This window comes from Parasphingorhabdus sp. JC815, from assembly GCF_040717415.1.
GTDB lineage: Bacteria > Pseudomonadota > Alphaproteobacteria > Sphingomonadales > Sphingomonadaceae > Parasphingorhabdus.
In genome coordinates this window covers 171883-229553 of the sequence record NZ_JBFEFM010000001.1, presented here as the reverse complement: position 1 = coordinate 229553, position 57671 = coordinate 171883, and the positions used below count along the sequence as shown (strand labels likewise).

General features: G+C 52.8%; 51 protein-coding genes and 1 riboswitch (2 of these 52 only partly in view). Of the genes, 6 read left to right on the top strand and 45 right to left on the bottom strand.

Features of this window, described 5'->3' with window-relative positions; translation table 11 throughout:
* Nucleotides 1-211, bottom strand: partial view of an acyl-CoA dehydrogenase family protein gene (locus AB1K62_RS01075; RefSeq protein WP_367000544.1) — the 5' portion only. The gene continues 935 nt to the left of window position 1, outside the view; the window shows 211 of its 1146 coding nt (coding positions 1-211); its start codon is at nt 209-211; the stop codon falls past the left edge of the window.
* Nucleotides 212-274: 63 nt separating this feature from the next.
* Complete coding sequence (locus AB1K62_RS01070) at nt 275-1696, bottom strand: aldehyde dehydrogenase family protein (RefSeq protein WP_367000542.1); 1422 nt, start codon at nt 1694-1696, stop codon at nt 275-277.
* Between the two features lie 253 nt (nt 1697-1949).
* Here AB1K62_RS01070 and AB1K62_RS01065 point away from each other — a divergent pair, with 253 nt between their 5' ends.
* Nucleotides 1950-2894 (top strand): DMT family transporter, encoded by a 945-nt coding sequence (locus tag AB1K62_RS01065; RefSeq protein WP_367000541.1) that lies wholly within the window; start codon nt 1950-1952, stop codon nt 2892-2894.
* On the opposite strand, the gene AB1K62_RS01060 is transcribed toward AB1K62_RS01065, so the two are convergent.
* From AB1K62_RS01060 to AB1K62_RS00905, 32 genes are all read right to left on the bottom strand, one after another.
* On the bottom strand, nt 2891-4483 hold the full coding sequence (locus AB1K62_RS01060; RefSeq protein WP_367000539.1) for a long-chain-fatty-acid--CoA ligase: 1593 nt from the start codon (nt 4481-4483) through the stop codon (nt 2891-2893). The two genes, AB1K62_RS01065 and AB1K62_RS01060, sit on opposite strands and share 4 nt — an antisense overlap.
* Nucleotides 4484-4556: 73 nt before the next feature.
* Nucleotides 4557-5174 (bottom strand): DUF938 domain-containing protein, encoded by a 618-nt coding sequence (locus tag AB1K62_RS01055; RefSeq protein ID WP_367000537.1) that lies wholly within the window; start codon nt 5172-5174, stop codon nt 4557-4559.
* 1 nt (nt 5175) lies between these two features.
* A complete protein-coding gene (gcvPB, locus tag AB1K62_RS01050; RefSeq protein WP_367000536.1) occupies nt 5176-6753 on the bottom strand; it encodes an aminomethyl-transferring glycine dehydrogenase subunit GcvPB in 1578 nt (525 codons plus the stop codon).
* Nucleotides 6750-8108 carry an aminomethyl-transferring glycine dehydrogenase subunit GcvPA gene (gcvPA, locus tag AB1K62_RS01045; protein WP_367000535.1) on the bottom strand — a complete coding sequence of 453 codons (1359 nt, stop codon included), beginning with the start codon at nt 8106-8108 and terminating at the stop codon, nt 6750-6752. The genes gcvPB and gcvPA overlap by 4 nt, the downstream gene beginning before the upstream one ends.
* 18 nt (nt 8109-8126) lie before the next feature.
* Nucleotides 8127-8498 carry a glycine cleavage system protein GcvH gene (gcvH, locus tag AB1K62_RS01040; RefSeq protein WP_367000534.1) on the bottom strand — a complete coding sequence of 124 codons (372 nt, stop codon included), beginning with the start codon at nt 8496-8498 and terminating at the stop codon, nt 8127-8129.
* 22 nt (nt 8499-8520) lie between these two features.
* Nucleotides 8521-9663, bottom strand: coding sequence for a glycine cleavage system aminomethyltransferase GcvT (gene gcvT / locus AB1K62_RS01035; protein WP_367000532.1), 1143 nt, complete (start codon nt 9661-9663; stop codon nt 8521-8523).
* A 228-nt stretch (nt 9664-9891) separates the two neighbouring features.
* Nucleotides 9892-9994: riboswitch (glycine riboswitch) on the bottom strand.
* A 113-nt stretch (nt 9995-10107) separates the two neighbouring features.
* A complete protein-coding gene (locus AB1K62_RS01030) occupies nt 10108-10770 on the bottom strand; it encodes an NAD(P)H-binding protein (RefSeq protein WP_367000530.1) in 663 nt (220 codons plus the stop codon).
* Nucleotides 10763-11941, bottom strand: a complete 1179-nt coding sequence (locus tag AB1K62_RS01025; RefSeq protein WP_367000529.1) for a deoxyguanosinetriphosphate triphosphohydrolase — start codon at nt 11939-11941, stop codon at nt 10763-10765. Before AB1K62_RS01025 ends, AB1K62_RS01030 begins: the two co-directional genes overlap by 8 nt.
* Nucleotides 11941-13566 (bottom strand): SPOR domain-containing protein, encoded by a 1626-nt coding sequence (locus AB1K62_RS01020; RefSeq protein WP_367000528.1) that lies wholly within the window; start codon nt 13564-13566, stop codon nt 11941-11943. The genes AB1K62_RS01025 and AB1K62_RS01020 overlap by 1 nt, the downstream gene beginning before the upstream one ends.
* 165 nt (nt 13567-13731) lie before the next feature.
* The gene (ftsZ, locus tag AB1K62_RS01015) at nt 13732-15300 is read right to left on the bottom strand and encodes a cell division protein FtsZ (RefSeq protein WP_367000527.1); all 1569 of its coding nucleotides are present in this window, start codon (nt 15298-15300) and stop codon (nt 13732-13734) included.
* Nucleotides 15301-15404: 104 nt separating this feature from the next.
* Nucleotides 15405-16664, bottom strand: coding sequence for a cell division protein FtsA (gene ftsA / locus AB1K62_RS01010; protein WP_367000526.1), 1260 nt, complete (start codon nt 16662-16664; stop codon nt 15405-15407).
* A 63-nt stretch (nt 16665-16727) separates the two neighbouring features.
* Complete coding sequence (locus AB1K62_RS01005) at nt 16728-17606, bottom strand: cell division protein FtsQ/DivIB (protein WP_367000525.1); 879 nt, start codon at nt 17604-17606, stop codon at nt 16728-16730.
* A gap of 13 nt (nt 17607-17619) precedes the next feature.
* Nucleotides 17620-18552 carry a D-alanine--D-alanine ligase gene (locus AB1K62_RS01000; RefSeq protein ID WP_367000524.1) on the bottom strand — a complete coding sequence of 311 codons (933 nt, stop codon included), beginning with the start codon at nt 18550-18552 and terminating at the stop codon, nt 17620-17622.
* Between the two features lie 112 nt (nt 18553-18664).
* Nucleotides 18665-19570: a UDP-N-acetylmuramate dehydrogenase gene (gene murB, locus AB1K62_RS00995; RefSeq protein WP_367000523.1), complete on the bottom strand. Its 906-nt coding sequence runs from the start codon at nt 19568-19570 to the stop codon at nt 18665-18667.
* Complete coding sequence (murC, locus tag AB1K62_RS00990; protein ID WP_367000521.1) at nt 19567-20973, bottom strand: UDP-N-acetylmuramate--L-alanine ligase; 1407 nt, start codon at nt 20971-20973, stop codon at nt 19567-19569. Before murC ends, murB begins: the two co-directional genes overlap by 4 nt.
* Nucleotides 20970-22154, bottom strand: a complete 1185-nt coding sequence (gene murG, locus AB1K62_RS00985) for an undecaprenyldiphospho-muramoylpentapeptide beta-N-acetylglucosaminyltransferase (protein WP_367000519.1) — start codon at nt 22152-22154, stop codon at nt 20970-20972. Before murG ends, murC begins: the two co-directional genes overlap by 4 nt.
* Nucleotides 22151-23350, bottom strand: coding sequence for a putative peptidoglycan glycosyltransferase FtsW (locus AB1K62_RS00980; RefSeq protein ID WP_367002002.1), 1200 nt, complete (start codon nt 23348-23350; stop codon nt 22151-22153). The genes murG and AB1K62_RS00980 overlap by 4 nt, the downstream gene beginning before the upstream one ends.
* Nucleotides 23351-23400: 50 nt before the next feature.
* The gene (gene murD / locus AB1K62_RS00975; protein ID WP_367000517.1) at nt 23401-24774 is read right to left on the bottom strand and encodes a UDP-N-acetylmuramoyl-L-alanine--D-glutamate ligase; all 1374 of its coding nucleotides are present in this window, start codon (nt 24772-24774) and stop codon (nt 23401-23403) included.
* Nucleotides 24771-25841, bottom strand: coding sequence for a phospho-N-acetylmuramoyl-pentapeptide-transferase (gene mraY, locus AB1K62_RS00970; protein ID WP_367000516.1), 1071 nt, complete (start codon nt 25839-25841; stop codon nt 24771-24773). Before mraY ends, murD begins: the two co-directional genes overlap by 4 nt.
* Complete coding sequence (gene murF, locus AB1K62_RS00965) at nt 25841-27274, bottom strand: UDP-N-acetylmuramoyl-tripeptide--D-alanyl-D-alanine ligase (RefSeq protein WP_367000514.1); 1434 nt, start codon at nt 27272-27274, stop codon at nt 25841-25843. Before murF ends, mraY begins: the two co-directional genes overlap by 1 nt.
* On the bottom strand, nt 27271-28776 hold the full coding sequence (locus AB1K62_RS00960) for a UDP-N-acetylmuramoyl-L-alanyl-D-glutamate--2,6-diaminopimelate ligase (RefSeq protein ID WP_367000513.1): 1506 nt from the start codon (nt 28774-28776) through the stop codon (nt 27271-27273). The genes murF and AB1K62_RS00960 overlap by 4 nt, the downstream gene beginning before the upstream one ends.
* Before the next feature lie 3 nt (nt 28777-28779).
* A complete protein-coding gene (locus AB1K62_RS00955; protein WP_367000511.1) occupies nt 28780-30468 on the bottom strand; it encodes a penicillin-binding protein 2 in 1689 nt (562 codons plus the stop codon).
* Entirely contained in the window at nt 30465-31094 is a 630-nt protein-coding gene (locus AB1K62_RS00950) for a hypothetical protein (RefSeq protein WP_367000509.1), read from the bottom strand. Before AB1K62_RS00950 ends, AB1K62_RS00955 begins: the two co-directional genes overlap by 4 nt.
* Entirely contained in the window at nt 31091-32059 is a 969-nt protein-coding gene (gene rsmH, locus AB1K62_RS00945; RefSeq protein ID WP_367000507.1) for a 16S rRNA (cytosine(1402)-N(4))-methyltransferase RsmH, read from the bottom strand. Before rsmH ends, AB1K62_RS00950 begins: the two co-directional genes overlap by 4 nt.
* Entirely contained in the window at nt 32056-32544 is a 489-nt protein-coding gene (locus AB1K62_RS00940; protein WP_367000506.1) for a division/cell wall cluster transcriptional repressor MraZ, read from the bottom strand. The genes rsmH and AB1K62_RS00940 overlap by 4 nt, the downstream gene beginning before the upstream one ends.
* A gap of 317 nt (nt 32545-32861) precedes the next feature.
* On the bottom strand, nt 32862-33542 hold the full coding sequence (locus AB1K62_RS00935; RefSeq protein ID WP_367000505.1) for a DUF4350 domain-containing protein: 681 nt from the start codon (nt 33540-33542) through the stop codon (nt 32862-32864).
* Between the two features lie 90 nt (nt 33543-33632).
* The gene (locus AB1K62_RS00930; RefSeq protein ID WP_367000504.1) at nt 33633-34004 is read right to left on the bottom strand and encodes a hypothetical protein; all 372 of its coding nucleotides are present in this window, start codon (nt 34002-34004) and stop codon (nt 33633-33635) included.
* Nucleotides 34005-34013: 9 nt separating this feature from the next.
* Complete coding sequence (locus AB1K62_RS00925) at nt 34014-35015, bottom strand: cysteine synthase A (protein WP_367000503.1); 1002 nt, start codon at nt 35013-35015, stop codon at nt 34014-34016.
* Between the two features lie 148 nt (nt 35016-35163).
* On the bottom strand, nt 35164-36012 hold the full coding sequence (locus AB1K62_RS00920; protein WP_367000502.1) for a phosphodiesterase: 849 nt from the start codon (nt 36010-36012) through the stop codon (nt 35164-35166).
* Nucleotides 36013-36039: 27 nt separating this feature from the next.
* The gene (locus AB1K62_RS00915) at nt 36040-37908 is read right to left on the bottom strand and encodes a cytochrome c3 family protein (RefSeq protein WP_367000501.1); all 1869 of its coding nucleotides are present in this window, start codon (nt 37906-37908) and stop codon (nt 36040-36042) included.
* A gap of 15 nt (nt 37909-37923) precedes the next feature.
* A complete protein-coding gene (locus AB1K62_RS00910) occupies nt 37924-38805 on the bottom strand; it encodes a hypothetical protein (RefSeq protein ID WP_367000500.1) in 882 nt (293 codons plus the stop codon).
* Complete coding sequence (locus tag AB1K62_RS00905; RefSeq protein WP_367000499.1) at nt 38805-41255, bottom strand: cyclic nucleotide-binding domain-containing protein; 2451 nt, start codon at nt 41253-41255, stop codon at nt 38805-38807. The genes AB1K62_RS00910 and AB1K62_RS00905 overlap by 1 nt, the downstream gene beginning before the upstream one ends.
* A gap of 363 nt (nt 41256-41618) precedes the next feature.
* On the opposite strand from AB1K62_RS00905, the gene AB1K62_RS00900 reads away from it, so the two are divergent.
* Complete coding sequence (locus AB1K62_RS00900) at nt 41619-42599, top strand: tetratricopeptide repeat protein (protein ID WP_367000497.1); 981 nt, start codon at nt 41619-41621, stop codon at nt 42597-42599.
* 230 nt (nt 42600-42829) lie between these two features.
* Here the strand turns inward: AB1K62_RS00900 and AB1K62_RS00895 are convergent, their stop codons facing one another.
* From AB1K62_RS00895 to AB1K62_RS00845, 11 genes are read right to left on the bottom strand one after another with little or no spacing between them, the layout of a single operon-like run.
* Nucleotides 42830-44260: an AMP nucleosidase gene (locus AB1K62_RS00895; RefSeq protein WP_367000495.1), complete on the bottom strand. Its 1431-nt coding sequence runs from the start codon at nt 44258-44260 to the stop codon at nt 42830-42832.
* Nucleotides 44261-44314: 54 nt separating this feature from the next.
* Nucleotides 44315-45013, bottom strand: coding sequence for an ATP12 family protein (locus AB1K62_RS00890; protein WP_367000493.1), 699 nt, complete (start codon nt 45011-45013; stop codon nt 44315-44317).
* Complete coding sequence (locus AB1K62_RS00885) at nt 45010-45303, bottom strand: hypothetical protein (protein ID WP_367000491.1); 294 nt, start codon at nt 45301-45303, stop codon at nt 45010-45012. The genes AB1K62_RS00890 and AB1K62_RS00885 overlap by 4 nt, the downstream gene beginning before the upstream one ends.
* A gap of 5 nt (nt 45304-45308) precedes the next feature.
* Nucleotides 45309-45965, bottom strand: coding sequence for an HAD-IA family hydrolase (locus tag AB1K62_RS00880; RefSeq protein ID WP_367002001.1), 657 nt, complete (start codon nt 45963-45965; stop codon nt 45309-45311).
* Between the two features lie 7 nt (nt 45966-45972).
* A complete protein-coding gene (locus tag AB1K62_RS00875) occupies nt 45973-47250 on the bottom strand; it encodes an RluA family pseudouridine synthase (RefSeq protein WP_367000489.1) in 1278 nt (425 codons plus the stop codon).
* A complete protein-coding gene (gene crcB, locus AB1K62_RS00870) occupies nt 47247-47624 on the bottom strand; it encodes a fluoride efflux transporter CrcB (RefSeq protein ID WP_367000487.1) in 378 nt (125 codons plus the stop codon). The genes AB1K62_RS00875 and crcB overlap by 4 nt, the downstream gene beginning before the upstream one ends.
* A 9-nt stretch (nt 47625-47633) precedes the next feature.
* The gene (locus AB1K62_RS00865; RefSeq protein WP_367000486.1) at nt 47634-47912 is read right to left on the bottom strand and encodes a ribbon-helix-helix domain-containing protein; all 279 of its coding nucleotides are present in this window, start codon (nt 47910-47912) and stop codon (nt 47634-47636) included.
* Entirely contained in the window at nt 47903-48901 is a 999-nt protein-coding gene (gene hemH / locus AB1K62_RS00860) for a ferrochelatase (protein ID WP_367000484.1), read from the bottom strand. Before hemH ends, AB1K62_RS00865 begins: the two co-directional genes overlap by 10 nt.
* 5 nt (nt 48902-48906) lie before the next feature.
* Nucleotides 48907-51204: a molybdopterin cofactor-binding domain-containing protein gene (locus tag AB1K62_RS00855; RefSeq protein WP_367000482.1), complete on the bottom strand. Its 2298-nt coding sequence runs from the start codon at nt 51202-51204 to the stop codon at nt 48907-48909.
* Nucleotides 51194-51631 carry a CoA-binding protein gene (locus tag AB1K62_RS00850; protein ID WP_367000480.1) on the bottom strand — a complete coding sequence of 146 codons (438 nt, stop codon included), beginning with the start codon at nt 51629-51631 and terminating at the stop codon, nt 51194-51196. Before AB1K62_RS00850 ends, AB1K62_RS00855 begins: the two co-directional genes overlap by 11 nt.
* 30 nt (nt 51632-51661) lie before the next feature.
* Nucleotides 51662-52624, bottom strand: a complete 963-nt coding sequence (locus AB1K62_RS00845; RefSeq protein ID WP_367000478.1) for an Mrp/NBP35 family ATP-binding protein — start codon at nt 52622-52624, stop codon at nt 51662-51664.
* 131 nt (nt 52625-52755) lie between these two features.
* Between AB1K62_RS00845 and AB1K62_RS00840 the strand changes: the two genes are divergently transcribed.
* The 4 genes from AB1K62_RS00840 to AB1K62_RS00825 all read left to right on the top strand — a co-directional run.
* Nucleotides 52756-53790 (top strand): protease modulator HflK, encoded by a 1035-nt coding sequence (locus AB1K62_RS00840; RefSeq protein ID WP_367001999.1) that lies wholly within the window; start codon nt 52756-52758, stop codon nt 53788-53790.
* Nucleotides 53790-54641: a protease modulator HflC gene (locus AB1K62_RS00835; protein ID WP_367000476.1), complete on the top strand. Its 852-nt coding sequence runs from the start codon at nt 53790-53792 to the stop codon at nt 54639-54641. The genes AB1K62_RS00840 and AB1K62_RS00835 overlap by 1 nt, the downstream gene beginning before the upstream one ends.
* A gap of 408 nt (nt 54642-55049) precedes the next feature.
* A complete protein-coding gene (locus tag AB1K62_RS00830; protein WP_367000474.1) occupies nt 55050-56576 on the top strand; it encodes a DegQ family serine endoprotease in 1527 nt (508 codons plus the stop codon).
* Between the two features lie 126 nt (nt 56577-56702).
* On the top strand, nt 56703-57671 hold the 5' portion of the coding sequence (locus AB1K62_RS00825; RefSeq protein WP_367000472.1) for a helicase HerA-like domain-containing protein. 612 nt of this gene lie beyond the right edge of the window; 969 of the gene's 1581 nt are visible here — the first part of the coding sequence; its start codon is at nt 56703-56705; its stop codon lies beyond the right edge, outside the window.

Here is a 57671-nt window from a genome sequence, read left to right as displayed (position 1 = left end):
TTTCCAGGCGACCCAGACCAATTCCGCCGGATTTCTCCGACACATAAATGCCGCCAAAACCCAATTCCGCGCTTTGTTTAATTACATCGCGCGGAAAAATATGCTCCTCATCCCACGTGCCCGCATGCGGTGTGATCGCATCGGCGGTAAATTTTCGTGCCATATCCTGAATAGCCAACTGGTCCTCGGTCAGCGAAAATTGATCGGTCATTTTGGCTCCATTAAAAAGGGCGGCGGAGAAGGTTCCACCGCCCATTATGTAATCACGTATTTATTACGCCAATTTCTGCATAACGTCACCGAATAATATTTCATCGCTAGGCAGCTCTTTGGCCACTGCCAGCGGTTTAGATACCCAGGTTTCGTTGATCAGGTCGCGCCATGTGATATTATTATTCGTACCATTGCCACCCCAGCTACCACAGCCAAGCGAGAAGGTCTGACGCATTCCGTTCCACAGGTTTCCGCTGTTTGATGCGGATTGCGGCTGATTGACCATCACGCGGGATGTCCGGGTTGCATTGGCAAGTTTCATGATATTCTCGTCTGACTGCGAATATATGCCGCAGCTATGCCCCTGCCCTTGATAAGACTGAATATTATTAGTCAGTTCAATCGCCTCATCAATATCGGCAGCCCGGTAAAGCGCCATAGCGACCGTCATCTTCTCTCCAGAGAAGGGATGATCAGGGCCATAGCCGGTTTCCTTGATGATGAAGAACTGTGTGTCATCGGGTATTTCAAATCCCGCCATATCTGCGATAAACTTGGGTGTCTGCGCCACCACTTTTGCGTTGATATGGCCATCAACCCACAGAACATCCTGAAACTTCTGCTTGTCATCATCGCTCAAAATGTAGCCGCCTTTGGCAACGAGCTTGGCGAGCATTTCATCATATATCGCATCGACCAGAATCACGCTGTTATCCGAAGAACAGCTAGCAGCAAGATCGAGTGTTTTTGACATACGGATCTTCTCAGCAGCATCATCAAGATCCGCGGTTTCATCGACCGTGATAACCGCATTGCCGACACCAACACCCAAAGCGGGCGTGCCGCTGGAATAAGCCGCTGTCACCATGGCGCCGCCGCCAGTCGCGAGCACACGGTCACATTGCCGCATCAGCTCGTTGGTTTTTTCAACTGAAGGCACATCAATGCTGATCACCAGATCCGCCGGGGCCCCCATTTTGACGATGGCATCGCGCATCAGGTCGCAAATCAGCTTGTTGGTCAGCTTTGCCCGCGGATGGGGCGCTACAATGATTGAGTTGCGTCCCTTGACCGCCGAAATAGCCTTGATCACCGGTGTAGCTTCGGGGTTAGTGGACGGCGACAACGCCCCGATTACACCAACGGGCTTGGCAATTTTTACAATATTGCGTTTCGGATCTTCTTCAATAATGCCGACTGATTTGTCATTGATAATGTCGAAGAGCGTCGCTCGTGTTTTACGGAAAATTTTCAGATATTTGCCGTCATAATTGCCAAGCTGCGTTTCCTCGACGGTCTGTTGCGCTATTTTTTCAGCAACGGATTGTTCCGCAACAGCCCATACCATCGCGCGGATCAACTCATCGACCTGTTCTTGCGTATAATTTTCTATCTGCTGCTGCGCTGCACGTGACCGGGCAACCAATGCAGCTACTTCTTCCACGACGGGATCGTCTTGCGGGTTGGTCGTTTTGTCCAGCATGTTAAGCTCCTGAAATTATGTTACGCCTTATAATCAACGTCAAAGGTTGAACCGGCAGTTTATTACCAATCTATATAATTCACCGCCGATAAGCATGCAATGCCTGCTTCGTTATTGGGCTTTTTCGCAAAAGTCACAGACATGTCCGAATCACCACAGCTATAACGCCATGTAGCAATGGCAATTGCATTGCTGATCCAGTTGTGCCTATCGTCGGCAGAATGAAGTATTCCATGAACATTGTCTGATCCTGATGACAACTGATGTTTTAGATAAAGGCTCCGACACTCCCCGGGCTAAGCAGCCGGTATTGGGGCAGAACCGGCCTATCGCTGGAATATTGACGCGGCTAACTGCGATGATGTCCCTTGCGATCATGTTCGCTTTTGTGAAGCTGGCGGGGCAAAACGGAGTGCATGTTACCGAAAGCCTGTTTTACCGGCAATTAATCGCCATGCCGCTGATATGCTTTATAATATGGCGCAGTCCGGCAGGATGGCCAGCGATCAAATCCAACCGGCACGCATTACATATTTTACGTTCCATTCTTGGTATTTTTGCCATGGGGCTCAATTTCTGGGCGATGACATTATTGCCGCTAGCCGATGCAACGACGATCAGCTTTACCGTGCCTATTTTTGCTACGTTGTTTGCAGCGCTCGTTCTGCGTGAGCATGTCGGCATCCGGCGCTGGTCCGCGATCCTGATCGGCTTTATCGGCGTGCTGGTTGTGGTTCAGCCGGGCGGCGACCTGATTCCAGCCTTTGGCGCGACGGTGGCGCTGGGCGGGGCGTTGGTGACAGCATCGGTTACGCTGGTCATCCGCATGCTCGGCCGGACAGAGACCAGCGCTGTCACAATATTCTGGTTCTCGGTCTATACGCTGCCGGCACTTGCGGTCTGCGTTTATATTTATGGCGGCGGCCATGAATGGCAGACGTGGGGCTATCTGTTGGGCGTCGGTATATTCGGCGCGATTGGGCAGTTGACCATTACCCAATCGCTGCGTCTTGCCCCCGTTTCCACAGTCATGCCAATGGATTACAGCGCGCTCGTCTGGGCTTCAATCATCGGCATTGTCGTGTTTAACCAATGGCCCGGCCTGTCCATCATGTTCGGCGCACCGATCATCATTGCGTCCGGCCTGTTCATCGCATGGCGAGAGCATGTCCGCGCATTACGGCAAAATAATGCTTAATTAACTTCCCGGTCTTTTCCTTCCCAATAGGGATCGCGCAATTCGCGGCGCAATATTTTCCCGCTGGCATTGCGGGGTAGTTCAGAGATTACATCAACGGACTTGGGCACTTTGAACCCGGCGATGCGTTCACGCGCCCATGATATGATGCTTTCCTTGTCCACATCCCCCTCACCGGGTTTGGGAGAGACTACAACTTTTACTGCTTCGCCCCATTTTTCGTCAGGCACACCGATAACAGCGACCTCATTGACTTGCGGATGGCCGAAAATCGCGTTTTCGACTTCAGCAGGATAGACATTTTCGCCGCCGGTGATGATCATGTCTTTGACGCGATCCTTGATATAGAAATAGCCGTCCTCATCCATAACCGCAGCATCGCCGGTATAGAGCCAACCGTCGGCATCCACCGTTTCGGCTGTTTTCTCGGGATTATCAAAATAGTGCAACATATTCAGGCCGGACCGTGTTGCAATTTCTCCGATTGTCCCGGGCGGGACTTCGCGGCGCTGATCATCGACAATTTTCATTTCCACACCGGGCAGCGGAATGCCGATACCGCGCATCCTTTCATTCCCGGCAGGGTCATGATCTTCGGGTGGCAAGATGCAGATGGTTCCGGTAGTTTCGGTCATGCCATATTGTTGACAGAACAGCGCCTCTGGCATCGCTTGTATGCATTGACGCAATAGCTCAAGCGGAATTGGCGCTGCGCCATAAGTAACAGAACGTACAGCGGAAAAATCCGTATCTTTAGCCCGCGGTGAACCGACCAGCATTTGTAACGCGGTGGGCACAAGGAAAAACTGGTTCAATCCCTTATCCACACAGTCAAGGACATAATCGGGGTGGAACTCTGGTATGACCATCATCTTCGCGCCATTGTAAAACGCAATCGGGCCAATGCCCGACCCTGCAATATGGGCAACCGGCATAACCGCCAATGTGCTGTCATCCGGTCCGATATCAATCCACGCATGATCGGGGTTATCCTCGATCAAAGGACGCATTTTAAACAGATTGTCATTACTCAGCACTGCACCTTTAGGGTTGCCGGTTGTGCCGGATGTATAAAGTTGCAGCACGCCCTCTGCCGGGTCCGTGTTTGGCAGATCACCGCGAGACGTATTTTCCATCCACGCACTTAACGATTGTATGCCCCCTGTTTCCCGGGTGACAATTATCTTAGCGTCAGTGCCTTTTGCCGCTCGCTTGGCGATTTCGGCAAACTCCGGTTCACAAATCAAAAGCGGCGCCCGCGTATCTTTCAGCACATAGGCGACTTCGGGGGCCGCCAGCCGCCAGTTAATCGGAACCATTACAGTGCCGGCACGGCTACATGCGGCAAACAGGGTGTAATACAGACCGCTGTTCTTACCCAGCCAACAGATCCGGTCGCCTGTTTTCAGGCCGGAACCAATCATTGCTCGGGCATAATCACTGACATTGCGGTCAAGCTCGGCATAGCTGACCGGACTGTCCGATTCGCTGACAACATCATCAATCGCAATATTATCCGGTCTATGCTCTGCCCAATAGGCGATACATGATCCCATACACCGGCGTGTTTCTTGATTTCCCGTCGTCATGTTCCGCTCCTAATGATATATCTCATAATATTAAGCGATCGATTAAATCAAGGCAAGCGGATCGGTGAAGCTATCAATCGCGGCGGTATATTAGCGACAGATTATTCGCCGGCATTTCGATCAGACTGACCCGGGTAAAACCATTTTTTCCGGCAAGCACATCCATGTCATCAACCTCACGGATGCCCCAGCGCAGATCGCGGCTTTTAAGACTGCGGTCAAAATCAAGATTGCTCTGCGCTGTGGTTGCGTCTCCGCGAAAATACGGGCCATAGAGCATGATTGGCTCGCCCGGATCCAATAATCGGGCTGCCTTTTCAAACAGGCCGATTGATGCCTCCCACGGCGAAATATGAACCATGTTGATACAAACAATTGCCGCCGGTTTGGCAATGTCCCATTCTGATGCCAATGCGTCGAGTTGCAGTGGCGGCAGGACGTTGGTTAGCCCCGCTTGTTTTACCCAGGCCGCTATCGAACGACGGCACTCCGGATCAGGATCACTTGGCTGCCAGATCAGACCGGAAAATATCTCCCCGAAATAGACTGCATGCTCTCCGGTTCCGCTGGCGATTTCCAGCACCGTTCCGCTACTAGGCAGAACATCCTGTAACACAGCGGCAATCGCATCACGGTTACGCAGGGTCGCGGGTGCATGTTTTTGGTTTTCCCTGTCCTGTTCACTCGTCATTTTACTTATCCATTGCGCTGGCTTGGACAGGCTCCTGCCACACCAACACCGGTTTGCGCGCAGCCTGTGTTTCGTCAAGCCGCCTGCGCGGAGCATAATGCGGAGCGGATTTTAACAACTCATCACCTGCCTTTGCCCGCTTCGCTACCGAACGCAGTGCGCCAATAAACTGGTCTATCGCGGCCTTGCTTTCTGTTTCGGTTGGTTCCACCAGCATCGCGCCATGCACGACCAGCGGGAAATACATGGTCATCGGATGATAGCCCTCGTCTATCATTCCCTTGGCAAGATCAAGCGTGGTCAGACCGCCCGTAAAGCCTTTGTCAGAAAATAGTGCCTCATGCATACATGGGCCGGACGCGGCAAAAGGTGCATCGAGCACATCGGTCAGGCTTCGCAAGACATAGTTGGCGTTGAGAACCGCATCTTCCGCCACCTGTTTCAGACCATCCGCACCGTGGCTAAGCATATAGGTGAGCGCGCGCGTAAACATGCCCATCTGCCCGTGAAAGGCTGTCATCCGGCCAAAGCTGCTGCCATGGTGTTCTTCTGCTGTTTCTTCTTCGACCAAACGGAATTGCGAGCCGTTTTTTTCGACAAACGGCAATGGCGCATAAGGAGCCAGCGCTTCGGAAAACACTACCGGACCGGAACCCGGGCCGCCGCCGCCATGGGGCGTGGAAAATGTTTTATGAAGATTGATGTGCATGGCATCAATCCCCAGATCGCCGGGGCGGACACGCCCGACAATCGCGTTGAAATTCGCGCCGTCGCAATAAACCAGTCCGCCCGCTTCATGTACCGCATCGGAAATGGCTTTCATATCCGGTTCAAATAATCCGCAGGTATTGGGATTGGTAATCATCACGCCCGCAATATCGGGACCAAGCCGCGCCTTTAATGCCTCCAGATCAACCCGCCCTGCTGCATTGGCAGGAATATCCTCTACCTTGTAACCGGCAAAGGCCGCTGTCGCAGGGTTTGTCCCATGGGCGCTCTCCGGAACCAATATAACCTCGCGCGCATCGCCCCGTGCTTCAAGGGCGGAACGCATTGCCAATATTCCGCACAATTCCCCGTGCGCGCCTGCCTTGGGGCTCATTGATACAGCGGGCATGCCGGTTAGCGCTTTCAGCCATTCGGCCAGTTGGTAAATCACTTCCAGCGCGCCCTGAACACTGTCAACGGGCTGCAACGGGTGAATATCGGCAAAACCCTTTAGCCGTGCCATTTTTTCGTTGAGGCGCGGATTATGCTTCATCGTGCAACTGCCGAGCGGGAACAGGCCGACATCAATCGCGTAATTCTGACGGCTGAGGCGCGTATAGTGACGGACGGTTTCTGATTCCGAAAGGCCCGGAATGTCGATCGGCTCATCACGCTCCAAACCGCCCAAGCGGCTTTCCACCGCAGGCGCTTCGGGCAAGTCGACGCCAGTACGGTCTGACTCGCCAATTTCGAATATCAGCGGCTCATCGACCATCAAAGCCCGGTTTCCTGTGTGTGTCTGGATTGTTTGTCCGGGCAGGCTAATATTATCATCCAATCTGGTCGGACGGCCTTCGCTCTTCATGCTCATGCCAATTCCCCTTCCAATGCAGTGGCCAGCGCTTCGACATCCTCGTCACTGGTCGTTTCTGTCACCGCGACAATCAATCCATGTGCCAGGCCGCCTTCATCGGGATATAGCCGCCCCAATGATACACCGGCCAATATTTTCTGATCCGCCAGCTTGCGGACAATAGGCCGCGCATCCTTGTCAAGTATCAGCGTGAACTCATTGAAAAAGCTATTATTAAGCAATGAAACGCCGTCAATGTTTGCCAAACGGTCCGCTGCGCTCACCGCCTTTTTATGGTTGAGCATAGCCAATTTACGCAGCCCTTTTTCGCCAAGCAAACTCATGTGCGCTGTAAAGGCCAGCGCACATAGACCGCTGTTGGTGCAAATATTCGATGTCGCTTTTTCGCGGCGGATATGCTGTTCGCGCGTCGATAGGGTGAGCACGAAACCGCGCTTTCCTTCGGCATCCACAGTTTCCCCGCACAATCGCCCGGGCATCTGGCGGACATATTTCTGCTTGCAGCCGAACAGGCCGACATACGGACCGCCAAATTGCAAACCGACGCCCAGTGACTGTCCTTCTCCCACAACAATATCGGCGCCCATCTCTCCGGGAGATATAAGCGCGCCCAAAGCAACAGGTTCGGTAACAACAGCGATCAGTAACGCTTTATGTTTATGTGCTTTTTCCGCGAGCGCGCTCATATCGTCAATACGGCCCAAAATATCTGGATATTGCACGACAACGCAATTGGTATCGTCGTCAATCTGATCCAGTAAATCCGCGCCATCGGTAGCAGCATGTAAGCCAGGTGCTTCGTAAACCAGTTGATCCTTGGTAAAGCGTGCCATTGTCTGCGCCACCGACACATAATGCGGGTGCAGGCCAGAGGAGAGTATCGCCTTGCTGCGCTTGGTAATCCGCCGCGCCATCACAATCGCTTCCCAGCAGGCGGTGGAACCATCATACATGGAAGCGTTAGCGACATCGACACCGAATAGCCGCGCAACCTGTGTCTGGAATTCGAACAGGGTCTGTAATGTCCCCTGTGCGATTTCAGGTTGGTAGGGCGTATAAGCGGTCAAAAATTCACCGCGCTGGATGATATGATCGACACTCGCCGGAACATGGTGGCGATAAGCCCCTGCACCCAGAAAGAACGGCATATCACCAGCAGCAGCATTATTTCTGGCCAGTTTTTTCATATGCGCTTCTACGGCCATTTCACCCGCATGCATTGGCAAGTCACGGATCGGACCGTCAAGCTGCACCTCCTCTGGCACATCAATGAACAGGTCGTCGATGCTTTTTGCCCCGATGGTGGACAACATGTCCCGCCGGTTAGCCGGAGTTAACGGTAGGTAACGCATTGGTTTATTCCTTAAATTTTAAAGTCCGTCGACAAATGCCTTATAAGCGTTTTCGTCCATCAGATCGTTCAGCTCCGAAGTGTCGGACAGGGTCATACGGAAAAACCAGCCATCTTCTTCGGCGGAGCTGTTGACCAGTGACGGTTCATCTTCCAGTGCTTCGTTGACTTCGACAACTTTTCCCGAAACCACGGCATATATATCGGATGCGGCCTTAACCGATTCGACCACAGCGGCATCGTCACCCTGATCCAGTTCCATGCCGATTTCGGGCGTATCGACAAATACAATATCGCCCAATTGCTCTTGTGCATAATCGGTAATTCCGACGGTCGCTGTTTCCCCCTCGACCTCTATCCACTCATGCTCGTCTGTATAAAATCTGCTCATTTTTTAGTCCTTGTCCCTAATTCTATAATTTCGGTTTGCGGTGATAATGATGCGGTACAAAGGGCATGGCAGCAACAGTGCAGCCGATCGTCTTGCCGCGTTGTTCCACCATGATCTGTGTCCCCGTTTCGGACAGTGCCGCTGGCACATAAGCCATGGCAATCGGTTTTTGCAGACTGGGCGAAAAGCCGCCGCTGGTAACTGTGCCTATGATATTGCCTTGCGTATCAACCACGCTCGCGCCTTCACGGATCGGGCGGCGACCTTCGATGAAAAGACCAACGCGCTTCTTTTCCGCTTTATCGGGATATTGCGCCAGCACCCGGTCAGCTCCGGCAAAATTGGCTTGTTCCCGGCGTGTTTTGGCCAGCGCAAAGTTCAACCCCGCTTCAACCGGCAAAATATCCGCACCCATGTCATGCCCATAAAGCGGCAATCCCGCTTCCAGTCGCAGACTGTCACGCGCGCCCAGACCGGCCGGTTTCACATTGGCATCACTGCACAAGGCATCCGCCAGTGCTTCGGCTTGATCCGCGGCAATGCTGATTTCAAAACCGTCTTCGCCGGTATAGCCTGAACGGCTGATAACCAGCGGAATATTGCCCCACATGAACGACCCGGCTTCCATGAAGTAAAGGTCGCCTGGTGCCGGATTTATTTCCAGCTGTGCGAGCGCATCGGCAGCCTTTGGTCCCTGCAAAGCCAGCAACGCATGGCCTTCCATATGATTGAGCGTGACATCTGATGGCAAATGTTTCTGCAAATAGGCAATATCATCATGCTTGGTCGCGCCGTTGACGATCAGATAGAGATGATCGCCAGCATTGGTCACCATCAGGTCGTCCAATATGCCGCCATCTTCCCCCAATAATAGTGTATAACGAATTTTACCGACGCCCAGGGTCGATATATTTCCAGGTACAAGAGCCTCAAGCGCCTTGGCAGCACCTTCTCCGGTCAATTGCACTTGCCCCATATGACTGACATCAAACAGACCGGCATTTTCGCGGGTCCATAGATGCTCAGCCATCACGCCTTCAAATTGTACCGGCATTTCATAGCCCGCAAACGGGACCATGCGCGCGCCATTTTCCCGATGCCAACTATCAAGCGGCAGCTGTTTTAATGTCTGATTTTTCGTTTCTTCGATTTTGTCTTCACTCATCAGAATATCCATTATCCAAAGGGCACAGTTCACAGAAAAACCTGTAAAACTGCCCCCTCTGTCACGGAACCTGAGAGTTTCATCCTCCTTCGCTGATGCCGGCTAATATGTTAAAAAGCATCTTGCCAGTGGCTATCGCGCCGGTGGATTTACCCCTTCGGTGGTCTTCAAAGCATGATGAACTCGGTCAGTTCAAAATCGCAAAAAGACACTTTCCAGAGTGCTTATAAAAACTGCGCGGTCCATCAGCCTGAGAGTTTCCGGGGCGGTTGCTCCTTCGGCGGTTTGAAAGTAACTTTCGGGATTGCAAACACTCTCCCGCACAGCTCTGTGATCTATACCTTCAAGGCGGCGATCAAAAGCAGCGTAAAGCGTTACCGAGTGAGCGCCGGGAGTCAATGATTCGATCACACAGCCAGTAAATTGCCTATGATATAGTGATAATTATTCTGTCAGCTTCGTTATCGCATCATTTTCGTGGATGTATGTGCCAGATTCTTGTTCTGATAACAGGGCCGCTATAGCCGTGGCGACAGTCTCGGCAGAAATAGAACGAAAACGGCGCAATGAACCATGTAGCAACCTGTCAATCAGCGGGCTGATCAACAGTGCCAGATTCTCACCAATTCGCACTTCACCGGGCCGTTCCCCGCGCAATAAACCGGGCCGGATTATATCAAGTCGATCAAAGTCCTCAGCTCGTAAAAGCTGCTCCGCCTCCCCCTTAGTCTTGAGGTAGAATCCCGAAGCATCCGCATTGGCCATGGTCGATGACACGGTAATAAACTGGCGTGCACCCGCGGCTTTTGCAGCCTTCCCGACAGCATTGACCAGATCGCGGTCAATAGCGACAAAGGCTTGTTTCGATCCTGCTTTTTTCATTGTCGAGCCCAGACAAGAGATCACGCGATCTGCTTTTATAGAGGCTATAATCTCTGGCCATCGCGCAGTGGGAGCAACATGAACGGTTGCCACGCCATAATTATCTTTCATAGGCCTACGCATAAGCAGGGATAATTGTTTATCCCGGCCTTCAGCAATCAGCCTTTGGGCAAGCAGGTTACCGATTAGTCCGGTTGCTCCGACAATAAGAACCCTTTCACTCATAGCCCGGCTCCCCGTTAGAACCAAAAATTTGCATATGAGCCGTGCTGGCATAACGGTCGGTCATTCCCGCCATAAAATCGGCAATATGTCGCATGCGATCCGGCTCTTCAGTTGGCAATGTCACGACCCAGCTTTCAGGCATTAACTCTGGTTTATCGCGATAGGCCGCGACCAGATCAGCCACCACATCACGCGCCCGGTCCGCGGCTTCCATCTGTTCAGGATGGTTGTAAAGATTGGAATACATGAACTTTTTAAGCGCGCGCTCGTTAATTGCCATGTCATCGGAAAATCCGCCGATCATCCTGCCGGCACCGCGTATATCATCGACAGTTTCTATGCCCGTATCCTTGATCCGCTTTACCGTCGTATCTATCACATTGTTGACCATCAGGCCGATTTGATCGCGGATCAGTTCCGGTATCAGGCGGTCACGTTCAATATCAGAAAAACGGGTACATATCGCTGACCAGCGTTCGGCAATGAACGGCAGTGTCAACAATTGGTCAATGCTCAACAGCCCTGCCCTGATCCCGTCATCAATATCATGATTGTCATAGGCAATATCATCAGCCACCGACGCGATTTGCGCCTCCAGCGAAGGCCAGCTTTCCAAATCCAGCGGCATCGCAGCATCGGCCTCTTCCAAAGCCCATGTTGGCCGGGCCACCGGACCATTATGCTTGGCCAGACCCTCCAGCATTTCCCACGTCAGGTTCAATCCGTCCCAGCGCGGATAAGGCCGCTCCAGCTTGGTCAGCGTCCGGATCGTCTGTGCATTATGATCAAAGCCCCCGGAGTCAGCGAGCGCTTCTTCCAACGCATATTCCCCAGCATGGCCAAAAGGCGGATGGCCAATATCATGGGCAAGACATAATGCCTCGGTCAGGTCTTCATTCAGGCCCAGCGCGCGGGCAATTGTCCGGCCAATCTGTGCAACTTCCAGACTATGTGTCAGACGTACCCGGTAATGATCGCCGTCGGGCGCGACAAAAACCTGTGTCTTATGACGCAAGCGACGAAAAGATATCGAATGAATAATCCGGTCGCGATCCCGTTGGAAATCATCGCGCGGGCCACGGATTGTTCCGTCACTCCCTGCCCGCGCTTCATCATGGAGCCGCCCACGGGATTGCCGCGGATCGCTGGCATAGCGCGCTAGCTGTGTCATCAATCCAGCTTGTTCACTATTGTGCCATCATTACTGATCCATGCGAAACCATCGCCGCCAGCTTTGCGAAATTTGCTTTCAAATTCTTTCGCTGCACCTATGTCATCGAATGGTCCGACCACCATTCTTCTGGTTTGGCCCCATGGCGATGTCCAACTGTCAAGACCAGCGAACAGATCCGGACTTTTCTTTACCATCCGGCGATAATCAAACTTCAATGCGTTGAGATCGGAACCCGTCGCAATCTGCACCCAATAACGTTTTGGATATTTCGGTGGTTCCGGTTTAGCTTCAGGCTTTTTCGCCGCTGGCTGAACTTTGGGCTGGGCCCGCGCGGGCGTTATCGACGCCAGATCAACGGGAACAATATCGGACTTTTGACTGTTCTCTGGTACTGTGATCGAACCGATAATATCCGACAACGACTGGCGGGTCGAAGGTTCTTCGTTGCTCTTTGCTGATGGCGCCGGAACATTTCCGCCAGCGGTTTTCCTCTTGATACTCTGGGAGACCAGTGTTTCTGCCGCATTGTCCTCTGACCGGGTTATTGCAGCTTTTGTTTGGCCTGCACCTTCTCCGCGATCAAATGTCCTTCCGGCATCCACTGGCTTCACCAATGGATGGACATTCTCGGGCTCCGGCAATATGCGTGTTGGCAGGTTAAGAGTGGATGGGGCATTAAAGGATTGGTCCATTTTTCCATTAGGCACCCTTGTAGATACCACGACCCGTTTTTCTTTCTTGGCTTTGGAGCCGGGGCGGCGACGCGGCGATTTGTCAGGCATGGCCCTTATCTTTGCACTTTGCTGTCCCAACGGCTCACCAGCGGGTATCAGATTGGCATCCGCGCCACCGCTGCGCGTAGCATTTTGTGACGCGAACCGGACTGTTGCGACATCAACACCAATATTGGCACTGGCAGGGAAATGACCGAAATGTACGGCGGCCGCCTTTTGCGCTGCGGTTAATTCAGGCATATTATCGAAAAACGGTTCAATCGCTTTGGCCATGCGCTTTTCCATTGTTTGCCGCGCGATTTTATTGGCTTCCTTGTCCTTGCCATTCATCGCCAGAATGAAAGCACGGCTGCGCCACGCGTCCCGGTCACTTTTTTGCAGTAACGGAGCCAGCTTGGCCTCAGCGCCTTCGACATCGCCGCTAATCCCCAACGAGATTGCATAGCGTATCAACAAACTGTCACTTCGATCATATTGGAACGCCAGCGCATAATCTTTTTGTGCATCAGCGGTGCGGCCTATCAAGTCAAAAGCCAGCCCGCGATCTGCTGCAATATCCTTTGCAGCTATGCCATGAGTTATCGCTTCTTCAAAATAGCGCAAAGCACCGAAAGGATTGCGTTCCAGTAACAACGCGCGCGCCAGCCCGGCTTTTACACGGCCACTGCGCGAATATATTTCGTCAGCCTTGGCAAGAAACCCAATCGCTGCTCGTGTATCCTCAAGCTTGAGTGCCGCTAGCCCGGCATCTGCCAACGCCGAAGAATCATTAGCATTTGCCGCGATACGACGCAGGGCATCCTGCAAATCTGCACGCACCTGTGGCTGCCCATATTGCGCCTGTGCGGGAACTACAGACAAGCCCGCCGCCAGCAACGGCAGGCTCATCAGAATTACATATTTCGAGATTATTTTCACAGCCTCATTAAAGGACGATATACACCCAAAATCAAGCGTTGATCAGACTGGGTAAGGTCAGCCGCCCTGATCCAAAGACAAGGGCGAGCCAACATCACAAATTTCGCCATAAGCGACCAAATAACGGCCAATTACCTATTGGTTATTTTGCCGATTCAGGAAGCGCGGAATGTCAAGCGGATCACGTGAACCATCTTCATCATTCTGACCTTCATCCTCTGACTTTGTTCCGCGAGTCAGATTAGACATTCGCTCAAACAACGTGCCCCCTCCACTGACTACACGCGGCGCAGGCTCGCTTTTTGCAGGTTTATTTTCGGGTTCCGGCTGTATGGATTCACCGCCAAGGATCAATTCATCTTCTTCCGGCTCGTCACTGGACATGCCCGGAGCTAAGGATGCAAAAGAAGGGGCAGCGGCCATGCCGTCATCCAGATCATCATCCGAATAAGTCGCTGCCGGGGATGGCGCCGGGGCTGCTTGAGGCTTCGGCTCGAAGTCGGTTTTTGGTTCCGGTGCCGGCTCAGGTGCCTGACTATCGGACACCTCTGGCTCAACCACCATTCCCGATTTTTCGGATTGATCCGGCTGTGATATATTAGAGCTGCTTGCGTCAAGCACCAGCTCTTCCTCCTGATCTTCAGATTCCGAAGGAATAGCGGATGCAAAAGATGCGGTAGACGGAGCCGGGCTGCTCGTAGCGAACGAGGGGCTAGCTACAGGTGCAGGAACAGAACCTTCGCTGTCGATACCGGTAGCAACCACTGAAACGCGAATACGGCCATCAAGATTCTCGTTAAACGCGCTACCCCAGATGATGTTGGCATCGGGATCGACCAGTTCGCGGATATGATTCGCCGCTTCGTCAACTTCCATCAAGCGCATGTCTTCACCGCCTGTGATGGACACAATCACACCTTTCGCGCCCTGCATCGACACACCGTCGAGCAGCGGGTTAGCTATGGCTTTTTCTGCCGCTTCCAGCGCCCGGCCATCGCCTTCGGCTTCGCCGGTCCCCATCATAGCCTTGCCCATTTCATGCATAACAGAACGGACGTCGGCAAAGTCAAGGTTGATAAGCCCGGGCATTACCATCAAATCGGTAATACCGCGCACACCCTGTTGGAGCACTTCGTCTGCAAGGAGGAACGCTTCTTTGAAAGTAGTATTCGGATTAGCAACAAGGAACAGATTCTGGTTGGGGATAATGATGAGCGTATCAACGTTCTTCTGAAGCTCTTCGATACCGGCATTGGCGGATTTCATCCGCCGTGTTCCTTCAAAAGTAAACGGCTTAGTCACCACGCCAACGGTCAATATACCCTTGTCACGAGCGGCTTTTGCAATAACCGGAGCGGCCCCTGTCCCGGTGCCTCCACCCATGCCGGCAGCGATAAAACACATGTGCGCGCCTTCAAGGGCCTGCTCGACGGATTCCAGTGTTTCTTCCGCCGCCGCACGTCCGACTTCGGGACGTGATCCGGCACCAAGGCCCTGGGTAATTTCCGGCCCAAGCTGTATGCGCTGTTCCGCAGGTGAGCTGTTCAACGCCTGTGCATCGGTATTGCTGACGATGAAATCAACGCCTTCAACCTTTGCCGCGATCATATTTGCAATCGCATTGCCGCCAGCACCACCCACGCCGATCACGGCGATACGTGGTTTCAATTCTTCCACTTCAGGTGGGCCGATATTGATGCTCATATTGACTGTCTCCCAGACATAATCTGAATGTGTAACATTTGGGTAATGCTTTGCACATATTTGACGCGGGAATCACCCGAAAAGTTAATATTCCGCGTTATTTTTTAAAAATTCCCCCGTATTGCCGACATAAGCCGTCCAATTACAGCAGAACCTCCATATTTCTGAACGTTTTGATGACCGCTGGAAAGCGATCTGAGATCGACCGGTTCCTGCACCGCATAAAGCGCCAGCCCTGCCAGTCCGGCAAAACCCGGACCACTATGAGCTTCCGGCAACGCGGTCAGGCCAGTGGGTCGTCCAATCCTCACTGTCTGGCCCAGCGCCGATTGTGCATAATCCGCAATACCTTTCAACTCTGCGCCCCCACCCGTTAGGACAACCTGACGCCCCACTGGCCCGGTAAAGCCCAGTTCTTTTAACGTTTTTCCAATTTCTCCGACCAGATGGTCGAGCCGCTGCCGGATGACCCCGATTAACTGCGCTCTGGTAATACGGCCTTGCTCGTCTGTTTCCGGCCCCGCGACATCCAGTTGCAAGTCAATAGGGTCATGATTGTCCCTCGGGCTTGTCGTTGCAGAACCATAGAAGCATTTGATCCGCTCTGCCTGAGCACGCCGCAAACCGAATGATGAAGCAATATCATCAGTAATATCCGCCGCGCCGTAAGGCAGCGTCGCCAGTCCAACCAGCATCCCGCCCGCGAAAAGAGAAATATTTGTTACCTCTGCGCCCATTTCGACCATCGCCACGCCCAACTCACGTTCTTCCTTGGACAGACAGGATGTGCCCGCTGCGATCGGGGAAGCGATGATTGATTTGACGTTCAGATGTGCGCCCCGCACACTCATATCGATATTTCGCACCGGAGAAGCATCGGCAAGAATGACATGAATATCAACGCCCAGCCGATCGGCGTGTAACCCTTTCGGCTTTTTGACCCCGGAAAGTCCGTCAATCGTATATAGCGCAGGCTGTGCGTGAAGAACCATTTTCCCTTGCGGATCAATAGTATTGCGTCCCGCTTGCAGCAGGTGATCAATATCCTCCTGCTCGATCCGTTGTCCACCCAGCTCGGTTTCCACTGAAGTCACCATGCTGGTCAGGCCGCCCGCCGAAAAACTGACCCAGACATCGTCAATATTTGTGCCCGCTATCCGCTCTGCCTGCTCCACCGCGTCGCGCACATCCAGTTCGGTTCGCTCGGTATCGGCAATATAACCGCGCTTCACACCTTTACTGGCGCGTTGTCCGGTTCCCAGCACAGCAATATCACCATTGTCCATCCGCCCGGCGATCATCGCCGTTATCTTTGACGATCCGATATCCAGAGCGGTAAATATCTTTTCTACCCGTGCTACCATTACCCTGTTTCCTTGCTTCGTTTCTGCTTCATCGCGGCGCGACCCACAATGTCAAACATATGCTCAACCTTCCGGTTCATCTCCTTCCTTTGGCGGCATTCTAAGATAGGCGCGCTCTGAATCGCGCAAATCAAAATGAAGTACACCGCGTCCTAGCAAACGGTTTACCCCATCCATTCGCGCAAAATTCAACAAAGCCGCCGCCGCCGTTTCCTTACCCTCGGGCAGGGCCAGTGTTTCGCCGCTGTCAAATTCCAGATTCCACCGCCGGTTACCAATCCAGGTTGCACCTGTCACCATCGGGCTTAGTGCTGGTGCGTGGTTCAATAATTTCGTCAGCTCCGGTACTTTTTCATTGGCTTTCTTGCCCACAATGATCGGCAGGTCTGGTATCTCTTCCTTACTGATCTGTTCCAGCGGATATCCGGTCTTGTCGATCAATGATAGCTGGCCATCACGCTGCCACACCGCTGCCGGCTCCCGTTCAATGATATCGACCACCAATGTATCGGGCAAGCGGCGTGAAATCCGCGCGTCTTTTATCCAACCATTATCCATTAAATCCGTGCGAACCTGATCTATATCTACCTGCATCATCGAACGGTCTTTTTGCGCCAGCGTAATTTCATACACTTTCAACTCATCAATCCGGTTGACGCCAGTCACTTCCACCCGCTTGACCTCAAAGCCTGCCGCGCCAACGGTTGCGGCGATCTGGCTACTTACGCGATCAATAATGCCGGTATAATGGGCAACGCTATATGCACCGAGCACAAAGACTCCGACCAAACCCCATGTCAGGCCTTTTTGCACTTGTGCTTCGGTTACAGGCATGGCGCGCAGGATTTTGTCAAATATCGATACGTGGCGCACTTTGGCCTTACTGGATTTGGGCCTGCCCCTTGCTTTCTTGTTCGTCTGCCTGATCGACGCTGCTGTCATTGCTCTATCCTTTTCACAGGGCTTCCTTCACGATCATTTCGACCAGCTCTTCGTAACTGATACCCACCTGCCGGGCCTGCTCGGGCACCAGGCTAAGCGGTGTCATGCCCGGCTGTGTATTGGTTTCCAGCACAAAGAGACCGTCTGTGCCAAGTTCATCATCCCACCTGAAATCCGTGCGGGATGTTCCCTTGCACCCCAATATCTGATGCGCGCGCAGAGCATAGTCGAGGCACAGTTCAGCGATATCAGCCGGAATGTCAGCCGGACAGATATGCTCGGTCAAACCTTCGGTATATTTTGCATCATAGTCATAGAAACCGTCTTTGGTCCGTAACTCGGTGACGCATAATGCCTTGTCGCCAACCACAGCCGTTGTCAGCTCGCGCCCCTTGATAAAAGGTTCGGCCAATAGTTCTTCAAACTCCTGCCATGGCCCGGTAACATCACGGCCAATCGGATTACCGTAATTACCCTGATCGGTGACAATTGCGACGCCGACGGAGGATCCCTCGTTCAGAGGTTTCAGCACATAGGGCCGGGGCAACGGATCCGCTTTAAACACATCCGCGCTTTTGACCATTTTCCCTATGGGCATTCTGATCCCTGCTGGCACCAGTTGCTGTTTGGTCAGTTCTTTGTCGATGGCGATGACCGAAGTGACCATGCCGCTATGGGTGTAGGGTATCTGCATCAGATCGAGCATCCCCTGAACCGCGCCATCCTCACCGGGGCAACCGTGCAATGCGTTAAACACGACATCCGGCCTCACATTATCAAGCACCATTGCCAGATTGCGGTCCATATCAATGCGCGTCACTTTATGACCATTTTTTTCAAGCGCATCGGCCACGCCGTTGCCACTGGTCAAGGAAACCTCTCGTTCAGCGGACCATCCACCCATCAGGACCGCAATATGGAGGTTTTTAGGAAGTATATCGGTCATGCAGAAACCGTGATGAGAATTGATGTCATTTGCGGTAGTTCCAGAGCTGTTAAATGACGTTTCCGGTCTGATAGTCGCACTTCGACAAGCTCAGTGGTAACGGAAAAAACATTCACGGCTTTTCTCCCACTCGCTGTATCTCCCATTGCAGATCAATGCCGCTATGTTCCTTGACCCGGCGACGCACTTCATCGCCCAGATTTTCAATATCTGCCGAGGCCGCACCGCCCAGATTGATCAGGAAGTTGCAATGTTTCTCCGAAACCTGTGCCTGCCCGATTTTCAATCCGCGGCACCCCGCTTCGTCAACCAGTTGCCATGCTTTATGTCCGTCGGGGTTTTTGAAGGTCGAGCCGCCGGTTTTGGTGCGAAGAGGCTGTGAGGCTTCCCGCTCATCGGCGATGCGCTTCATCTCGGCGGTAATGGCTTCCTTCTCGCCCGGCGTAGCACGCAAGGTTGCATCCACGACTATGGCATCTTCGGGCAGGGCCGAATGACGGTAGCTATACTCCATATCGTCAAGGGAAAAACTCTCCAGGCTACCGTCGCGCATCACGACATCCGCGCTGACCAATATGTCGCACATCTCGCGGCCATAAGCGCCGGCGTTCATGCGGACTGCGCCCCCGACCGTGCCGGGTATGCCGCGCAGAAATTCTGTTCCGGCAAGCGCATTATCGCGCGCAAAACTGGCCGCCGCTATGCCCGGCGCCCCCGCACCGCAGACAATCATTTCCGGATCATCGCTATGCAGCGATATATTGGCAAAAGCCTTACCCAGCCGCACCGTCACACCGCGTTTTCCACCATCACGGACGATAAGGTTGGAACCTAAACCAAGTGGCCAGACATCAACATCAGCAGACAGGTTACGGAGGAAATTTTGCAGATCGCTGACGTCCGCTGGTTCAAACAACCATTCCGCAGATCCACCGCTTTTGAACCAGACCAACGGAGCCAGCGGGGCAGAGCCAGTTAATTTTCCGCGAGTTTCTGTGGTTTCAGGATTCAAACTCATGACCGTGCAGCCTTTATACCATTTGCCAGTCCGGCAGCCCATTTTGTAATATCGCCCGCGCCCAGACAAACGATCATATCCTTGTCCTGCACCACTTGCGCTAGCCGCGATGTCAAATCTGCCTCGTCAGTCACTGTTTCGGCAACCCGATGGCCACGGTTTCTCAGACCCGCAGCAAGCGCTTCGCTATCCACGCCCTCAATCGGTTCTTCGCCTGCGACAAAGACCGGCGTGACATAAACCATATCGGCATCATTAAAGGCTTGCTGAAAATCCTCCATATGATCTCGCAAACGAGTGAAACGGTGCGGCTGCACCACCGCAATGACGCGCCCTTCGGCCCCTTCACGAGCAGCGGAGAGAACCGCACGGATTTCCACCGGATGATGGCCATAATCATCAATAATTACCGCGCCATCGACTTCGCCAACTTTGGTAAAGCGCCGTTTGACGCCGCCAAACTGGTCAAATCCGCCGGCAATCTGTTGATCGGTCATCCCCATTTCCAGACCGACCGCGACTGCCGCTATAGCGTTTTCCACGTTATGCCGCCCGGGCATGGGCAATTCGATCCCCTCTATCGTGCGCGTCTCGCCGTCGCGGTCACGGATCACCACATCAAAACGATTGCCGCCGGGAATGGGTGTAACATTAACGCCCTTCACATCGGCTTGAGCGGAAAAACCATAAGTGATTAGCCGTCTATCCCGGATACGCGGCAAAATCGCCTGCACTTCGGGATGATCGAGACAAAGAATTGCCGCCCCGTAAAAGGGGACATTTTCGATAAATTCGACAAAACAGTCCTTGATCCTGTCAAAGCTGCCATAATGGTCAAGATGTTCCGGATCGATATTGGTGACGACCACGATTGTCCCATCAAGGCGCAGGAAGCTGCCATCACTCTCGTCCGCCTCGACTACCATCCATTCGCTGTCACCCAGCCGGGCGTTGGAGCCATAACTGTTGATGATCCCGCCATTTATCACGGTCGGGTCAACCCCTCCGGCATCCAGCATCGCTGCAACCATTGATGTTGTGGTCGTCTTGCCATGCGTTCCGGCAATGGCGATTGTCCGCTTGAGCCGCATCAGCTCGGCAAGCATTTCTGCGCGCCGGACCAGCGGGATGCGGTCTTCCAATGCTTTTTCAACTTCTGGATTGCCGCGCTTTACGGCGGTGGAGACAACCACAACAGCGGTGCCAACGACATTTTCGCCGTTCTGCCCGATCATCACCTTTATACCTTTGTCGCGCAGACCCTGAATAATATAGCTGTCAGCAATGTCCGATCCTTGCACCTGATAGCCAAGATTGTGCATCACTTCGGCAATGCCGGACATGCCGATACCGCCGATACCGACAAAATGGATTATGCCAATATCAGTGCCTACACCTTTCATTGCGTGCTTTCTTTCGCCAGAGCCGGGCGCTGGTTTGGTGTCATTTGCAGTTGCTCCGATTCAACTTTTAATGTTTTGGACAAGGGGGACGCGCCGATACTTTCTACCAAATCGGCCAGATCGCTCGCGGCATCGGGGCGGCCACAGGACCGCGCTCGCCTCGCAGCATTTTCAAGGGCATCGGGACCAAGTGCCATTTTTTGCATCTGCTTAGCCAGCTCTTTAGCAGTAAATTGTGGCTGCGCTATTGCGCGCGCGCCGCCAGCAGCAACCATCTCGCGCACATTTTGTGTCTGGTGATCGTCGGTTGCTATGGGCAGCGGGATCAATATGGCGGGACGGCCTGCTGTAGTTAATTCGGCAATGGTCGAAGCCCCTGCCCGCCCGATAACCAGATGCGCCCAGCCTAGCCGTTCGGGCAAGTCCGGCAAATAGGTAGCCAGTTCGGCGGGTATATCATGTTCGGCATATTTTGCGCGAACCAGCTCAATATCCTGCTCGCGGCATTGCTGTGTCACCTGAAGCCGCCGACGCAGATGCATGGGCAATAACGCCAGCCCGTCCGGAACAATCTGCGATAATATTGTTGCCCCCTGACTCCCGCCGGTAACAAGCACACGAAAAATGCCATCTTCGGTCAGCGGCGGATAAGGCTCTTCGCGCAGGGCAATCACATCTTCGCGCACCGGATTGCCAACCAGATGGACCTTTTCAAGATATTTGGGCTTTAATTTTATTATATCGGGATAGGATGTCGCAATCGCATTGACCGAACGCGCTGTCATCCGGTTGACCCGGCCTAGCACAGCATTTTGTTCATGGATGATCGTCGGAATCTTCTGTCGATGTGCGGCCAGCAAAGCGGGGAACGCAGGATAGCCACCAAAACCGACAACCGCAGAGGGCTGAAACGTATCATATAGCTGCATGGCCATTTTGCGGCCTTTCAGAATCGCACGAATACCCGCTATCCATCCCCGCGGATCTTTTGTGATCCGTCCAGCGGGCAGCACATGGACCTGACCATCATCGACCATGCCGGGTATTTTCTCTCCGCGCTCATCGGTAATCAAAGCAACATGGTGACCGCGCTGGACCAACTCCTTGGCCAGTGCATAGGCTGGAATCATGTGGCCGCCAGTGCCGCCAGCCGCCAGAACATAATGTTTCGTAAAGCTCATCTGGTCACCATCCCGTTTGTGACATAAAGTGAGTGATCCAAATAGGGGTTTCTGCGCGTAAATGCCAGCAACAGACCAACGCCAAGCGATAATGCCAGAATTGATGATCCACCATAGCTGATGAATGGCAAAGTCATGCCTTTGGACGGGAAAAGCTGAAGATTTACCGCCATGTTGATTAGCGCCTGTCCCCCGAATAGCGCCGTCAATCCACCGGAGGCAAGAATGATAAAATTATTTTCCTCATCCAGCAATCGCAAGAAAACCCGGACGATGATCGCCAGATAAACAAGAGCAATGGCGACACAGGCCAGCAGCCCGAATTCCTCACCAATGACTGAGAATATATAATCGGTATGGGCTTCGGGAACCTTGAACTTTGCAGTTCCCAGCCCCGGCCCGGTGCCGAGCATACCCCCGCTGGTCAACGCATTATGCGCGAGCATCACCTGATCAAATTCATCGCCACCGAACAACCATGCGTTAATCCGCTGCGTCGCAACCGGATAAAAGAAATAGGCGGCAACCAAACCGACAATGCCTGTAATTCCCAACCCCGCGATCAACCGCAAAGACAGGCCGGAAATCATCATGAGAACCAGCCAGACACCGCAAAACATAATGGTTTGCCCCAAATTCGGCTGCAACATCAATAATAGGGCCACCACGCCTGTCATCACGAAAGACAGTGATATAACCGGCAAGGACGAATCCTTCACGCGCAGCGACAAAAGCCATGCCAGCGTCACCGCAAAAAAGGGTTTCAGGAACTCGCCCGGTTGAATTGTCGCAAAGCCATAACCAATCCAGCGTTGGGCACCGTTCACAGTCTTGCCAAATATCGGCACCAGAAACAGCAACGCAAAGGTGACAACGGCGGCAATTATGGCAAATCGCCGCGCTTGTTCTTTGGGCAGCATCGACACCACCAGCATGACCGGGATACCGATGATGACCCACCCAAGCTGGCGATAGAAATAATAAAGTGGGTCAAGCGAAACCGACCCCGTGCTGTGCCGCAATGCCGTCACCGGAGACGCCGCAGCGACCGCGATAAGGCCAATTGCGATCAGGGTCAAAATCAGCGCCAGCAATACCCGGTCCAGCTCCCAAAACCAAATGGCAAGCGGTGACCGGTCGCTGCGTCCCAGTCGCGTTTCAAACTGGAACCGCTTTTTCTTCAGGCTAGGCGCCATCTCAGGCAAAGCACTGGTTGGCCGTGCGGATCTTGATGTCATTCCATCAGTCATTCCATTCGGCCTCCCGTCTGATCATTATTGCCTCCTGCTATCGTGCCGCTTTGTGTTTGTCCCTTTATCTGCCCGTTCTCGATCACACTGTTCACTGCAGAGCGGAAACATTCACCGCGTGCTTCAAAATCCTTGAACTGGTCAAAAGAGGCGCAAGCTGGCGACAGCAAAACCACTTCGCCTGGCCTTGCATTGGCCGCAGCATGTTGTACCGCCGTCAGCATCATTTCACATGAATCGACCGGCATATACGGCGATAGCAAGTCACCGAACATCGCGCCGGCATCGCCAATAGTATAGGCATGAACCACATTGCCGTAAAAGGGTTCACATTCTTTCAGATTATCGCTTTTGGGCACGCCACCGACAATCCAGTGGATTCTGGAATAGGCGCCAAGCGCGGGACCGGCAGAAGCAGGGTTGGTTGCCTTGCTGTCATTTACGAACAAGATACCGCCTGCCTCAGCCATCCGCTCCATCCGGTGCGACAATCCTTTGAAACTTTCCAGCGCGGGCCGCCATTGATGTTCCTGAATACCAAGTGCCTCAGCCGCAGCGACCGCGGCAATCACGTTCTGCATATTATGCGGCCCGGGAAGCGATGGCCAGTCCTGTTGTCCCGCCAGCATCGCCGTGCTGGTATCTATTATATTGTCCACCCGGCCTTCTGCGCGGATGAGCTGTAATGCCAGCCGGGTTTTTTCATCATCACTTCCGAAAATAGCGGTATGATCTGACCTCATCATATCAAAAAGGCGCACTTTCGAAGCGGCATAGGCATCAAAACTATTGTAGCGATCAAGATGATCCGGGCTGATATTCAGCAATATCGCAACATCGCAATCAAGGCTCTGTGTCAGGTCAATCTGATAGCTGGACAGCTCCAGAACATAAACACCGCCGGCTGCAAGCGGATGCTGTGACAGGATCGGCAAACCGATATTTCCGCCCATCTGGGCCGGTATCGCTGCGCTGCGTATGATATGGTGGAGCAACGCGGTGGTGGTGGATTTTCCGTTTGTCCCGGTAATTCCGACAACGCGGTGGGGCGGCAGTGACCGCCGAGCCTGAGCGAATAGCTCAATATCTCCGATAATCGGCACACCGTCATCAGCGGCCTTATCACGGATCGGATGGCTATTGAGCGGCACGCCCGGCGATACGATGACGGCGTCATAATCGCTCAGGTCCGTTTCCATCGGATCAGCAATAATTGCCTTGTCTTTCGCCACTTCACGCAAATCCATGCGCGCGTCCCATGCCAGCACACGCGCACCACTGGCATGCAAAGCGTCCAATGTCGCCATGCCGGATCGAGCCAGACCCAAAATGGCATAGCTTTTATTGGCAAAGGCGGACGAGCGGATCACCTTAGCTTAAGCGTCGCAAGGCCGGCCAGAGCCAGAACCAGACTGATGATCCAGAAACGGATGACTACAGTGGATTCCGACCAGCCAAGCTGTTCAAAATGGTGATGGATCGGGGCCATGCGGAACACCCGTTTTCCGGTGCGTTTGAAAAAGAATACCTGCACAATGACGGATACCGCTTCCAGCACAAATAGTCCGCCGACAACCGCCAGCACGATTTCATGGTGGATCGAAACCGCAATCGCGCCCAATGCCCCGCCCAGAGCAAGGCTGCCCGTATCGCCCATGAATACAGCAGCAGGCGGAGCGTTAAACCACAGAAACGCCAGACAAGCGCCGATAATAGCGGCACAGAAAATGGCAAGCTCCCCCGCGCCCGGCACAAAGGGAATGCCCAGATATTCCGAAAATACTGCGTTACCGGACAGATAAACAAGGATCAGGAAAGTCGCACTGGCAATGGCCACCGGCATGGTCGCCAGACCATCCAGACCATCGGTCAGATTGACTGCATTGCCCGAACCGACAATGACAAACATCGCAAAGGGGAAATAGAAGATTCCAAGATTGATCTGAACCTCGTTAAAAAACGGAAGGTACAGGCTGGTGCCGACCTGTTGAATGATAATCCACGTCGCAAAGCCCGCGATCACAAATTCTATCAATAACCGGACCCGGCCCGGAATCCCCTTGTGGCTGGATTTGCTGACCTTGTCATAGTCATCCATAAAGCCGATCGCTCCGAAGCCCAGAGTGACAAAAATACAGGTCCAGACAAAAATGTTCGACAAATCCATCCATAGCAGGACAGAAATCACCAGCGAAATCAGTATCATCAGGCCGCCCATAGTCGGCGTTCCCGCTTTTTTAAGATGAGTGATCGGCCCGTCTTCACGGATCGGCTGTCCCTTGCCCTGACGCAGGCGCAGCATGTTGATGAACCGCGGTCCGATCAGCATACCGATAAACAAAGCGGTAGCGATTGTCGCGCCCGAACGGAAACTCAAATAACGAAAGACATTGAAAACACCTTCGAATTCAAGCCATTGTGCCAATAGGTAAAACATTAATACTCCTCACTCACCAACGCCGATACGACCTTGGCAAGCCCCAGATAATTAGACCCTTTTACAAGCAGGATGTCATCGCCGCCAATTGCTCCTGCGACGCCCGCCAATATAGTTTTGATGGCCGCATCCGAGGAGCCAGCGACATGTGTTATTTCCGGGTTGTGATCAAGTTTTTCCGAAACTATTTCGCCCAGTCTGGCCGATGTATAGGCCATTTCATCGCCAACCAATATTATGACCTGCGCTCCGGACGCAATTATGTCATCGGCCAGCGCCCGGTGATAGGTTTCGGACTTGTCGCCCAGTTCCCCCATAGCGCCCAGCACGGCGATTTTCCGGCCGTTACATTGCTCGGCACCCAGTTGCGCCAATGTGGCCCGCATTGATAGCGGATTGGCGTTATAGCTTTCGTCAATCAGCAAGGCTTTGTTGCCGTCTTTCAACGCAATCCGGTGCCGTCTGCCGCGCCCGTCAAGCCCTTTCAACTCTGCCAAGGCCAAACCGGCCGCTGCCAGATCACCGTCGACCGCGCGCACCGCGCCCAATATCGCCAGAGCGTTGGATACCCAGTGCTTGCCGGGTTCAGCGACTGTGAAACACAGGCTATGATCGCCTAATATGCCGCCGATCTTGGCTGTGACCAGCGACCCGCCGCCCGGAGCCGGAACAACATCTATGGCGCGGACATCGGCTTGTTCACCAAAGCCGAAGCTGACGACATTTTTGGTATAACGCAAAGCAATGGTGCGAAGTTGGTCATATTGGGGAATATCATACGGGATGAGCGCGATACCATCATCGGTCAACCCCTGAAAAATCTCTGCCTTGGCATCGGCAATCGCCTCAACATCGGAAAAATAACCGATATGGGCAGGCGCAATTGCGGTGATAATGGCCACATCAGGACGAACCAGCCGCGTAAGCTGTGCCAGCTCACCGCTATGGTTCATGCCCATTTCAAAGATTCCATATTGGCATTGGGCCGGCATACGCGACAGGCTCAATGGAACGCCTACATGGTTATTATAGCTTTTCACCGACCGATGGGCTTTACCCTTGGACACCCGGTTCAAGGCTGCAAAAAGGGCTTCTTTGGTTCCGGTTTTTCCCACTGATCCGGTGACACCGATAATTTTTGCACCGCTGCGTGCACGCGATGCGATAGCAAGATCATTCAACGCTCTGGTTGTATCCGCTACCAATATATGCGGCCCGTCCACCGGCTGGCTGACTATCGCACCGGCAGCGCCCGCAGCATATATATCTTTGACATAGGCATGTCCGTCGCTTTTTTCGCCTTTCAGCGCAAAAAACAAATCACCGGGGCCAATTTCACGGCTGTCGAATGCAACGCCGCTAACCGAGAAATCTTCGCTTTCCTGTCCGTGCAAGGCTTTGGCGATGGCTGAGGATGTCCATAAAATCGTCATGCCGCACTCTCCGGTTTTGAAGCTCCACTTGCCTCGTGGCCATATTCGCGGGCACATTCGCGGGCAACCTCGACATCATCAAACGGGATCACGCGATCACCGATAATCTGCCCTTGTTCATGGCCTTTGCCGGCAAGAAGGATAATATCATCCGCTCCGGCAAGGCTTATCGCATGGGCAATTGCAGCGCGGCGCTCACCCCCATCTTTCATGCCGGTTGCTCCTGCCATAATCTCTGCGCGAATAGTAGCAGGGTCTTCGCCACGCGGATTATCATCGGTAACGATAGCAATGTCAGACAATTGCGCCGCGACTTTACCCATTTCGGGGCGCTTGCCCTTATCCCTATCTCCGCCAGCGCCAAAAACCGTGATCAGCTTGCCGCCGCCATTTTGTCCGCCAACATGCGGGCGCAACGCATCAATCGCCGCGCGCAAACCGTCGGGCGTATGGGCATAGTCCACATAAACCGGCGCACCGATCTTGGTGATAACAGCGCGCTCCAGCCGCCCGCGCACTGGCTGGACACGCGGCAAATGGTCGAGAACATCGCTCAATGCGCCGCCGCTTGCCAAAACCACGCCCGCAGCACACAGCACATTGGCCGCTTGATAAGCACCGATAAGCGGCAGGGCTATCCGGTGGGTATTGCCCTGCGCTTCCACCATCAACACCTGACCCAATTGCGTCGGGGTCCGCGACAACAGATGGAGCGATGTCCCATTCTCACCGACTGTAAATATATTCAGCCCGCGATCCATCACGCGCTTTTTCACAGTTTCGGACCATCTATCATCGGCCCAGATTACCGCCGTTCCCGCATCATCAACCACTTCGTCAAACAGCCGCATTTTGGCATTGAAATAGCTGTCGATATCACCGTGATAATCCAAATGGTCACGGCTGAGATTGGTGAACACACCGATTTGCACAGGCAGCCCTTCCGTCCGATATTGGGACAGACCATGGCTTGATGCTTCGAATATCGCGTGGCTCACCCCTTCGCGTGCCAGCCCTGACATGTTGGACAGAAATGTCACAATATCTGGCGTAGTCAGGCCGGTGTTTACCTGATCATCCGCAGTGGTGACGCCCAATGTCCCGATCGACGCGCTGTTCAGTCCAGCCATACGCCAAAGCTGACGGGTCAGTTCCGCTGTCGATGTTTTGCCATTGGTGCCGGTAACAGCCGCAACCATTTGCGGCACCGGGGTAAAATAACGTGCTGCCAATTGGGCAAATAGACGCCGGGGTTCGTCATCGGCAATATGGACAGCGCCGTTAACCTCGGCCTCTGGCGCTGCGACAATCGCAATGGCTCCTGCCGCAATGGCTGCCTCGATAAAATCCTCTCCATTGAACTTGGCCCCGCGGAAAGCACCAAAAATATTCCCCGGTGCAATTTTGCGGTGGTCAATGGCAAAGCCGGTGACAAGGCTATCACCCTGCTCGTTTCCCAAGGTCAGGTCATATAATCCGGCGATTAGAGCGTTTAGCTGCATCCTCTACTCCTTCGGCTTCCAGAGCAAAGGTGTCAATTCCGATACATCGACATCGCGGTGTTCGTCCGGAACAACGCCCAGCATTGGCCCCACTCTTGGCACCACTTTGCGTACAATCGGCGCGGCGGTCCAGCCGGCGGTCCGCTGATATGCGCTTTCCGCATTGCCCTTTGGCTCGTCCAGCATGGCAATGATTACATAGCGCGGATTATCCATTGGAAAAGCAGCCGCGAATGTGGAAACCAGAGAAGTCTTATTATATCCGCCATTGGACGGTTTTTCCGCAGAACCCGTCTTTCCGCCAATCCGGAATCCCGGTGCATCGGCTTTCCGGCCTGTGCCATCGGTCACGATCATTCTCAGCAACTGGCGCATCCGTGCGCTGGTTGCGGCTTTGAAAACGCGCCGCCCTTTTGCTTCTTCGCCCGGCTTGACCTTCGCCAGCGTTGCCGGACGCCAAATACCGCCATTGACCAAGGCAGCATAAGCGCTCGCCAGATGTAATGGTGTGACCGCAATACCATGGCCATAAGCTATCGTCATATTGGTTACACGGCCCCAGCTTTGCGGCCAGAGCGGCTTACCCCGCTCGGCCAGTTCAATATGTGGCCGCTCATCAAAGCCCAACCGCCGGATCATATTTTCCATACCTTCCCGACCCAGATTATCGGCAATCCGCGCCGTCACGATATTGGAACTATGTACCAGCGCTTCGGGAACATTCAGGTAACGACCCTGGCTATGGTCGTCTTTAATAGAATAGCGGCCAACCCGGATCGGTTCGCTTGCGTTATAACGCACAGCAAGATCGGTTACTGTTCCCGCATCCAGCGCCGCCGCAATGGTCAACGGCTTAAAGGTCGACCCCAATTCAAACACGCTTTGTGTGACTTCGTTCGTCTGGTTGGATATTGTCTCTTTGCGTATCTTGTTGGGATCAAAAACCGGCAAAGAGGCCAGCGCCATTACTTCACCGGAGTGGACATCCAATATTATCCCCGCCGCCCCGCGCGCTTCAAGAGAGGTCATCGCCACCATCAATTCGCTTTCCAGCGCGGCCTGAACGCGGCTGTCAATCGACAATGCGACTGGCGAACCGCGCTTGCTCTCATCCTTTAAACGGTCGTTCAGAGCGCGTTCCATGCCCATCACACCATCGCCATCAGCATTAACATAGCCCAGCACATGCGCTGCCAGATCCCGTTGGGGATAAAGGCGCTCGTCCTCTCTGGGAAATTCGATTCCAATTTCGCCCAGCGCATGAACCTGCTTGACTTCATGGGGCAGCGCACGGCGCCTGAGATAAGTCGGGCGCGATCCCTCTAATTTGGCAAGAAACGCAGCGGCTGTTGTGTCCGGAAATATCTCCGCTAGCTGGTTAGCAAGCGTATTTTTATCGCCCAGCACGCGTTCCGGTACAACGCGAATGGCATAGGCTTGCATCGTGCGGGCCAATGGCACGCCGTTACGATCCACAATATCACCGCGTGCAGGCACAAATATCGAGCTGACGCCCCGCGTCGGCGGTGCATCTTCCAAAATGCCGAAACTGATCAACCGTCCGATTATGATGGTGAATATTGCCAGAAATACCAACAGCAAAACCATCAATCGAAAATGGGCGCTAGCTGCTATTTCCTTTTGTTTACCGGAAAACTGCACCCTTCTGCTGTTTGCCAGAAGGGTGGTCATTGGGCAAAGCTTCCCATGCGCTCGCTCACCGCTCGCGAGGCAAGCTGTCGGACCAACCCGTCATCAAGCAGTTTGCTTTCCATATTGGCCACCCGCGCGGTTTTTGTTTCACGCAATTGCGCTGCGCTGGGCTGGCTTGTATTTTTCTCGTCATTCACCGGCTTGTCATCGCTGCGCCCATCACTGGCATCATCCGCACTTGCCAGTTGAACCGGTGTAGCTTCCCGTTCTTTTGCCGACGCAGTGGGGAAAACCGAGCCTATTATACCGGCCGGTTTAACCTTATCCATCGTGCTGATAACCGCCACCTTAACGGGTTTACGCATGTCCTTGCCGCCCAGATTGGCCAATGCGCGTTCTCCGTCAAGAAACTGGTCCGCTACGGGTGCGACATATCCGTATTCCAGCTTGTTCCAATGTTCGAGCTGCCGCAAATTGGCGCGCGCACTAAATTCCGTTTCCAGATAACGGATGTCTTTTTTAACCGACAGGATTTTATGGTTGGTATTCGCCAGATCACTTCGCAATGTCGCAACGCTAAGCGACAGTGGGTAAAGCAGGATCGCGACAAGGAAAACAAGCGCTAGCCATCCAATGTTTTCAAGACGTTTAACTGCCAATTTCATTGCACATCTCCCATCGCTTCGTTGAATGGCGCATCGGTACGCACCGCTGATCTTAGGGTGGCGGAGCGGGCTCGGGGATTAGAGTCCTGCTCCGCCCCGGCCGGGCGCACCAGTTTGGCTGGTTTATGGAAGGTGGGCTCCGGCCGTGTTTCGGAAACTTGTGGCAAATGGCGCGAACCGGCGGATTTTTGTCCGCTGCGATCACGCAGGAAATTTTTGACGATACGATCTTCCAGACTGTGAAAAGTGACGACAGCCAGACGGCCACCGGGCTTCAAAAGGCGTTCGGCTGCTATCAGGCCGTCTTCCAGCTCTCCAAGCTCACGGTTAATGTGAATACGGATCGCTTGAAATGTGCGGGTCGCCGGGTCTTTTTTATCACCGGGCTTTTGCCCCACTGTCTTGCGGACGAGCTGAGCCAGTTCGGATGTTCGCGTCAAGGGACGCGCATTTACAATGGCTTTGGCAATTTTGCGCGAACGCCGCTCCTCGCCATAGCGATAGATGACATTCGCAATCTCTTCCTCTTCCGCTTCGTTCAGGAAATCAGCCGCGCTGGGGCCATCTTGTGACATCCGCATATCAAGCGGGCCATCCTTCTGAAACGAGAACCCCCGCTCTGCCTGATCAAGCTGCATCGAAGACACACCGATATCCAGCGTAATACCGGCTATATCTTCTCCGCTAAGGACATCCGCCATTTGCGAATAAAAGCCATGATGCAGCGTCAGCTTGCCGCCCGCTTCCTTGACCAGTTTTTCGCCGCTGGCAATTGCATCGGGGTCTTGATCGAAGCTGTGCACATGAGCACCAGCGGCAACCATTGCCATGCTATATCCGCCTGCGCCAAATGTTCCGTCAACATGCGTTTCACCCGGGGTAATGGCAAGCGCATCAATGACTTCATTTAACAGGACAGGAATATGGGGAGCAGACATGCTTAATGCCGGTTTTTCGGGGGTCATTTCTTTTTCCCCACTTCGTTGAGATGAAATTCGACGAGCCGTTTATCAACCGGAACATCGTCGGTTGAGTCGAGCAATGTCTCTGGTGCCCACAGGCAGAAAGTCTTACCGATGCCGTGAAAAATTACATTGTCTTTCAAACCGCCAATCGCCTGCAACATGGGCGGCAGGACAAAACGTCCGCTGGCGTCAAAACTTAATTCCTGTAGCGAGGAGAATTTGCGCGCACCGGCTGCATCGCGGTCATAAGGCTCGGAGCGGGCGATGGCGATTTCTTCTTCCTTGTCGATCTCCGCCAGCATGTCGATTTTGCGGCTAAGCCCAAATCCGACAAGGCAATCCCATTTTTCGTGCTGACCAAGACAAAGGACGCGGCCGTCGCTGCTGGCGACCAGATCCTTACGCAGAAATGCGGGCACAGACAGACGACCCTTGTCGTCTATCGTGGATATTCCCGATCCTGAATAAGCATATTTGCCCGACACAGCCTCAATTCCCCAACAGTATCGAAAGGCAAATCTTCCCCGATTGAAGAAGCGCGCAAGGAGCTACTCCCGAAAACATTAGAATCCCGGACAGGAAATTTTACCCCGATAAAGAATAGAGTTAACAGGGGTCTGCCGGGGATGGAAGGGGATTTTGCGGGAATATACGGGATATTATGGACTAAAGCAAACAACCCATTGATTTAATTGTATTTTATTTTCAACAGCATCTGATGAAAGCAAAGGGATTTGAGGCGGATTGCGGAACAACCTGGCGAAACTGCGGCTTTGAACCAGGTGCGAAACAGGAATCATGATCATTTTCTCAACTCCGCGATAAAAATATCTATTAAACGCGCAGCGTCCGGCGTGGCATTTCCGACCGGATCAGGCCACAAGGCATCGTTCAGGAAATCCGCATCAGCAACAAGGGTCGCCCGCCCCTCGTCCAGCTTGCACCGCGCCATTGATTTAGCTGCGCTTATCACGCACTCGACTTGTCCATTTTCTGGCCGCGGTGCCAGTTTGAACGCACCGACACCTACCGCCGTTACAGTTGCGCCGGATGTTTCCAGTTTGACATTGCGCGCCGCATCATCCGTTATTTGCAACTCCAGATTCCAGCGGCCCAGTATCGGAGACAATAAGCCGGATGCCAAGGGTCTGCGTTTGTCACCCAGCGGCAAAGAGCTTGGCCAGATAAGTTGCGGGTCAGTCAGAATTATCGCATTGCCCCCTGCCCGCACCCACGTATCAATGGCTGCCAAATCTGCCGGGTCCATTGCCGGTGGCTGAACCAGCAAGACTATATCGGTGTCCGATTTCTCCAGACCTTCAAAACTGTCCACTGCTGTAATATCATAATGTTTTTGCCAATGCGCGTATATCGGAGCGGGGGATGCTTTCCCTGAAATAATATTTTCCATCGACGCCCCTTCCCCCCATATGATCGGGAGGCTGGTCATCATCTGGATTTTGACGCTGGACGGACTGTCCATAGGGGCGCTTGTCGATGCCGGGCTACATTGCAATAACATCCCCGTAACCGGCAACAGGGCTAGCAACAAAGCGGCAAGCCGGGGCAATGCCTATCGCTCCCGATCCATGGGCGCTTCCAGTTTCGGGTCAGGCTCAAGATCGGGTACGACCTGCGCGTTTATGCCAGATGTATCCGGCGCAGCTTTTCCGCTTTCGCTTTCAGGCTTTCTCGTCGGGGTGATGCCCAATTCTGCCAAAGGCTCTTTGGGCGTTGATACCGGAACCTCCGATGCTGTTTCCGGCACCATTCCTGTGGTATCAGCTTGAATCTCTTCGGTTGCAGTTTGTTCATCACTGGCGCGCTGCAAGACAAAATTCGCTATACTGACGAGCAGCAATACCGCCACCAGACCAACAATACCAACCTGTACGCGCTGAATTGTATCCTGACGGTTGCTGGTATTTTTGGGGTTTTCGATCATCTATAGCTATTATCTGTTCGCGTCATTTTCCAACCACGGGAAAACCGGCAATCCTTTTTGTTTCAGCCAGTCTGCATTGTAGAGCGAAGACAGATAGCGAAAACCCGTGTCACATAGAATTGTCGCTATTTTGCTACCCGGCCCCAGTTCCTTACCCAGAGCAATTGCACCGGCAACATTAATCCCGGATGATAGGCCAAGACACAGCCCTTCTTCCTGAAGCAAACGCTCAACCCATTTCAGGCCTTCTTCATCACTGATCCGATATTGCCGGTCAATCGGTGCATCTTCCAGATTACCGGTAATCCGGCCCTGTCCGATCCCCTCGGCCACGCTGCTGCCTTCGGATTTCAATTCGCCATGAGCGTAATAATTATACAAAGCCGCGCCATGCGGATCAGCCAGAGCAATTGCTATATTTTCATTTTTGGCTTTCAGCCCCATGCCGACACCGGCAATTGTTCCGCCCGTCCCCGCTGCACAGACAAAGCCGTTCACCTGACCGTCCAACTGTGTCCAGATTTCTTCTGCGGTGGTTTCAATATGCGCTCGCCGGTTAGCAACATTGTCAAACTGGTCAGCCCAGACAGCACCTTCTGTCTCTTCGGCAAGACGGCGGCTGGTATGTACAAAATGCCCGGGATTGGCATAAGGTGCTGCGGGAACCAGAACCAGTTTTGCGCCCAGCGCACGCAGAGTGTCCATTTTCTCGCGGCTTTGGGTTTCCGGCATAACAATAATTGTCCGATACCCCTTGGCATTGGCGACCAGCGCAATTCCGATTCCGGTATTGCCGGCTGTGCCTTCCACAATCATGCCGCCCGGTTTTAACAATCCGCGTTCTTCGGCATCCTGCACAATGAACAGCGCCGCGCGATCCTTTACAGAGGCGCCGGGATTGGTAAATTCGCACTTACCATAAATATCGCATCCTGCTTCCTCACTGGGACCGGAAAGACGAACGAGCGGGGTATTGCCGATTAAATCGAGCGTATTGTTAAGTGTAACCATATCAGCTTACATAGTGCGGCTTATCAACGCCGACAAGCGGGGACAATTTGCAGGGCCAAAAGAGCAGCTTTAGTGCAGCGATGAGCCAAGCCTTTTTTTTCGGTTTTTTTGGATATCCACCGCTAGCCCTATTTTCTTTTCAAGCCCCCTAATCAGGCCGCTCCGCCAATAAGGCCCGAACCAAAGGCTGTAAATTTTCATCATAGCGGGCAAGCATCACATGATCTTCTGCTGTTTCAAAATGGCTGATAAGCTGTTTGCCGTTCCACCAATGCAGCGCAACCGCCGGGGGATCGGCGACAATCATATTGCGTCCATCGGGATTTTCCGGATCTATCGGAGCCAGATCAAAAGCGACCTGCGGCGCGGTGGAGGCGCAAATAGTCAGATTAGTCCCTTCAAAACTGGTCGAAACATTGCGGTGCAAATGGCCCGTTACCATGCCCTTTATCTGGTCATGACCAGCAATAGTGTCGGCAAGCCGGATCACCCATGGCTCACGCGGGTGTGTATCCATCCATGCAATGCCTGATTCCACCGGCGGGTGATGGAATACCAGCACGACCGGCTTATCCTGTTTTTCTGACAATCGCTCGGCCAGCCATTTTGCCCGGACTTCGCAAAAAGCACCGCCGTGACGGCCCTCTTCCAGCGTATCGAGGATTAACAATCGCACCGGACCGTCATCAATTTCATATTGAACGAAACCATCAGCCACCGGAACATCGGGAAATTGTTTGTGAAACGGTTCCCGCATGTCATGATTGCCAAGACACAGATAAACCGGGAAGGGCAAATCCGATAGCGCGTTTTCCAGCCGCCGGTAACTGTCCTGATCCCCGCGATCGACCAGATCACCGGTGGCAAGAAGCACATCGGGCTGCGGCGTCATCTCACATAATAATTTTAGCACTTGATCCAGACGCTTGCGGTTGAACTCCGCGGGATTATCAGGATCAAATCCCAGATGAATATCTGTTACTTGCGCCAAAAGCATAGGCGCCTCCCCCCTGTTATGTCGCTATTAACGACTAGCAATTTTCTGTTTCCTGATCTTTACTTTTAATTTGTCTGACGGTTTCAGAACGTCATCATTATTTGCAGTTTTATCGGGTGCCTTTCGCTTATCCTTTCGTTGCTCCCTGATCAGCCAGGGCGCTCCGTCATTGGCATGATAATCATGACACATCGCACAGGTTGACGGCACTTCCGCCGTTTTCTTAAATTCGCCGCCATGACATTCGCGGCAGGTTTTAATTCCGGGAAGCAACAAATCGCGCGCTGAACCAGATGTCTCTGCGGCGTGGCAACTGGTGCAATCCTCCTGTTTGTGTGCATCATGGGTGAACCAGCCCTTGTCCATATAACGATCTGTCAAAGTCACCGGTTTTATGCCGAAATCTACCCGTCCGCGTGCCGTGGGCGGTGTGACGCCGTGACAATCGAAACAGGCACCTCCGCGAGAAAACACCTGTTGAATAGCCAGATTGGCCCGGCTTGGCCGGAACTGGACCGCGCGCGCATAATCGCTGGCAACCCGCGCTTCATTCTGTTCGCCGGGCCGCCGCCGTTTCATCCCGCCAAGGTTGATGGGCCGCGCCGGACCAGTCGAGCGATAATAGGCCCGCAAATCCGCGCGAACCATATCGGGCTCTCCGTGCCGCAAAGTCCGGACCGTATTGCCGATTTCGTCAAAGGCAAGACTGTGACACATGCTGCAATTTTCTTTCATATCCACCGGCTTGAACCGCACACCGTTGGAATCAGGCGTATGACAGTCCTTACAATCCAGCGAGCTGCCAAAATTAAACTCAGCCGCTATTCTGCGCCCCATTTGTGCAACCCCGCCGGTTTTCGACAGGTGCAGATCATGCGGGAATTTCAGGCCGTTATATTCGGTCGGCTTTTCATCCAGCGAAACGCGTTTACGCAACGGATTCTTCCCACCCGGGCGGACCAGTAGCGCTGGACGAAATTGCGGGTGCAAAGTCCCGAAATCAGCCGCATTCTCTAGCTTGGTGTCCGTCAAGCGTCCGTCCATCCCTTCATGGCAATCCGCGCAGAATTTTTGCGCAGTAGGCTGCATAGCACCAGCGCCTTCATGCTCGGTGTGACATTCGACACACCGGCCCGGCGGTTTGTTGAATGCAGAGGAAAAAGCTGCGCCGATCACCTCGAAACCTTCTGGTTCGCCCATGGCTGTCAGCAGCCGGTTTTTGTCGGCATGGTCGTGCGCGTCGTCTTCGTGACAGTTCAGGCATGTTTTATCCTGAACAGTAACAAAAGCATCAACATGACAGGCCTGACAATCCCCCTCCAGACTATGGTGCGCCTCGCTCAACGCGCCTGATGACCACATGGTGTCGGCATGGAACCCTTCGGGCCGTTCCTCTACGCCGCGATAGGTTGCCCAGGTATAGATCGGCCACACCAGAAAAGCCGCAAGCACTAGGGCGATAAATCCCCATGCGCTGATCCGTTTGCTGGGCAAAAGGCCTTTCAGCGTATAGAGCACGCGCTCTTCGCGCTCTTCAGCGGAATCGGAGAGAGCCTCGACCCGCTTGACCGTCAGGATTATATCTTCCCCGTCTTGACTGACCGAAATAATATGGCCGCCAAAACCCAGCTCTGCTCCCTCGACCAGATCAATCGTCGCAGACATCCGGTCGCGACCATCGACGGAAAATTTCTGGCCCGAAACACTCTCGACCTCTACTTGCGAACCATCGAGTTGCCGGATTACGGCATGGTCGGGACTGACAGCCAGGTCGGGCAAATGGACCGCATTTTGCGTATTGCGGCCAATGCCGATTTGCGCGTCATCAAAGGGATTGGCGCGAATAATCTCTCGCCCATCAGCAGTGACCGCGATTTGACGGACTATAAAGCGCATAAACCTAACTCCCGCCTACCAGTAAAAGAAAACACTGATGATATGCGCCGTTAGCGACGCAATCAGAGCGAAAGTCATCGGCACATGAACAAACAGCCAGACCTGTAACAACGCTTTAAGTTTAAGATGACGGCGGACCCGGGCCAATGTCGCTTCCTTTCTTTCAAGCAATGCATCGACCTTATCGAGCGGGTCGTCCCCCCCCATACGCGGCTGGAAAGCGCGCTCCCGCCGCAAATCGGCCTGTGCCAGGCGTGTGGCACAATGCGGATATTTCCCGGAAATCCGTTTCACGAACCCGCCACCAAAGGGATCTTGCTCCAACGACTGGAGAACAAGCGACGCATGTTCCGCCGACAAAGGCTGTGCCGCTTCGTTTAACTGCCGGTCAAGCGAGCGCAGGCTTTCCAGCATTTCCGTCTCCGTCATCTCGTCCCGGTTATTGGAAAGCGCCTGCGGAATTGTGGCATAGAAATATATTCCGACGATGCCGGAAATAATGACCAGCATCATAAACGCATAGGATGCTGTATGAATGTTCCAGCCAAACTGGAAACCCGTGTGCAGCGTAGCGATAACGATCAGGCTAAGCCCCAGATAGATATGCGCGGACGTCCATGCCTTTAACGACCATTTCCCCGGCGTCATCGCCCGTTTGCGCACGCCCAGCATGGTCAGCCAGAGGATTAACCCCGCTCCGATCGTGCCCAGCGTATAGCCATACCAGCTACCCCCGTTATGACGCGGTGAAACATCAATGAACAAATAGCTGACAATAGAGACCAGCATGACCATTGAAGCAATTTTTAACCAGCGATAGCCCGCATGTTTCAAAAAGCCGTCATGCATGGCGAGCTTCTTTTTCGGTGCAGCGCCGGGAACAGGAACCGAAGCCATTAGACGTCCTCCTGCTCAAGTTTGGCGACTGTCAGAAACTCCTCTGGAGCCACGCGGATGGCAGCGCCAGTGGGGCACGCCCGAACACAGGCGGGTCCACCGTGAATACCGGCGCACATGTCGCATTTAATCGCCTTTTTTGCTTTTTCCTCCGCCGGGTCGCTATTCTCTGCCACCCAGTTTTTGTCCGGTTCACCGGGTCCGGGACCAAAGCCAAAGAGCAGCCAGCTAAATATGGACGGCTTTTCGGGTGGCACCTTGTCCATCCGGATCACGCCATAAGGGCAATAACGCTGGCAATTACCGCAGCCGATACAGGTGTCGTCGATGAACACTTCCCCGTCCGGTCCCCGGTGGATGGCATCGGGCGGGCAATCGGACATGCAATGGGGATGCTCACAATGGCGGCAGCTGGTCGGAACATGAAGATGTGCATAGGTCCGCCCCGCTTCGCGGTCGAGGCGGGAGAGTCCTTCATGGCTGTCGGCGCAGGCTTTTTCACAATTGTCACAGCCGACACATAGGTTCTCATCAATCAGCAGAACATCAGTCGCTTCACCAATGCCATTATCGACAAGAAAATTGGCAACGCCGGAATACATATCGACAACGCCGGAAAAACTGTCTTTCTTTGCTTCGACAAAGGCGTTGATCCCTTGCCGTGCGGCCATATCTTTTTTGGCGCGTCTCAATAGGCCGGGGTTCGCGTCGAGCACTTTCTTAAAGGCATCGCCCTGAATTTTAATCACTTCGGATTTGATCGCCGCCTTCACCGTTGCCGTGCGGAGACCGCCCGCGATCAGGGTCATTTCCCCGACATAGGAACCAGCGGGCAAATAAGAGAGAAACACCGGCTTTCCGCCAATTTCCTTTTCCACGACCATGGACCCGACACGGATGACATAAATGTCATTGCCCTCGTCGCCTTCGTTAATGATCGTTTCGCCCGCACGGACATTGATGATCTCGCTGGTTTCGACTGCTTCTGCAATATCTTCTCTGGTCAGTCCCGATCCGAACATCTGCAATAATTGCCGCTCGGTCGATATGCGGGTAATCGCGCGGCGTGCCGCAGGAACAGAGGCCTGTAATTTTAGCGCCGCCGTGCGCGATACTTCAATAGCAACCATATCCTGCGCAGCCTTGATAGTGGCACCGCGGCGGCGGCCAGAGATCAAACCGACCTCGCCAAAAATCGACCCTTCCTCAATCGGAATGACTTTCGATGTGTCTTGGGGATCAACCTCGACCAGCACCGATCCTTGGGCAATGGCGAACAGTGACGAACCGGGATCATTGCGTTCAAATATCGTTTCGCCTTTACGATATGCCCGCGGCTCGCTGTCCAGCATGAACTCCCGCATTTGCAGGGGCGATAAATCATTCAGGATCGTCACATTCTGGCGGAAAAATTCAAGCCATTCATCAACCGACCTGCCACCGGGAAGCCCGGCAAATTTCGCTTCCAGAATCGGCTCGTCTGCCGGTTTCAGATCATTATTGCCGTTGATAAATTCAATGACGTCATAACCCTGGTTCATACAATGTTTGATCAGGGGATAACCAGCCAGCGCGCCGATCACATAAATGCCTTTTTTCGTGCTTTCAAAGGCGGGGCTTAATTTGGGATAAGCCTCCCGGTCGTCGCTGGTAAATATAATTCCACATTCTTCGACAAATTTGCGCGGCGGCGCGGAACCCATACGCGCAATAATCCGGTCGCATTTAATCGCTTCCTGTCCATCGCGGGTTTCAAGGACCAGCTCCCCGTCCTTCACCTCTGCGGGTGTTGTTTCGTTGCGGATCATCACCTTGCCCTGCTCGCCCGCTTCCATCAGCAGTTTCACATTGGCTTTTTTAGCGCGGGCAAATTCTGCCGAGCGGTTCAAGATCGTGACAATATTATTCTGCGCCGCATCCGCCGCCAGACCCAGTGCATTTTCTATTCCCGCATCACCCGAACCGATGACTGTGATATGTTCGTCATAATATTCGCCGGGATCGTCCAATTGATATTGGACCATCTTGTTATCCCCGCCGGGACAGCGCAACAGATTGGGGTTCCCCTGTGTGCCAATGGCCATGACAATGGTTTCTGTCAATATTTTATCACCGTTTTTCAACGTGATAGTGAAGTTTCCTTCTTCACCTTCAATCTTTACCGGCTCTGCATTAAACTGGACATTCACGCCGCAGGCTTCTGTCTGCCTGTCCCATTTTTCCAGAATCGCCTCTCGTTTACCCGCGTCAAACTCCATATCGGAACGCAGAACAAGCTGGCTTGGCGTGGCCATGACATGCTTGCCCTTTTGATATTTGAAAATCGTATCGGAAAGATGGTCGGTTTTTTCGAGCAGTATATGTTTAAGTTTCAACTGCGCTGCACGGCCAGCAGCGCTCATGCCTGCCGGACCAGAGCCCACGATGACCACTCGAAACTTGTCCGCCACGCGCTAAATTCCCCCCTTGTTGGATGTTTGGTTCGACGCCCCCTAATGCGTGTTGATGAACCGAAACAATAGCCTTGCCTGATTTAAGCGCGACCCTAAATGACTTGACTTACTATTATCTTATCAAAAAGTCTTTGACATGAAAGTGTAAAATATCACAGCCCAAACTGCTATATTGCTATTTGTAAAAATGGACCGCACATCCAAACCCTTCAGAAAAATATGATGATAGAGTTTGGGTTAAAGCTGTTTGGCTTGGGATGGGGCTTATCCGGCCAACATGCCTAGACAGGTTCAGCGCTAACAGATACTTGCCAAAAAAGGGGCGCAATCGTCCGGTGATTTCAGGGGGAAAAACGACATATGAGCAAATCCAATACAAGTGAAATAAAATCAGCCCCCAATATCAGCCGGATAGCCCTGATAATCGCTGCGATACTGGCCCTTGGTGCGATTGGCGTGCAAATCTATCGTAGCACAGCCGGAGACGCATCTGACCCCGTGGCTATGCCGGCGACTGAAGAAAGCGGGCAGGCACCTAGCGTCAATGAAGTCATCGCGGGGCTTGAACAAAAACTACAAGAAAACCCCGATGATGCCGAGAGTTGGCGGATGCTCGGCTGGAGCTATTTTGAGACAGGGAAATTTGCCGAGTCGGCTACGGCTATGAAACGGGCAACCACGCTTGATCCGAAAAACCCGGAATATTGGTCAATGCTGGGCGAGGCACTGGTCATGGCCAGTGACGGTCAAAAAGTGCCCACTGACGCATCAGATGCGTTCAAAAAGGCGTTGGCGCTGGACAAATCCGATCCGCGCGCCCGCTATTTTCTGGCAGTGGAGAAAGATATTTCCGGCGACCATAGCGGTGCAATTAACGACTGGTTCGCGCTATTAAAAGATACGCCCGCCGATGCGCCATATGCCAGTGATATTCGCCGTGTCATCGAGCAGGTGGCAAAGAAGGAAAATATCGACGTCGCGGCGCGCCTTGCCAAAATCGCCCCCGCCGCGCCAACCGGCGGTATATCTACCGACGGCCCACAGGTTGCCACCGCGGCCATCCCCGGCCCCAGCCGCGACGAAATGCAAGCCGCTGCCGCCCTGCCCGCTGGCCAACAAGAAGCAATGATCGCCAATATGGTCGATGGTCTGGACAAGCGGCTGCAAAGCAATCCCAAAGACTCCAATGGCTGGATCATGCTGATGCGTAGCCGGATGCAATTGGGCCAGACAGCAAAAGCCAAACAGGCATTGGCCGACGGATTAACCGCGTTCCGTAACGACGGCAACGAGGCCAAACGGATCAGGGAAGCAGCAATAGCATTGGGCATCGAGGGATAGAATATAGCCGGTTTTCTCTGTCCTACAACCATATGGTTATGGCATGGTAACTGTGGCTGTTTGACAATTGAATATCCGCTCAAAATCGCGCGCGAGAGTGTGAGAACTATGTGAACTTTGGAATGTCATTACACAGTGTGACAACACAATAGGGTCTGTGCAGAATGTAAACTTCACCCCTCATGTTGGAAAATAAAGGGTGTGTGATTTGTGTGAACTTTGGTCCAAAGCTACCGGAAGAGTGGCTCGCCAAAACTGCGTAATTTGCGCGAATGCAATGTCCCTGCATCCGCTTCCTCTGCCAGGAGATCAATCGTCCGCAGACCAATGGCGAGATGCTGACCGACACGTTCCTGATAAAATGCATCTGCCATGCCGGGCAATTTAATCTCTCCATGCAGCGGCTTGTCAGAAGCACAGAGCAATGTCCCATAGGGTACCCGGTAACGATAGCCATTGGCCGCAACGGTTGCCGATTCCATATCAATGGCAATGGCACGCGACTGGTTCAGCCGTTTGGCAATCTGCTCAAAGCGCAATTCCCAGTTACGGTCGCCCGTTGTTACCACCGTGCCGGTGCGAAGATGCTGTTTTAGCTGTGAATGGTCGATGCCGGTTTCATCCTGCACCGCCTGAGTCAGCGCCAGTTGTACCTCGGCAATGGTCGGCAGGGGGATGCTGGGCGGCAACACATCGTCCAGAACATTGTCATCGCGCAAATAGGCATGGGCCAGAACATAGTCACCCAGCCGCTGCGTCCGCCGCAAAGCGCCGCAATGGCCAATCATCAACCAGACATGCGGGCGCAGCACTGCAAGATGGTCGGTAATCGTCTTGGCATTGGAAGGCCCGACACCGATATTGACCAGCGTCACACCGGGACGCCTATCCCCGCGTATCAGATGATAAGCCGGCATTTGCGGCGGCTTGCCAATGGGTGGGCAAGATGGCTTGCCATTTTGGCGGGTGATCCGGTTGCCCGGCTCGACCAGCATGTCTGCTTTCCCCGATTTCAGTTCTTCCAGACCAAATTCAATAAATTCATCCACGTAGCGCTGGTAATTTGTGAACAATATGAATGGCTGAAAATGCTCGGGATCGCTTGCACAATAATGGCGGATACGGTGAAGAGAATAATCCACCCGTTCTGCGGTAAACAGCGCCAGTGCGTTATCGCTATCGACGTTAAAAATCTGTCCCCCGTCAACAATCTCGTCATTGGTTTTGACCAGATTGGGCGTATGGAAATAATTGGGGAGCGCATCCTTTTGATATTGGCTCAAGCCACCCGAAACATTCTCTATTGCAAAAGCCAGCGGAATTGGCGTTTTGGAAAGACCGACATGAATTCTGGCGGTAAAACTACGGGTGATCCGCTCTAATTGTTCAAGAAGGTAGCGGCGATACAGCTTAGGTTGGCTGATAGTCGTGCTATAACGGCTGATATCGGATATACGGCCCGATGCGACATTGCTTGTCTCGGTTGCCTGATCAGCCGGTATTTCAACCGAGATCATCGGATAGACGCCCTGTTTACGGTCGTCGGAGCCCAGATCATCCGTAGCATAGCGCGCGAAACGCTTGCTAATCAGGGCAATTTGTTCCTGATACAGCGTCTCGAGAAGCGCAACCGCAGCCGCCGGGCTTTCGCAGAGTGTCATGACTTGATCCGAAGGAGCAGAAGATGTCATCTATTGTCCGTTAACAAGGAAAAACTAACGTCTGGAGAGCGTTAAAAACCGGGCGGCCGCGTTAAATTCGGCCTGCTTTAACTCGCGCGTTGCCATCGCCAACTCATCCTGGCCCCATTGCTGTTCCTGCCATAATTCTTCCAAATTCGCCAGCGGCCAAAGCGTATCGACATCATAAGCCCCCTCAACCAGTGAGAGCACAACAACAAGAGAACCGGCCAATCCTACCAGAGACAACATGGCGGCCAAGGCAAAATCATCCTGAGCATTAACCGCGGCAGATAGCCGGTTGATGGTCTCATCCGACTGTGATTGATGTTTGATTCCATATATTAACTTAAAATCAACATCATATCGCTGACGCGCCCAATCTAGCATTGGATCCCACCGCTCTTTCTGGTGATCGGCCAAAGCCTGTTGACTATCATCAGCGCGAAAATAGAGCATGTCACTATCCGCAAAGGCCGCGATACGGCCAGCAATTCGCTCGCGGTCCTTAGCGACCTGATCCAATGCGCCTTGTGCCAAGGCGGTTAGCGGCATAGTCGCGGGATCAATATCCTCATCCTGCGCAGCCCATTCCGCAGCAATAGCATCAGCCAGCGCAGCGGTCGGCAAATGAAGCGGATTACGGGCGGGGGTTTTAACCGGACGGCCATCAAGCTGAATTGCAAACCTATCATCTACCGGCTCACTGGTCACAGCTTCATAAAAACGCTTCATAATTCCTGACTTTTCCTTGCGTCCTCCGCCACTTGCCGTTTGACAAAGGATCGCACCATCTTAAGCGGCACTACCCATGTCTGCACCAATCCGATGACCACCAGAATATAACCGACCGCAGCTGGAATACCGGCAAGCCGCCCCAATGCAATGGCAATGCCCAGCATCAATATCGCAATGCCGAGCAGGCGAATGATACTGACCATGTAATGCAGGGTTTTGGCCTGCTTTTCCTTTTCCGGATCAGCGACATAGATCGGGTCATCATATTTTTCAGATTGCTGTTTCATTGGCTTCATCGATTAAGAGTTTCGTATAATTCATCCATAGTCACTGCAACAGTCTGCGCTCCGGCAGAGAGCAATTCCTCCCTGTCATGATACCCCCAATCGACACCGATTGACCGCACACCGGCGTTGACACCCATTTCCATATCAAAGGTAGTATCGCCAATCATCGCAGTTGTTTCCGCGCATGCTCCCGCCTCGCTAATTGCCAATTCTATCATGGCAGGATGCGGCTTTGATGGATGGCGATCGGCAGTCTGCAAAGTCACAAAACGCTTTGAAAGCCCATGAACCTCAAGGCAGTGGTTAAGCCCGCGATCCGATTTTCCCGTCGCTACCCCCAGCATCCAACCGTCATCTTCAAGCCGGTCGATAAGGTCAACCAAACCGTCATACAGTGGTTCATGGACAGCGTTTTGCTGACGCAGTTCGAAAAAGCCGTTCTTATAAGATTGAGTCACCGCCGCAGCCAGCTCGTCATCCTGCTCCGGCAATAAATGCCGCACGGCCTCATGCAGGCTAAGCCCGACTATTCGGCGCGTTAGATGATGGTCAGGAGGCGTCAGGCCGTGGGCAACAAATGCCTGGTCCATCGCGGAGCAGATATTGGCCTGGCCATCAACCATGGTACCGTCGCAATCAAACAGGGCAAGCTTGTTCATCAGACCGGATTCACTTGCGCTTTTGTTTCACTTTATGTGGCAACGCCTTTTTGTGGGAGGCTTTTCCAGCATCTGCACGAGGTCGCTTCGATGGCTTGCCCGCCTTAACCGGCTTGCCTACATTTTCACCGCGCGCGCGGCGCTCTCCGCGTTTATCCTTACGTATTTGCTTGGCATGCGCGCGCCCCTGCTGTTTCCGCACGGCTTTGCCGCCGGGCTTTTTCTCATCCAGCGGCAAATCACCCAATGCAAGATCAAGGCCCAGATTTTCTATCGTATCGGCAAAATGATCCGGCAGGTCCGCCTTAACGTCTAGCTTGTGACCATCGGGATGCTCTATCCGCAAACGACGCGCATGCAGGTGCATTTTCCGGCTGATTGCTCCGGTCAGGAAAGCGTCTTTCCCGCCATATTTACCATCGCCCAATATCGGATGACCAATCGCCGCCATATGGACACGAAGCTGGTGCGTGCGTCCGGTGAATGGCTGTAACTCAACCCAGCAGGCGCGATTTCCCGCCCGTTCGATAATGCGATAGCGCGATTTGGCGGCTTGGCCGTTTTCTTCATCCACATGCATTTTCTCACCGCCCGAACCCGGTTGCTTTGACAGGGGCAAATCAATGATACCATCGGCAATATCGGGGACACCCATGACAATCGCCCAATAGACTTTCCGTGCCGTGCGACCGGAGAATCGCTTGGAGAAAAAAGAAGCCGCTCCGGGTGTGCGCGCCAGCAATATTACACCGCTGGTGTCCTTATCAAGCCTGTGCACCAGCTTGGGCCGCGATTTCGCATCATAGGTCAGTGCGTCGAGCAAGCCGTCAAGATGCGTGTTTGTTTTGCTACCACCCTGCGTCGCCAGCCCCGGTGGCTTGTTGACCACAATCGCGGCTTTATCCTTATGAATGACTAATTCTTGCGCGAAATCAATCTGGTCCTGTGATAAATCTGCGCGCGGTTTGGCAGCGCGCCCGGGCCGCTCAATTTCGGCGGGAGGGACGCGGATGATCTGACCGGCATTGATCCGGTCTCCGGGACTCACCCGTTTACCGTCCAGCCGTAATTGCCCGGTCCGCGACCAACGTGACACGACATTAAACGGCACATCTTCCATGTGGCGCTTGAACCAGCGGTCGAGGCGGATGTCATCGTCATCAGCTGAAACGGTGAACTGACGTACATCAAGAACTTTGAGCGCCTGCTTCTGATCTTTCAACTTTCCTTGGCCCTGCGGCTTTTCATCTTGGGAACCGCTTTCGGCAGTGGGATCGAATGTCGTCATGCTAATATCCTTACCGCTACCAAACCTGCAAATAGCGCAGCTACCGAACCGGCAACGGATAGCAATGCATAACCTAAAGCAATGCTCCAATTTCCACGTTCGATCATATTAAAAACTTCCAAACCAAAAGCCGAAAAGGTTGTAAACCCGCCCAACAAACCGACTCCAAGCAACAATCGCCATGGCTCATCGACAAAATCACTACGTGCCAGCACACCCGCTAACACGCCCATTAAAAACCCGCCCAGTAGATTGGCGAACAAAGTACCAAATGGAAAGCCCGGTCCAACCCAATGAAAAACCAGCCGCCCCAAATTATAACGTGCCGCCGCACCGACCGCGCCGCCAGCCATGACAAGAAGGGTTGCGTTCATGCAAATGCCTTAGTCGGATTGGGGTGATTTTCCAAGCATATCATGCACCAGCCACAGCCGAATTGCCGTTGCCAGCCCTGGTGGTTCGCTTGCATCCAGTCGTTGCACATCAATTTGCGCTACCAGCGCGTTTATCGGTAGCCCACGCTTTTCTGCAGAATTTTTGAGCAAGTCCCAGAATAATGGTTCTAGCGTGATAGATGTCTGATGTCCCGCAATCGTGATACTACGCTTCACCGGTGGATGGAATATTTCACTCTCGTCTAATATTATCCGGTCTAGATCCATCCTGACAATTCCCGCCGAACCAATGTGTCAAGCAGATTGATACCAATATCACTATCATTCAGACAAGGGATCAGGGCAAAATGCTCACCACCTGCGGCTTCGAAATCCTCCTTGCCCCGTATTCCCAGCTCTTCGCAGGTTTCCAGACAATCACTGCTAAAACCGGGCGCGAAAACCGCTACCTTTTTCTTGCCTTCCTGGGCCAGTTTTTCCAGCATCATATCCGTTGCCGGTTCAAGCCATTTTGCAGGGCCAAAGCGTGACTGGAACGTGATTATCAGTTCCCGCCCCATCGCTTGGGATAATAATCGTGCGGTCTTCTGGCAATGACAATGATAAGGATCACCCAGTTCCAACGTTCGCTTGGGCATGCCATGGAAGCTTGCAATGACAGCATCCGGTACAAAATCCAGGGCGCCCAGAGCAGCTTCCACACTGGATTTCAACGCGTCAATATAAGCGGTATCATCATGATATGGCGGCAACATACGGATCGCGGGCTGCCAGCGCATAGTCTTGAGCGCATCAAAAACAGCATCATGCACGCTGGCCGTTGTCGCTCCGCTATACTGCGGATAAAGCGGCGCAACCAAAATGCGTTCACAACCAGCATCCTTCATCGCCTGCAAGCGGCTGGAGATGCCGGGATTGCCATAACGCATCGCCCAGTCAATATGGACGGAATCGCCATATATCTCCGCCAAAGCCTCTGCCTGACGCCGCGTATATACAGCAAGCGGCGATCCTTCATCCGTCCAGATCAGGCTATAGGCATGAGCCGACTTTTTTGGGCGGGTGTTCAATATAATCCCGCGCAATATGGGTTGCCAGAGTATATCGGGTATTTCCACGACACGCTTGTCGGATAAAAATTCCTTCAAATACCGTTTAACTGCCTTTCTATCGGGTGCATCCGGTGTACCGAGATTGACCAGCAACAGGCCAGTCTTTCCGGTTTTCACCTCTGGATGTTGATCAGGCTTTTGCATACTCATCATGTTCCTGAAAATAACGGCAGTTGACGATAACGGGTGCCTGTTGCTGAATACAGGGCGTTGGCAATTGCTGGGGCAACAGCGGGAACGCCAATTTCCTCAACCCCTACAGGTTCTTCTTCGCTGCGGATAAACTCTACTTGTATTGCAGGAATTTCCGATAGTCCTGGCAAGGCAAGGTCGCTCAACCGCCGCGCGACGGCTATACCGCGGTTAAAACGGGTTGACGACCCCAGTGCCATGGCAAGGCCATAAATAATACCGCCTTCAATCTGTTGCCGGGCGATTTCGGGGTGGATAATCCGCCCGACATCGACGGTGGCCGAAATCCGGTTCACCTTCAATCCGCCTTCACCGCGCGCGGCGTTCACTATAACCGCGATATGGCCACCGCGCATGGAGTGACAGGCCAGCCCTTGACCGCTGTTATCCAGCCCCCCATCCCAACCCGCCATAGCGGCGACATCGGTTAAACAGCGCGCCAAACGCGGCCGATCCGACAATATTTGCATCCGGTAGGACAAGGGTTCGATTCCGGCTTTGGCGGCAAGCTCATCAATAAACGATTCAACGAAAAATGCATTGTAACTATGTGCATTGCTGCGCCAATTCCCGGTAGGTGCACCAATATAGGCCGGATGATGGTCTAGCGAGAAGTTCGCAATATTATAGTGCAAGTCCGCCCCTTCAACTGCCTTGGCATCTGCCTCGTCAATCGATGCTTGCATAGCAGTAATTTCATCCATACCGCGCACAACGCGTTTACTTTGCTCTCTCGCCGAAGCAGGGGCCGCGATTTTTATCTGTAATGCCTGAATTCGCCCTGCCTTATCTGTCGCAGCATCCAATCGGGCTAAAGCAGGAGCGCGGTAATGGTCGTGCATCATTTCCTCAGCCCGTGACCACATCAATTGCACGGGACGACGGATATTTTTGGCTATTATTGCCACTTGCGCGGCTATCTTACTATCGAGATTACGGCCAAAAGACCCACCTGCCAACATGGGATAAAGCGTTACATCATCCGTACTAATAGCAATCGCGTCGGCCGCTGCTCTTATTGCTGCCGATGGAGCCTGGGTAGCAAGCCAAAGCTCAAGATGCCCATCTTTATAATCAGCAGTCGCTGTTCGGGTTTCAATGGGGGCATGTAATGCAGCCTCCGCACGGTAGTGCGCCCGGATGTTCTGATGCGCGTCAAACGCTGGCTTTGTTTCACCCCGGCTAGCAAAACGCACACCTGCTCCTTCAGCCAACGCCTGCTCCAGTGTGGTATCCATTTTGTCGCTATCGGGCAACAAACCGATGGTTTCAAACATAGGGCTCATTTTATCGAGAGCATCATTGGCAGCCCACCAGTTGGTTGCAACGGCGGCAATCCACCGGTCATGCTTTACCACATCGACCAGACCGACAATCTTGCTCGCACCTTCCCGGTTAAAGGATTTAAGCCGCGTATCGCCAATTGGTCCCTGACGAATGGAGGCATAAACCATATCAGGCAAACGAATATCACCGGCAAAATTTGCCGAGCCATCAAGTTTTGCGGGCAGATCAAGCCGAGGAACATCCTGCCCCACCAGATTATTCACTGGGCTTGAACGCAACGGGACCGGATCGGGCAGTTCCTGCTCTAGCGCGTCCGCGATCAGTTCACCATAGCGTAGCTGTTTTTCACCATGGGAAATAAAGCCATTATCTGAAATACATGCTTCCCACGCAACATCCCATCTTGCGGCAGCAGCCTTAGTTAGCAAAACTCTCGCTGCGGCTCCGGCCTCCCGAAAACTAGTAGAGTAAGCAGGAATGGAGGTGGAATCGGCTGTGACGATGAAATTATTTCGTTTGGCAAAGTTTTGAGCGGCCCAACGTGCCCCATCTTCTTCGCTCCATTTTTCTGCGCCGGATGGTAAAAGAGTCTCAGCCCATTGCTGCGCCAACATTTCATTGGCGTATAGTGGATTGATCGGAGCAGGTTCGATAGCAATGGTTCGCCAGTCCGCACCTAGTTCGTCAGCCAGTATCTGTGGCAAAACTGTGTAGACGCCCTGCCCCATTTCGCTTTGCGGCACAACAACCGTAACCCGGCCCTCAGCAGCAATTTTAAGAAAGGCGCTGAATATCCGCTCATCTTCGGAAGCAGTGAGATTAGGCTCATACGTGCGCGGCCATATGGCCCAGGCTAATATCAGCCCCGTAGCCGCGCTACCGCCGATTAGAAAGTTTCGGCGGGTAAAGGCGTTTTTGGTTTTTCTGTTTGCTTCTGATCCGGAGCTAGTGACCGGCTCAGTGGGCATTGTCACTCTTCAGCAAACCTAGACGGGGGATCTCGATTTTTGGGCAGCGATCCATCACCACATCAAGACCTGCTTCCTCTGCGCGTTGTGCAGCAGGCCGGTTGATCACTTCCAACTGCATCCACACGGATTTTGCGCCGGCGGCAATGGCTTCGTCTACAACGCCACCAGCATCCTCCGAGTTGCGGAAAATATCAACCATATCAATCGACCCAGTGATAGCTTCCAGAGAGGGTTCAACGTCCTGACCATGCAATTGCTGACCAGCCAGCCCCGGATTAACCGGAATAACATCATAGCCCTGATCCAGTAGAAATTTAAGAATACGATTACTCGCACGCTCCGGCTTGGCAGAAGCACCAACAAGGGCAATGCGCTTTGTCTCGGTTAACAGACGGGTGATATCCTGATCAGTTTCCAGTGGCATCGCGCATTTCTCCTTTTGGTAGTGAACAATCTATTGGTTATCCAACCATGTCACCAGCTTTTTGGCAATATCATGAAATGCCTTACCCTGTAGATTGTCCAAGGCCGCCGAGGGCGTTCCACCATCGCTGGATTTGCGGATTTCAATATCCAGCGGCACACGTCCCATAAACGGCATATCCATGGTCTTGGCTGCTGCCTCTGCGCCACCAGCACCAAACGGATCGCTGACTTCGCCGCAATGTGGACAGATATAAGCTGCCATATTCTCGACCATACCTATGATCGGTATTTTTGCCTGTTCAAACAGATCAACCGCCCGTACCGCGTCCATCAAAGCCAGATCCTGCGGCGTCGAAACAATCAATGCCCCCACAGGCTTATGGTTTTGCATCATCGACAATTGCACATCACCGGTACCGGGCGGCATATCCACAATCAAATATTCGATGTCACCCCAGTGTGCATTGATCAGTTGATCCAGCGCCTTTCCCGCCATTGGCCCGCGCCAGGCAATCGCCTGACCAGGTTTCGCCAAATGACCCATGGACAAGACAGGAATATCATATTCGTTGGGCACCGGAATAAGCTGCTTGCCCTCTGCCTCCGGTCGTTTCCCTTCACAGTTCAGCAGGCGCGGCTGTGAAGGCCCGTATATATCGGCATCAACCATTCCAACCTTCAGGCCCAAGGCCTTTAGTGCGATGGCCAGATTTGTAGATAAAGTGGACTTGCCCACTCCGCCCTTTCCACTACCAACCGCAATCAAACGGCGTTGGACCTTTTCCGCAGTCATGGCCACATCGACTTTTTCGACACCGTCCAGCTCCAATAGCTTGCTTTTCACGGCAATCTCGATCTGTCCCCGCTCACGAACGTCCAGCCCGCTAACATTTAATATCAGGGAAACACGGCCATCATCAAAGCGAACGGCGCTGAATTTCCCGCCCGCAACTTCGTCGAGCGCAGCTTTAATCATAGAAATATCGGTCATTCATTTAACATAGTTGCACTTTTATCGGATTGACACTGTTTTTCTGACCATGAGCTACCTATAATGAAATTATGGATAAAAAATTTGATGGACAAGGATCCAAACACACAACTTTGGGTTCTATTTTTAACATGGCCAGCCCCTGGGGTAATGGTAGCGGTGATGGCGGCAAAGGCGGGGGGCCGCGCAATCCATGGGGTAGCCCGTCCGACGGGCCATCAGGTGGCCGTGGAAAAAGCGGCGCGTCGTCGCTCGAAGAGCTGTTCAAAAAAGGAAACGGCGGTGGTGGTTTCAGGGGCGGCATTCCCAAGCGCCCCGGCGGCCGTCCGTGGTGGCCCATCCTGCTCATCGGCTTTGTCATTTTATGGGTTCTTCTATCATCAATACATCGGATAAGCCCGCAGGAACGCGGCGTTGTGACATTCTTCGGTTCCTATTCCAGAACGATGCAGCCAGGATTGCACATGTCGCTGCCCACCCCGTTTGAGCAGGTCACAAAGCTGGATGTCGAGGAAATTCGTACAATAGATATTCCTTCTGGAGAATCGGAGAAACTTATCCTTACCGGAGACCAGAATATTGTTGATCTCGCTTATTCTGCGCGCTGGAATATCAAGTCTCCGGAATTATTTCTGTTCCGGATTGCTGATCAGGAAGAAACTATCAGCGAAGTGGCTGAATCCGCTATGCGCGAGGCTGTGGCAAATTTTACACTGGACGAAGCAATTGGTTCACAGCGGTCCGACATAGAACAGCAGGTTGCTGAAAAAATGCAGACATTGCTTGATGAATATGGAGCCGGTGTGCTGATCCGCGGTATCGCCATTAAAAAGGCTGATCCGCCAGCCGCAGTCAATGACGCTTTTAAAGAAGTGTCTGCCGCGCAACAGACTGCCCAGACCTATCTGAACGAAGCCCGCGCCTATGCTCAGCAGCTAACCGCGCAAGCACAAGGTGAGTCAGCTGCCTTCGACAAGGTTTATGAAGAATATCGACAGGCCCCGCGCGTGACCAAGCGGCGCATGTATTATGAAACAATGGAGCGCGTCTTGTCACAAGTGGATAAAACAATCATCGAGGCAGATGGCGTAACGCCCTATCTGCCGCTGCCGGAGATCAAAAAGCGCGCACAAGCTGCGTCCAATCAAGCTGTGGAGGCAAAATAATGGGTAATATTATGAAAAACCCCGTCGCACTTGCCATCATCGTTTTTGGATTGCTTTTGCTGTTGATCAACACGTTGATTATTGTGCCGGAAACAAGACAAGGCATTGTGGTCCGCTTTGGTGAACCAGTACGGATCATCAACCGTTATCAGGATGGTGTGCCCTATGGCAGCACAGGGGCTGGCCTACTAGCCAAATGGCCATTCATTGAACAGGTTGAATGGATCGACAAACGCATATTGGATGTCGAAATGGAGCAACAGCAAGTGCTCTCAACCGATCAGCTGCGCTTGCAGGTCGATGCATTCGCGCGCTTTCGCGTTGCTGATCCGCTGCGTATGTTTATCGCAGCCGGTAATGAGACGCGGGTTGCCGACGAACTTCGCCCAATTCTTGGCTCAGCCCTTCGAAACGAACTTGGCAAACGTCCGTTTGCCGCCCTGCTAAGCCCCGAACGTGGTCAGGTGATGGATAATATCCGCACAGGCCTTAACCGGGTTGCACGCCAATATGGTGCGGAAATTGTGGATGTTCGCATAAAACGCGCTGATCTACCGGATGGTACACCGCTGGAAAGTGCTTATCAACGCATGCGTACTGCGCGTGAACAGGAAGCACGCACTATCAAGGCACAGGGCGCTAAACAGGCGCAGATCATTCGCGCAGAAGCAGATGCGAACGCTGCGAAGACCTATGCCGAAAGTTTTGGCAAGGACCCGGATTTCTATGATTTTTATCGTGCTATGAAAAGTTATGAAACAACATTTCGTAGTAATCAGGATGGCGGTCCGACATCATCGTTCGTACTGTCCCCTGACAACGAATATCTGCGTCAGTTCCAAGGAAACTAAACGGTTATAGCGCCATCGGTATACTATTGAAATTATATTCAGATGGCGCTGATACTGGTTCGGATCAGATGACTGTAAATGATATATTTTCTACATAAGCCGGTTGACTTTTCAGGAAAAAATAACAGATTTTCTCTATCGTCTACATCTGTCATCATTTTCTGCAAAATATGATAATTTTTCGACGAATGAACGTTTCTTGGCTTGCGAAACAGGTTTATTACTACCAGATATTAGGCCGACGGCTCAAAAACGTTTACCTTGTAACTGATGATAAGGATTATCTGTGTTAATATTCAAATCCGGTTCATGAATTTTGCGCCACTTATTTATGGACTGGTATGAATTTGAATAGTTTTGATATCGGATGTTCGTTATCAATGCTTACTAATTGAGAGGAATATTATTGTGCGTTACGCTTACGGGATTTCAGCAGCCTTACTCTTAGCCGGCAGCGCTGCGACGCTAGCCGGAATTGGTTCCGCTGGTGCTCAGGTAGCTGCCAATGACAGCCAGGCCATGAGAGCTGCTGCGCCACGCGGTGCTCCAATGAGCTTTGCTAACCTGACCGAGCAACTACAGCCAGCGGTTGTCAATATTTCTACGAAGCAAAAGGTGCGGGTTAATACTAATCCTTTTGCTGGAACACCATTTGACGGATTATTCGGTAATCGCGGTGGTAGTGGTAACAGAACCCGTCAGGCGCAATCACTGGGTTCCGGCTTTATTATTTCTGCTGATGGCTACATCGTGACCAACAATCATGTTGTAGCCCCAGGCAACCGCAATGCAACGATTGAATCTATCACTGTCATTATGCCGGATCGCACCGAATATGAAGCAAAGCTGGTGGGTCGCGATGCTGCTTCCGATATTGCAGTGCTTAAAATTAACGCCAAAAAGCCCCTTCCTTTTGTGAAGTTTGGCGACAGCACAAGCGCACGGGTGGGTGATTGGGTTATTGCGATCGGCAATCCCTTCGGTCTAGGCGGTACAGTCACCACAGGGATCGTCTCTGCCATTCACCGCAATACCGGACAGGGCGGTGCCTATGACCGCTTCCTGCAAACCGATGCATCCATTAACCGTGGTAATAGCGGTGGCCCTATGTTCGATTTGAATGGGAATGTCATTGGTATTAACAACGCCATAATTTCACCAACTGGCGGCAATGTCGGCATCGGTTTTGCCATTCCTTCTGAAGTGGCCGTTCCCATCGTCAATACCCTGCGGAAAGGCGAAAAAATTGAACGCGGGTATCTTGGCGTCCAGATTAGTCCGCTTACAGAAGATCTTGCAGACTCTCTTGGTCTGGAAAAAAACCGGGGCGAGTTTGTTCATTCAGTAGTTCCGAATGAAAGCGCAGCTAAAGCCGGGATACAGGCCGGCGATGTTATTGTGGAAGTGGATGGCCGGGAAGTTACACCCGATCAAACCCTGTCCTATCTGGTAGCCAACCAACCAGTTGGTACGAATGTGAAAATCAAATTGCTCAGAAATGGCAAAGCTATCAATGTCACAGCCAGTCTCGGCGAACGTCCATCTGAAGAGGAACTGACCACCGGCAATTTTGATCCCGATGCCGAAGATCAGATGGGCACCGATGAAAATGGTGCCAGCGCAGAAGCAACAGCGGAAGCACTGGGCTTGTCGGTTGTTGATTTAACACCAGCTATTGCCCGTCAAATTGGAGTGCCATCAACGCAGCAAGGCGTGGTGGTTTCAACCGTCGACCCCAATAGCGATGCGGCGCAAAAAGGCATTAGGCGTGGCTTCATGATTACAAGCGTTAACCGCAGGCCGATTAATAGCGCTGAGGATTTAGATAAAGCTATAAGCACTGCAACCCGGTCCAACCGCGAAGCTGTCTTGTTACAGGTTAAGCGCGGCGCACGCGATGCGCGGTTTGTTGCAGTTCGTTTACGCAAGAAATAAACTGGCTGAAAGCAACCTTTATCAGGTAATGTAACTTTAAAAAAGCCAGTGCATCGCGCTGGCTTTTTAATTTGCTCAGCCTATCTTTTAATTTCAGTGGACAGCAACGAGTCGGGGATGGAAGATATGGAGCATGCAGAAGAAATATTTTTGGGTCTAGGCGGTGATAAACGTCAAAGCCTGAACCTTAAGCGCGCCAATCGCCACGGTCTTATTGCAGGTGCAACCGGAACTGGTAAAACCGTCACGCTGCAAGGCTTAGCTGAAAGTTTTTCTGCGAATGGCGTTCCGGTTTTCGTCGCAGATGTCAAAGGGGATCTCGCAGGCATTTCCATGGCTGGATCACCCACCTTCAAACATGCCGACAGCCTGGAAAAACGAGCCAAATTATTAGGAATGGATGATTACGCCTATTCTGATAACCCGGCAATATTCTGGGATCTTTATGGCAAACAAGGACATCCTGTTCGCACTACGATCAGCGAGATGGGGCCATTATTACTCGCGCGATTGATGAATCTGAACGACACTCAGGAAGGCGTGCTCAACATAGTCTTTCGCTATGCGGATGAAGAAGGTTTGCTTCTGCTCAATCTCGACGATCTACAATCCATGCTCGCCTATACGGCGGAAAATGCAAAAGAGCTTTCCGCCAAATATGGCAATGTCAGTAGAGCCAGTGTTGGGGCGATACAGCGTCAGGTTCTGCAACTGGATAGTCAGGGTGCGAGCCAGTTTTTTGGTGAACCTGCTTTAGAAATTGATGACTTCATCACCTGCGATGATCAGGGCCGGGGCTATATAAATGTTCTGGCTGCGGACCAGTTGATGCGAAGCCCGAAACTCTACGCAACTTTTCTGCTATGGCTGCTCTCAGAGCTATTTGAAACTCTTCCCGAAGTTGGTGACCCGGACAAACCAAAGCTCGTTTTCTTTTTTGACGAAGCCCATTTACTGTTTGATGATGCGCCCAAAGCTTTGGAAGACAAGATCGAGCAAGTTGTTCGCCTGATCCGATCCAAAGGGGTCGGCGTTTATTTCGTCACCCAGAACCCGGTAGATATTCCCGAAGAAATAGCAGGCCAGCTTGGCAAT

Coding starts and splice junctions, on each gene's coding strand:
- AB1K62_RS01070 (WP_367000542.1), bottom strand. CDS start 1,696: ATGCTGGACAAAACGACCAACCCGCAAGACGATCCCGTCGTGGAAGAA.
- AB1K62_RS01065 (WP_367000541.1), top strand. CDS start 1,950: ATGACAACTGATGTTTTAGATAAAGGCTCCGACACTCCCCGGGCTAAG.
- AB1K62_RS01060 (WP_367000539.1), bottom strand. CDS start 4,483: ATGACGACGGGAAATCAAGAAACACGCCGGTGTATGGGATCATGTATC.
- AB1K62_RS01055 (WP_367000537.1), bottom strand. CDS start 5,174: ATGACGAGTGAACAGGACAGGGAAAACCAAAAACATGCACCCGCGACC.
- gcvPB (WP_367000536.1), bottom strand. CDS start 6,753: ATGAGCATGAAGAGCGAAGGCCGTCCGACCAGATTGGATGATAATATT.
- gcvPA (WP_367000535.1), bottom strand. CDS start 8,108: ATGCGTTACCTACCGTTAACTCCGGCTAACCGGCGGGACATGTTGTCC.
- gcvH (WP_367000534.1), bottom strand. CDS start 8,498: ATGAGCAGATTTTATACAGACGAGCATGAGTGGATAGAGGTCGAGGGG.
- gcvT (WP_367000532.1), bottom strand. CDS start 9,663: ATGAGTGAAGACAAAATCGAAGAAACGAAAAATCAGACATTAAAACAG.
- AB1K62_RS01030 (WP_367000530.1), bottom strand. CDS start 10,770: ATGAGTGAAAGGGTTCTTATTGTCGGAGCAACCGGACTAATCGGTAAC.
- AB1K62_RS01025 (WP_367000529.1), bottom strand. CDS start 11,941: ATGACACAGCTAGCGCGCTATGCCAGCGATCCGCGGCAATCCCGTGGG.
- AB1K62_RS01020 (WP_367000528.1), bottom strand. CDS start 13,566: ATGAGCCTGCCGTTGCTGGCGGCGGGCTTGTCTGTAGTTCCCGCACAG.
- ftsZ (WP_367000527.1), bottom strand. CDS start 15,300: ATGAGCATCAATATCGGCCCACCTGAAGTGGAAGAATTGAAACCACGT.
- ftsA (WP_367000526.1), bottom strand. CDS start 16,664: ATGGTAGCACGGGTAGAAAAGATATTTACCGCTCTGGATATCGGATCG.
- AB1K62_RS01005 (WP_367000525.1), bottom strand. CDS start 17,606: ATGACAGCAGCGTCGATCAGGCAGACGAACAAGAAAGCAAGGGGCAGG.
- AB1K62_RS01000 (WP_367000524.1), bottom strand. CDS start 18,552: ATGACCGATATACTTCCTAAAAACCTCCATATTGCGGTCCTGATGGGT.
- murB (WP_367000523.1), bottom strand. CDS start 19,570: ATGAGTTTGAATCCTGAAACCACAGAAACTCGCGGAAAATTAACTGGC.
- murC (WP_367000521.1), bottom strand. CDS start 20,973: ATGAAAGGTGTAGGCACTGATATTGGCATAATCCATTTTGTCGGTATC.
- murG (WP_367000519.1), bottom strand. CDS start 22,154: ATGAGCTTTACGAAACATTATGTTCTGGCGGCTGGCGGCACTGGCGGC.
- AB1K62_RS00980 (WP_367002002.1), bottom strand. CDS start 23,350: ATGGCGCCTAGCCTGAAGAAAAAGCGGTTCCAGTTTGAAACGCGACTG.
- mraY (WP_367000516.1), bottom strand. CDS start 25,841: ATGTTTTACCTATTGGCACAATGGCTTGAATTCGAAGGTGTTTTCAAT.
- murF (WP_367000514.1), bottom strand. CDS start 27,274: ATGACGATTTTATGGACATCCTCAGCCATCGCCAAAGCCTTGCACGGA.
- AB1K62_RS00960 (WP_367000513.1), bottom strand. CDS start 28,776: ATGCAGCTAAACGCTCTAATCGCCGGATTATATGACCTGACCTTGGGA.
- AB1K62_RS00955 (WP_367000511.1), bottom strand. CDS start 30,468: ATGACCACCCTTCTGGCAAACAGCAGAAGGGTGCAGTTTTCCGGTAAA.
- AB1K62_RS00950 (WP_367000509.1), bottom strand. CDS start 31,094: ATGAAATTGGCAGTTAAACGTCTTGAAAACATTGGATGGCTAGCGCTT.
- rsmH (WP_367000507.1), bottom strand. CDS start 32,059: ATGACCCCCGAAAAACCGGCATTAAGCATGTCTGCTCCCCATATTCCT.
- AB1K62_RS00935 (WP_367000505.1), bottom strand. CDS start 33,542: ATGGACAGTCCGTCCAGCGTCAAAATCCAGATGATGACCAGCCTCCCG.
- AB1K62_RS00930 (WP_367000504.1), bottom strand. CDS start 34,004: ATGATCGAAAACCCCAAAAATACCAGCAACCGTCAGGATACAATTCAG.
- AB1K62_RS00925 (WP_367000503.1), bottom strand. CDS start 35,015: ATGGTTACACTTAACAATACGCTCGATTTAATCGGCAATACCCCGCTC.
- AB1K62_RS00920 (WP_367000502.1), bottom strand. CDS start 36,012: ATGCTTTTGGCGCAAGTAACAGATATTCATCTGGGATTTGATCCTGAT.
- AB1K62_RS00915 (WP_367000501.1), bottom strand. CDS start 37,908: ATGCGCTTTATAGTCCGTCAAATCGCGGTCACTGCTGATGGGCGAGAG.
- AB1K62_RS00910 (WP_367000500.1), bottom strand. CDS start 38,805: ATGGCTTCGGTTCCTGTTCCCGGCGCTGCACCGAAAAAGAAGCTCGCC.
- AB1K62_RS00900 (WP_367000497.1), top strand. CDS start 41,619: ATGAGCAAATCCAATACAAGTGAAATAAAATCAGCCCCCAATATCAGC.
- AB1K62_RS00895 (WP_367000495.1), bottom strand. CDS start 44,260: ATGACACTCTGCGAAAGCCCGGCGGCTGCGGTTGCGCTTCTCGAGACG.
- AB1K62_RS00890 (WP_367000493.1), bottom strand. CDS start 45,013: ATGAAGCGTTTTTATGAAGCTGTGACCAGTGAGCCGGTAGATGATAGG.
- AB1K62_RS00885 (WP_367000491.1), bottom strand. CDS start 45,303: ATGAAACAGCAATCTGAAAAATATGATGACCCGATCTATGTCGCTGAT.
- AB1K62_RS00875 (WP_367000489.1), bottom strand. CDS start 47,250: ATGACGACATTCGATCCCACTGCCGAAAGCGGTTCCCAAGATGAAAAG.
- crcB (WP_367000487.1), bottom strand. CDS start 47,624: ATGAACGCAACCCTTCTTGTCATGGCTGGCGGCGCGGTCGGTGCGGCG.
- AB1K62_RS00865 (WP_367000486.1), bottom strand. CDS start 47,912: ATGGATCTAGACCGGATAATATTAGACGAGAGTGAAATATTCCATCCA.
- hemH (WP_367000484.1), bottom strand. CDS start 48,901: ATGCAAAAGCCTGATCAACATCCAGAGGTGAAAACCGGAAAGACTGGC.
- AB1K62_RS00855 (WP_367000482.1), bottom strand. CDS start 51,204: ATGCCCACTGAGCCGGTCACTAGCTCCGGATCAGAAGCAAACAGAAAA.
- AB1K62_RS00850 (WP_367000480.1), bottom strand. CDS start 51,631: ATGCCACTGGAAACTGATCAGGATATCACCCGTCTGTTAACCGAGACA.
- AB1K62_RS00845 (WP_367000478.1), bottom strand. CDS start 52,624: ATGACCGATATTTCTATGATTAAAGCTGCGCTCGACGAAGTTGCGGGC.
- AB1K62_RS00840 (WP_367001999.1), top strand. CDS start 52,756: ATGGCCAGCCCCTGGGGTAATGGTAGCGGTGATGGCGGCAAAGGCGGG.
- AB1K62_RS00835 (WP_367000476.1), top strand. CDS start 53,790: ATGGGTAATATTATGAAAAACCCCGTCGCACTTGCCATCATCGTTTTT.